The sequence below is a fragment of the Alteromonas sp. G4i13 genome (assembly GCF_054960505.1).
On sequence record NZ_JBHNYX010000013.1, the window covers coordinates 1 to 57,671 of the forward strand.

Sequence of the window (57,671 nt, forward strand, 5' to 3'; positions counted from 1 at the left end):
AAGGGCCCGAAGGCCCTTTTCAATAATTAGCTTTAAAAGTGCTTATTTAAACGCTTATACACGCTCAAATACGGTAGCAATACCTTGACCTAAACCAATACACATAGTCGCTAAGCCTAGGCTTACGTCTTGTGATTCCATTAGGTTGATAAGCGTACCTGAGATACGTGAACCAGAACAACCTAGTGGGTGACCAAGTGCAATCGCACCACCGTTAAGGTTAATCTTAGTATCTAGGTGGTCCATCCAACCTAGTTGCTTAATGCACGATAGCGCCTGTGCCGCGAACGCTTCGTTAAACTCAGCAAGTTCAATGTCGTCCATTGTTAGGCCAGCGCGCTTAAGGGCTTTCTGTGTTGCTGGCACAGGGCCGTAACCCATAATTGCTGCATCACAACCAGCTACTGCCATCGAGCGAATTTTCGCACGTGGCGTTAGGCCAAGCTCTTTAGCACGGTCTGCTGACATAAGTAGCATGCCCGACGCACCGTCAGACAGCGCAGACGATGTCCCCGCAGTTACTGTACCGTTTACAGGGTCGAACACTGGGCGAAGTGCCGCCATGCTCTCTACTGTACTTTCAGGGCGTACCACTTCGTCATGATCAATAAGCTTTAATACGCCGTTTGCATCGTGACCTTCAACAGGCACAATCTCGTTAGCCCAGCGGCCTTCAAGGTGTGCTTTGTGCGCTAGCTGGTGCGAACGTGCGCCAAATGCGTCTTGTTGTTCACGAGTAATGCCGTTCTGACGACCAAGTAGCTCAGCTGTCATGCCCATCATGCCCGACGCTTTCGCCGTGTACTTAGCAAGACCAGGGTGGAAGTCGATGTTGTAGTTCATCGGTACGTGACCCATGTGCTCAACACCACCAATCATGTAAATGTCACCACGACCGCTCATGATGCCGCTTGTTGCATCGTGAAGGGCTTGCATTGATGAACCACATAAACGGTTAACCGTTACCGCGCCTGTTGTGCGTGGAATTTTTGTTAGTAGTTGCGCGTTACGTGCAACGTTGAAGCCTTGTTCTTTAGTTTGCTGAACACAGCCCCAAATGATGTCTTCAATCTCCGCTGGGTTTACGCCAGGGTTACGCGCTAGTAGCGCGGTCATTAGTGCAGCAGATAGGTCTTCTGCGCGCACATTTCTGAAAACACCGTTTTTTGAACGACCCATAGGGGTACGAACGCAATCGATTACGACTACTTCTTTCATTAGTTTTTCCTCCGGGTCTTATGCGAAATACGATTTACCAGCAGCGGCCATTTCACGAACGCCGTCTGAGATCTGATAAATAGGACCAAGTTCAGCGTACTTGTCTGCCATAGCAACAAAGTTCGCCAAGCCAATGGTTTCAATCCAACGGAAAATACCACCGCGGAATGGAGGGAAACCTAAGCCGTAAAGTAGCGCCATATCTGCTTCAGCTGCGCTATCTACAATGCCTTCTTCTAGGCAGCGAATCGCTTCGTTTGCCATAGGGATCATAAGGCGTGCAATAATGTCGTCTGCTTCAAAGTCTGTCTTCTCAGCTACGTGTGGCGCCATTAGTGCGTAGGCTTCTTCAGCAGGTGTTTTAGACGGCTTGCCGCGCTTATCAACACCATAGTTGTAGAAACCTTTACCGTTCTTCTGACCTAAACGCTGCTCTTTGTAGAAAAGAGTTACCGGGTCATTGTCTAGGCGAGCCATACGCTCTGGAATACCTGCAGCCATTACGTCTGCGGCGTGATCGCCAGTGTCGATGCCTACAACGTCCATTAGGTATGCTGGGCCCATTGGCCAGCCGAAGATTTTTTCCATTACCTTATCAACCGCTACAAAGTCAGCGCCGTCGATAAGTAGCTTACTGAAGCCCGCAAAGTATGGGAACAATACGCGGTTTACCAAGAACCCTGGGCAGTCGTTAACCACAATTGGGGTTTTGCCCATTTTAAGGGTAGCGGCTACTACTGCATTGATGGTTTCTTCAGAGGTTTTTTCGCCACGAATAATTTCAACAAGCGGCATGCGGTGCACTGGGTTAAAGAAGTGCATACCACAGAAGCGCTCTGGCTTGTCTAGGCTTTCAGCGAGCTGATTGATAGAGATAGTAGAAGTGTTTGAACAAATGATAGCGTCGTCCGCTACGTTGTCCTCTACCTCTTTAAGCACAATACCTTTTACCTTCGGGTTTTCTACAACCGCTTCAATAACAAGGTCAGCATCTTTAAGCGTGCTGTACTCAAGGGTAGGCGTGATAGCGTTAAGTGTTTGCGCCATTTTAGTCGCGTCTACTTTACCGCGCTGCATGCCTTTACCAAGAATTTTCGCTGCTTCTGAAAGGCCAAGGTCTAGTGCACCTTGATTGATGTCTTTCATGATAACTGGCGTGCCTTTCACAGCGCTCTGGTATGCGATACCGCCGCCCATGATGCCTGCCCCTAGCACAGCGTTAAGCTTAGATTGCTTAGTAGCTGCTTTCGCTTGCTTTTTACCTTTGCTCTTAACTAGCTGGTCGGCAAGGAAAATACCAATTTGTGCTTTCGCTGCGTCGGTTTTCGCTAACGCTACAAAGCCTTCATTTTCAAGCTTAAGTGCACCTTCACGGTCTAGGCCAGCTGCTTTTTGAACAGTCTCAACCATTTTGTGCGGTGCTGGGTAGTGTTTGCCAGCTTGCGCAAACACCATAGCTTGAGCAGTACTGAAGCTCATCATGGCTTCGTTTTTGTTTAGCTGTAGTGGGGCTTTCTTAACCGCACGACGCGCTTGCCAGTCAAATTTACCGTCAGCGGCGTCTTTAACCATTGAAAGCGCACCTTCAACAAGTGCTTCTGGTGCAACAACGGCATCAACTGCGCCTTCAGCAAGGGCTTTCGCGCCTTTTCTGTCGCGGCCAGTGGTCATCCACTCAAGGGCGTTGTCTGAACCAATAAGGCGAGGTAGACGAACCGTACCACCAAAACCAGGCATTAGGCCTAGTTTAACTTCTGGTAAACCAATTGAAGCAGTAGTGTCTGCAATACGCATGTCACACGCCAATGCCATCTCACAGCCGCCACCTAGAGCGAAGCCGTTAACTGCAGCGATGGTAGGGAAAGGTAGGTCTTCGAAGCGGTCGAATACTTGTGATGTATTGGCAACCCACTGTAGTACTTCTGCATCGTCCATGGCGAATAGGCCAGTGAACTCGGTGATATCAGCACCCACGATAAAGGCAGGTTTTGCACTGCGTACCACTAAGCCTTTAACATCGCCTTTAGCAAGTAGGGCTTGAGTTGCTTCGTCAAGTTCACTCACCGTTTGGCGGTCGAACTTGTTTACTGAACCTTGGGCGTCGAATACCAGCTCAGCAAAGCCGTCTTCTAACAGGCTGACGGAAAGACTTTTGCCTGTGTATATCATTATCATCTCCTTCGGCATTGGCCAGGATGTTAGTGAAGTAATCCAACTAATTTGTAGGGTCGTATGCATTCACTAACGCGTTAGGGTGGCTAGATTCTTTACAAAGCCACACAAAATTTCAACAAAAAATCAAACAAGCGTTTCAATTTGTCTAAGGTAGTGGTCGGATGACTTAAATTCAAGTGTAAATATCGAATTCAAGCTTCATTTCGCCATTGGTGGTTGTATAATGAGCGTTATTGACGCAAAGCGCCAATCCAGCAAAAGAATAATCTACAATCATGTCAACTATGTGTGTAAAGCATAGCTAACGACAGCTGGCACAACATCTTCTTTGGCAAGGAGCCAGGCTGAAATCTTCCTTTCGTTTATCAAACGAACGTAGTGGATCAGTCGCAATGCTGCTTTTTCAGCAACATTTTACAATCAGCTCGATTCGGCAAATTTGCCAGCGCTCATAAGCGTTCGAGTGTAGAGCAGGGTAGGAGTTCTATTGTGTCTGGTTTTTATTTTAGTTCGTGGTTAGGTCAGCGCTCGCTGACAAAAAACAATAAATTGTTCGCCACCGTTGTGGGGGCATTTGTTTGCTCGCTCTCTTCATTTTTCTCTATCGGCGCATGGGCTACACAGCCTTTAACACTACCCGAAGATATTTTCGAAAAGGATCGCGCTCGTTATCTGGAAGTTGAAAAAAAGCTGTTAACGTATTCGAAGCGAAGCGTTCAGCGCCTCGATAACGACATTTATGAACTGGCGCATTATCCGCTTTATCCTTATCTGCTAAGACTCAAACTAGAGCGCACGATGTCAATAAGAACAAAGCGCGAGGTTAAGCAGTTTCTAGAAGATTTCAATGGTCAGCCGGTAAGCTACGGTGTGCGTTATAAATGGCTTAATTACCTTGCTAAGAACGATTATCGCAGCACTTTTTTAGACAATTATCGCCCAGGCATGGGCGCAAGGCTAACCTGTATCGCGCTTAATTACCGTTTAAAAGAAGGTGAAAGCGAACAAGCTATTTTGTCTGAAGTCGACGCTTTATGGCTTCACGGTCAGTCGCAACCGGATGAATGCGATCCGCTTTTTGCTAAGTGGAAAAAAGCTGGCATGATGACACCCGAAATGGTGATCAAGCGCATAGAGATTGCCGCGAAAGAAGATAACCGAAGCATTATCTCTTATCTTAAGCGCCAACTTCCCGGTGATAAGCAATACCTGGCTGACGCGTGGCTATCGGTAACCCGAGACACCAGCCGAGTAAATAGAACGGCGCTCTTTCCACTAAAAAATGCATCGCATGAAGCTGAGGTAATCGTATGGGCGGTCGAGAAACTTGCTTGGCGAAACCCTGACTTAGCCGGCACGGTATTTAACCGCTACAACGACAAAAACGTGTTCTCGCCAGCGCAGCAGCACGTTATGCGAAGAGCAATAGCGCTTAGCTACACGCTAGACCGCCTTCCTCAAGCGCATCATTGGCTTGAACTTGCTGATGTGCAGGGTGCCAGTGAAGATGTAAAGCTTTGGCATATTTCCCATTTGCTTCGCACGAAAAAGTGGCAGGAAGTGGTTAATGTTATTGATAGCGCTCCTGTCAGTTTGCAGCGAGAAGAAAACTATCGCTATTGGAAAGCCCGAGCTTTAGAAGCGCTTGGTCAAACTATGCAGGCTACCGTGCTTTATAAAGAGCTTTCTCAAGAACGCCATTATTATGGCTTTATGGCAAGTGCGCACATAGGCGAAATTCCGTCGCTTGCACACACGCCAGCGCCAAGAGACAAGGCAGCTATTGCCAGTGTGGCGAAAACCCCTGCCACCATGCGCTCTGTTGAATTTTTCAGGTTAGACAGAACCACAGAAGCGCGCCGCGAGTGGTTTTATTTACTGTCACATTTACCCGAATCGAAAGTGACCGATGCGGGCATTTTGGCGTATGAGTGGGGCTTGTACGATCAAGCTATTACCAGTTTTGCGCGAAGTGGCTATTGGGATGATGTCGAGCGCCGATTCCCACTGGCCTTTAACGATGTATTCAGCGAAAAGTCGCAGGCATACAGCATTTCAAAGTCGCTGGCTATGGCTATTGCACGCCGCGAAAGTTCGTTTAGAAGCGATGCTATCTCTTCGGTGGGAGCGGCAGGACTCATGCAGCTTATGCCGGGAACAGCGCGTTATGTAGCAAAAGAGAAAGTAAGTCGTAACACACTTTTTCAGGTAGACGATAACGTTGAATACGGCGTGCAGTACCTTCGTTATTTAATGGACAAGTTAAACAATAACCCAGTGCTGGTGTCCGCATCTTATAACGCTGGTTGGCGTAAAGTGTTGGAATGGTTACCTGCTAATGAAGCGCTGCCCGTGGATATTTGGATTGAGAATATTCCCTACAAAGAAACCCGTGCTTACGTGAAGGCGGTGATGGCGTATCAGCATATTTACGACCAGCAGTTAGGTGGAAACGAGAATATCTTCCCTCAACTTACCCGCGATATGATCCCATCGGCAGATGCAGTAAGTACACATCCGGTAACAGGTACACTGCAACTAGCACCGCGATAGCTATCAAAGGTTAGGCGTATAAGGGTACGCCTTTCATTACGTTATTATTTTACCAGTATGGGAAACTTAACGTATACAACAGCACAGCGGTCTGAGCCAGTATGCATGTCATGCTGGCCTCGTGATACACTAGTAGCTAACTAACGACTAAAAAGATAAGAGGGGCTATGTCGCAACATAAAGCAACCTACCAACAGCATATCGAAGAGCTTCAAGCTAGAACTCGCGAAGCATTACAGCGAGAAGGGCTAGACGGACTAGTTATTCACTCAGGGCAGGGCAAACGTCTTTTCTTGGACGATAATCACTACCCATTTAAGGTAAACCCGCAGTTCAAAGCATGGGTGCCTGTTATTGATAACCCTAACTGTTGGCTGGTGGTAAACGGTGTAGACAAGCCTACGCTTATTTTCTATCGCCCTGAAGATTTCTGGCACAAAGTGCCACCAGAGCCAAATGACTTTTGGACTGACAGCTTCGACATTAAACTACTTCAACAGGCCGATGCGGTAGAGAAATTTCTGCCTTACGATAAAAGCCGTTTTGCCTATGTAGGCGAATATATTGAAGTGGCAAAAGCGTTGGGTTTTGACAATGTAAATCCAGACCGCGTGTTGCATTATTTGCATTATCAACGTGCTTATAAAACCGACTATGAACTTGACTGCATGCGTGAAGCTAACAAGCTGGCGGTGGCAGGTCATAAGGCCGCTGAGCAAGCCTTCCGTGAAGGCAAAAGCGAGTTTGATATCAATCTTGCCTATGCTGCAGCAAGTCGACAAGGTGACAACGACGTACCATATACCAGTATTGTGGCACTTAACGAGCATGCTTCAATTCTGCATTACATGCAGTGTGATACCGTAGCGCCAAAAGAATCACGTTCGTTTCTGATTGATGCGGGTGCAAATTATCATGGCTATGCGGCAGATATTACACGTACTTACGCTCAAGAAGGTGTTCATAATTCAGCGATGTTCCGCGACCTCATTCAAGCGGTAGATAAGGTAACGCTGACCTTAGTCGATTCGTTAAAGCCGGGTGTAGCCTACACAGACATTCACTTGTTAGCCCACGATGGTATTGCGCAAATTCTTCACGATACCGGCATGGTGAATTTAACGCCACCTGAGATTGTGGAAATGGGTATTACACGCACGTTCTTCCCACATGGCATTGGCCATTTCTTGGGGCTGCAGGTACACGATGTGGGCGGATTGGTTAATGATGACAGAGGCACGCCTAAGCCTGCTCCTGATGATCACCCGTTCTTACGCTGCACGCGTATGGTAGAAGCGCGTCAAGTGTTCACTATTGAGCCGGGCCTGTACTTCATCGATAGTCTACTGCGCGACCTTAAAGCGACGCCTGCGTCTAAGTACATCAACTGGGATACCATTGATGCATACAAACCTTTTGGTGGCATTCGCATTGAAGACAACATTATTGTGCATCGCGATAAGAACGAGAACATGACCCGAGATTTGGACTTAAATTAATCGACTTTTTGTGTATAGCCAACACAACCCATCGTTATAAATGCAAAGAGCAGCCTTAAGCTGCTCTTTTTCGTTACGCGTGTAGAAAAGGATTTATTTGTAAACTAATGGTGCTGTGTGCAGTAATCAATAAATAGACAAGCACAGACAACAGCTAGAAAGGAGTCTTTATGGCACAAGGCGATATAGTAGGTTTATTGATAATGGCAACAGTAGCAGGCTTAGCTATGCCCGCAGGCGCTATTTTAGCGACTTATCAAGGCATTCAGCCTAAGTGGCTAGAAAAAGAGTTACGCCATGGCATTTTAGCGTTAGGAGCAGGAGCGCTAATTTCGGCGGTGGGACTTGTGCTCGTACCTGAAGGCATAAAAGACGTATCGGTATTTGCTGCCATAATGTGCTTCGTTGGCGGTGCCTTAGCTTTCATGGCCCTTGATATTTATCTAGCGAAAAAGAAAACCGCAGGCAGCCAGTTAGCTGCCATGCTCAGTGATTTTGTGCCTGAGTCTATCGCACTTGGTACTACGGCAGCGTTAGGCGGAGGTACCATGTTATTAGGCCTACTGATTGCAGTTCAAAACTTACCAGAAGGGTTTAATGCGTATAGGGAAATGTTGCCAAAGAACAAGCAGCGCAGTACCAAACTCATTATTATCTTTGTATTAATGGCGCTACTTGGCCCCTTGTTTAGCTTGTTAGGCTTTTATTATCTAGCGCAGTTCCCCGTTGTAATGAGCGGTATAATGCTGTTTGCCGCAGGTGGAATACTTTATTCGGTGTTTCAGGATATTGCACCGCAAATTCGTATGGAAAACCATTGGCTTCCTCCGCTTGGCGGTATTCTTGGTTTTTTAGTGGGGATGATAGGCTTCATGCTCGAAGGCTAGCTTTTTAATAATTATCTATGCGGACTGGTATTAACTAGTTTTCGTAATTGGTAATTGCCAATAAAAAAAGCGTGTTGCTTACAACACGCCTTTTCATATCACTTATCGACAATTAGTTATCTATCGCTAGTTAGCTTGTACGCTCAATTGAAATGTGTGCCAGCGCGATTAACGCCTCTTTATATTCAGAATCTTCAATAGCGTTTAAGCTGTTAATGGCCATTTGTACTTCTTTTTGCGCACATTCACGTGTGTAGTCCAAAGCACCGGTTTCTTCCATAATGCCTTGAATCCGCGTCAAGTGTGGTAGGCCATTGCTTTGTTCAATAGCTTCTTGAATAAGCGCTTTGTCGTCGTCATTTCTTGCGTGCCACATAGCGTAAAGTAATGGCAGAGTAGGCTTACCTTCAGCTAAGTCGTCGCCGGCATTCTTCCCCATTTCTTCGCTGTCAGCCATGTAGTCAAGTATATCGTCAGCTAGCTGAAAGGCTGTGCCTAGGTGCTTGCCGTATTCTTGCATAGCGTGTTCAATGTGCTCATTTTGGTCGGTCAGCACAGCCGCTAACTGCGTAGCAGCTTCAAACAAACGCGCCGTTTTACCGTAAATAACATCAAAGTAACGTGCTTCTGTGGTGCTGGGATCGTTACAGTTCATCAGCTGTAACACTTCACCTTCAGCAATTTGGTTTGTGGCTTCAGACAGTATCTCCATAACGCGCATGCGTTTAAGGCTCACCATCATTTGGAAAGAACGGGTGTAAAGAAAGTCACCCACTAATACTGATGCCTGATTGCCAAAAATGGCATTGGCCGTTTCCCGCCCTCTGCGCATGGTCGATTCGTCAACCACATCGTCGTGCAACAGGGTAGCGGTATGAATAAATTCAACAATCGCCGCAAGGGTATGGTGATCGTTGTTGTCTATTCCCATAGCCCGCGCACTTAACACGGTAAGAAGTGGGCGTAATCGCTTGCCGCCACTGTTTACAATGTAAAAACCAAGCTGATTAATTAGGGCAACATCAGAGTCGACTTGTTGTTGAATCAGCTGGTTGACCGCCTGCATATCATCATTAGACAGGGCGCGGATTTGATCTATATCCATAGGCATGGCAATAAATACTTACTCTTACGTCTTGGGCAATTATTGGTGGCGATTGTACCTTAATCATCTGTACTATCCACCAAATTGTCTTAAAAAATGACGGCTTAACGCATTTACGTGTAATTCCTCAAATACGGTTAAACCAGATGTGAAAAAGGTGGGGCTGCATTCTTCATATAAATTCTGTTCCGTGTTTAGCGGTTTGCCGCATGTACGCCCCCTTAATCATGCGATCACATGCAATTATAGGTGCTCTCGATAATTTTTCCTGTTAAGTCGCTATTTTTTGACGTTTGTATGAAGAAAACGAAGTGTTTAAGAGCAACTTTGTTTCTCAATTAGGGGAGTAGCATTGCCCCAAATCACAGATACAAAGTGGGGAAGTAGTAATCGTAAAAACGATCCTATTCGTGGGATCTAACAGCTCGATCGCAGTCTGATCGCAATGCATATTTGAGGATCGTTTGCCGATCTCGCTCGCGTGATCTTGCGCTGTTTGGATCGCATTTCTATGTAATTTAACCTATCAATATTTCCATTTTGATTTAATACGACCTAAAAATTTTTACTGTTTTTTCAAAAAAATTTGTGAATTTTTAACGGTTTTTGGGCATTTGAAGCTGCATCAAATACGCAATTGGGGCATAATTCGCCCCATGTTGGAAAAATAATCTATTTTTCTGCGAATCGGGGTTGTGATTTACGGATGTTTCACGTACAATTCGCGCCCTGTTTTTTGAATTGAAGCGTCAGTGGACGCAGAGCGGAGTTAACTATGTACGCGGTTTTCCAAAGTGGCGGTAAACAACACCGTGTGGCCGAAGGCCAAACCGTTCGTCTTGAAAAAATCGAAGTAGCCCCAGGCGAAACGGTTGAATTTGACAAAGTTTTAATGGTAAGCAACGGTGACGACGTAAAAATCGGCACACCAATCGTTGCTGGTGGTAAGGTGACTGCTGAGGTTGTTACACACGGTCGTGGCGATAAAGTAAAAATCGTTAAGTTCCGTCGTCGTAAGCACTCTCGTAAGCAAGCGGGTCACCGTCAGTGGTTCACAGAAGTGAAAATCACTGGTATCAACGCATAATAGGAGCACGAACACATGGCACACAAAAAAGCTGGTGGTAGTACCAAAAACGGTCGTGATTCAGAAAGTAAACGCCTAGGTGTTAAGCGCTTTGGTGGTGAATCTGTTCTTGCTGGTAACATCATTGTTCGTCAACGTGGTACTCGTTTCCACGCTGGTGACAACATGGGTATCGGTAAAGACCACACGTTGTTTGCACTAAAAGACGGTAAAGTTCAGTTCGACGTTAAAGGACCGAAGAACCGTAAATTTGTAAGCATCGTAGCTGAGTAAGCGCGTAAGCTTCTCGCCGAACAGGCTTAGAAAAACCCCGCGCTTGCGGGGTTTTTTGTTTTGTGAAACCTTTCTTTCTTTTTCTGTTCTTAATTAATAGCGATTATATTCTGAAAATGAATTAGCGTTGAGCAAGGTTTTACTTCTCAATTTTTTAGAATGCTGAGTAGACTCAAAAGCGCCGATGCGCAATTTGGTGTAAACTTAGTATTCGCATTAAATAAGTTAATAACCCACGGCATTACAGCCCGGAGTGATAAATGAAATTTGTAGATGAAGCTGAAATTCGCGTTGAAGCCGGTGACGGCGGCAACGGTACAATTGGCTTTAGAAGGGAAAAATACGTACCTAAAGGTGGCCCAGACGGTGGCGACGGTGGTGACGGCGGCAGTGTATTTTTACAGGCCGATGAAAACCTAAATACATTGATCGATTATCGCTTTGAGCGCTTTCACCGTGCTGAGCGTGGCCAAAATGGTCAAGGCGGCAACTGTATCGGTAAGAAAGGTAAAGACCTCACCGTAATGGTGCCTGTTGGCACGCGTGCTACTGATAGTGATACTGGCGAAGTATTAGGTGACCTGACTCGTCATGGTCAAAAGCTTAAAGTGGCACAAGGTGGTTTTCACGGTTTAGGTAATGCCCGCTTTAAAAGCAGTACGAACCGTGCCCCACGTCAAAAGACCAATGGTACACCAGGTGAAATTCGTAACCTTAAGCTAGAGCTTATGCTTCTAGCCGATGTTGGCTTACTTGGTATGCCTAACGCAGGTAAATCAACCTTTATCCGCTCTGTATCAGCAGCTAAGCCTAAAGTGGCTGATTATCCGTTTACAACCCTTGTGCCTAACTTAGGGGTGGTTCGTCAAGATTCACAGCGAAGCTTCGTTGTTGCGGATATTCCTGGTTTGATAGAAGGTGCTGCCGATGGTGCTGGCCTAGGTATACGCTTCTTAAAACACTTAGAGCGCTGTCGTATCTTGCTTCACGTGGTAGATATTTTCCCTGTTGATGAAACGGATCCTGCCGAGCACGCAAAAGCGATCATTGAAGAGCTTGAAAAATACAGCCCTAAATTGGCAGAAAAGCCCCGTTGGTTAGTATTTAATAAAGTCGATTTACTACTTGAAGAAGAAGCTGAAGAACGCTGTCAGCACGTGATCGATGCACTAGGTTGGGAAGGCCCAGTTTATCAAATCTCTGCGTTCCAAAAGATGAACCTAGATCCTTTGTGTAACGACATTATGGACTTCATTGAAACTCTTCCAGCTGAACTGGAAGAGGAAGAAGAGAAGAAAGAAGTAGAATTCAAGTGGGACACTTACCACAAGAATACACTTGAAGCTCATGATGAGTTTGAAGATGACCTAGATGACGACGACTGGGACGAAGACGATTACGACGTGGAAGTTGAGTATCGTCGCTGAGAAACAGTCGTTGAGAAACAATTACTCATAACCAGTGCTCTAAAGCAAATTAGAACAAAAAAAGCTCGCATCGTTGCAAAGACAACGTGCGAGCTTTTTTGTAAGTAACGCGGTTAGGCTAATGCACCCTCATCGTGCTGGCTTACTCACTGATATGATAGATAACCTTTCCCAGCAATTGAGCGCGAGTAAACTTACCCATGGCCTCTTGGCTTACAGAGTGGGCCTTGTTATCGCCCGTTAAGGTAAACGTTCCGTCGATGTTAACATGGTCTACCCTTTTGATAATTACGCCGTAAGTGCTGCTTTTAACAACTACGATTTGCCCACTACGCAGCCACCTAAAAGGCCATCTCATTGCACAGACAAAGTCACCGTCGTTTAGAGAAGGCAACATGCTGCTCCCCGTAACTCGCATAATTTTAAACATTTAGAGGTCGGGATAAACCACTTCTTCAGAAGGTGGATAGGGGCACGTTGCTTTTTTGGTTGCGACATTTTTGGTTGCCCAAAAACGCTCGGCAAATTCATTCACTAACGAAAGCAGCTCTTCAGCTTTTTCTCTGCTGACGTGTTGCTTACACCCAGAACCGGCCAGCATGATTTTATGTACCAGCTCGTTAGTGTCTGGAAACTTCTCAAACTGAGGGGCTTTAAAGTAATCGCCCCATATTACCCTGACTTCTTGCTTTACTTTCTCTGCATGGGTTTCCTTTTCTGCTACTAGGCGGCTCATTTGCGCTTGATCTGCGAACGTAAGTGTCTCTTTTTCGGCCAGTTCGTTAAGTAGGTCTACGAAGCGAATAACACTCAACGCAGCCAACTGCGCCGAAAACGGATCGTAAATTTTGCAAGGAATGTCGCAATGTGCGCTAACCGCAGGGAATGGGCTAACGGCATGAAGTTTTGAGAGTAATTGATGAATCATAATTTGTACCCCCTTACTTTGCTGAGCGCTTTTTAGCGTTGAAGTATTTGTAAGCCGCAAAGCCACACGCAGCTGCACAGCCTACAAGCGACGCGTAAAACAGAGCATGCATAACACCGCTAGTCCAGTGTTCATGATCGTGTCCTGCATGAGCGAATGCGCCTGAACTAAATACAGCGGCGTATAGCATTAGAGCTGAGCGTTTAAGGTTAACTTTCATGAATTCTCCTAAAGCGTTAGTAAAAGTAAGGTGAAGTAGTTAGGCGCATAAGTATCGGTGCAACTACACGGCGAAGCGCAGTGGTACATTGCTGTTCACGATGTTGTTCGAGGCGCTGATGACAGTATGAGCTCTGTCGACAATGGCGTTTCGGTGGTGAGGCAGTTTCAGATGAAAGTATGTCTCTTCAAGCAAGCTTGTTAAGCCCATAATCTTAGCTGTCATTGCGTTGTTCTCACCGCCGTCTACCTCAAGCAGAATAACGGCGATATCAAACGCACAGCCAAGGTATGGAATTGCTTCACTGAACTGACCGCTTTGCATAAGCATTGTGCCTTGCATTTCATCGCGCGCCATTACGTGTAGGGCCTGTTCTGGGTTGTTGTAAACCCAATCTGCGTGTTTAGGGCATAGATAGTTTATTTGCATTGTCGCGACCTCCTGTATACACACTAGAACAGTTAAAATAATAATGCAAATGATAACTGTTTCTATTTGTTGGGTGTTAAAGCGATACCCTTTGAGCCAATACACATTTGGTCGCTGATATTGATATACTGCCGCGGTTCAACAATAAAAACGGCTTTATAGGTAATGAAATGAAGATAGCGATGATTGCTGCTATGGCGAAAAACAGAATTATAGGCGCAGATAATGATATGCCGTGGCACTTACCGGCTGATTTAAAACACTTTAAAGCGATCACCTTAGGCAAAGCCGTCATAATGGGCCGCAAAACCTATGAGTCAATCGGAAGGGCATTACCTGGCAGGCCAAACATTGTTATAACGAGTAATGCTGACTACAGCTTATCTGACGCGACGGTAGTAGATTCACCAGAGTCAGCGATTGAGGTAGCCAAAGCGCTAAGCGCAGAGAACAGCGACAACGATGAAATAATGATTATCGGTGGCGGTACTATTTACCAAACGTTCTTAGATAGCGCTGACACTTTGTATCTCACACATATTGATTTGACTGTTGACGGAGATACACAGTTCCCAGACTATGAGGCGGCAGCAAGTTGGACGGAAGTATCACGTGATGAACATGACGCCGATGAGAAAAATCCTCACCCTTACACATTCGTTACTCTCGTTCGAAACTAACGGAGAGATTGGAACTAGGTCCAATTTAAAATAAAAAAATGCCAGTGTTGTGAAACTCAAAAATTGAGAGCTTCACAACACTGGCATTTTTATTTTTGCGTTGCGCGCAGATGCTACTTCATTTGGTCGAACAGGTTCTCTAATGAAAGACCCTGATGACCCAACATATCGCGAAGACGGCGAAGTGCTTCTACTTGAATTTGACGAACACGTTCACGTGTTAAGCCAATTTCGGCACCCACATCCTCAAGTGTTGAAGGTTCATATCCCATAAGACCGAAACGACGAGCAAGTACTTCGCGTTGCTTGGGGTTTAGTTCTTCAAGCCAGGTTACAATATTACTTTTGATATCTGAGTCTTGTAAGCTCTCTTCAGGGCTAAACTCTTTCTCGTCAGCAATAATGTCGAGGAGAGCTTTATCATTTTCTCCACCAATAGGTGTATCGACAGAGGTAATGCGCTCGTTTAAACGCAACATCTTAGTGACATCTTCTACAGGCTTATCAAGCGCTAGTGCAATTTCTTCTGCAGTTGGCTCATGATCAAGCTTTTGTGAAAGTTCACGAGAAGCACGTAAATAAACGTTTAGTTCTTTCACTACATGAATAGGCAAACGAATGGTGCGCGTTTGGTTCATGATAGCGCGTTCGATGGTTTGGCGTATCCACCATGTGGCGTATGTTGAAAAGCGGAATCCGCGTTCAGGATCAAACTTCTCTACGGCACGAATTAGTCCTAAATTGCCTTCTTCGATTAAATCTAGAAGTGCCAACCCACGGTTGTTATAACGGCGAGCAATCTTAACAACAAGGCGAAGGTTGCTTACAATCATACGTTTACGAGAGGCTTCGCAGCCTTTCAGTGAGCGGCGCGCAAAATAAACTTCTTCTTCTGCGGTTAGCAGTGGTGAAAAACCAATCTCGCCTAGATAAAGCTGTGTGGCATCTAGGTTTTTAGGTTGGTCATCCTGACTGAAAATAGCGTCGTCATTTTCTAGGTCAGCGTCGTTAACTAAGGTTTCGTCAGCTTTCATATCAGCTGGCATATCGATGACTTCTACATCATCTTGCGGTTTTGATTCTAAGGCTTTATTTGACTTACCCATCATGAATCTCCTGCTACAAGGTTTACCTTATGACGTTTCTCCTTTGTCTTTTTTTATTGTTATTTATTTTTATTATTTTAATGCTGGCAGGTATTTCATAGGGTCTAATGATTTCCCTCTATACCTAACTTCAAAGTGAAGTTTTACCGAATTTGTTCCGCTGTCACCCATGGTTGCAATTTGCTGCCCTGCCGACACCCATTCTCGTTCTTTGACTAAAATAGTGTCGTTGTAGGCATAGGCACTTAGAAAGGTATCTGTATGCTTAATGATAACCAGATTACCGTAACCTCTTAGTGCGCTACCTGAGTAAACAACTTTTCCATCTGCTGCCGCTACGACTTTACTGCCTTTAGCACCAGCGATATCAATACCTTTGTTGCCTGACTCTGACTTACTGAAGGTTCCAACTACCTTACCTTCTGCAGGCCACACCCACTCTTGTACTTTGTCTGGAAAACTCGTCGGTGTTTGTTTTTTGACGCTTTGTGACGGCTTCTTGACAGTTGTAACATTTTGTGGCTTAACAACTTTTTCACTTTCACGATACGCCTGTGGTTGTGGGCGGTCAACCAAACTTTTGTCTACATTTGATGTGGTCGGAGCTGTTGACTGATTGGTCTTGGACTTAGGTATAACGGGGGCTGTAGCCACATTCGAAGGTGGCGTGACGTTTAAAACTTGACCAGGGAAAATGGTGTAAGGAGCTGATAATTGGTTGTATTTTGCTAAGTCGCGATAGTCATTTCCCGTGTACCATGCCACCGCATAGAGGGTGTCTCCCCGTTGAACTTTATAGGTTTTTTTTGTGTATTCTTCGCTTCCATCTGAAACTTGGCTATTTAATAAAACCACGGGAGCGGGTGCACTTCTTCCTGCACAGCCCCCGATGAGTACACAAATATATAACAAAATTCCTATGTGAAGGTGGGGCCTACGCATGTCATCGCAATAGTAAATAAGCGAATAATGCGAGGATGACTACTCCCCATCCAAGCACTTCTACATACTGCCTTAGCTTTTGCTCCATGGCTGCGCCCCCCCAGCGCATGAGTGCTGCGACCAAAAAGAAGCGTGCGCCTCGACCAACAGCAGATGCCAGTACAAATGGCAAGAAGGCCATTTGCAAGAAGCCAGCACTCACAGTGAAAATTTTATAAGGGATAGGTGAGAAACCAGCAAGAAAAACTACCCATACGCCGTAGTCTTTAAACCACTGCATTGCCGTGTCTATTTTGTGGGTATACCCCCAGCTCTCGATAAGCGGAGCCAGCCAAGCATCGAAAGCAAAGTAACCAAGCCAATAGCCAGCTATACCGCCCAAAATCGACGCGATGGTCGTAATAAAAGCGAACTGCCATGCTCTAGCAGGCTGAGACAGTGCCATTGGCGCAAGCATAACATCAGGTGGAATAGGGAAGAAAACCGACTCTGAGAAGCTTAACCCACCCAAATATTTGGTTGCGTGACGATGTCTCGCCCAGCGTAACGCCATGTCATAACATGGCTCAAAAAGCTTCACATTAGCTCTCCTGCTACAAGGGGAACAAATCGGACCGATTCAATGGTCGATGTTTTTAGTTCACCTTCAATCCTATCAATACACAGTAACGATTGTTGCTCGTTACCTACGGGAATAATCAACCGCCCGCCTTCTTTAAGCTGATCGCACAAATCCTGTGGAAGACTTGCAGCGGCGGCGGTGACAATAATGGCATCGTAAGGGCCCTTGGACGCCCAACCTTTCCAACCATCGCCGTGTTTCATTGCAATATTGTGAAGGTCGAGCTGATTCATTCGACGTTTCGCTTGGAACTGCAATGATTTAATACGTTCAACACTGAATACTTTGGCAAAAAGCTGCGCGAGTATAGCGGTCTGATAACCTGAACCCGTGCCTATTTCTAACACTTTCTCGGGTTTATTAGGGCTATCTAGCAGCAACTCTGTCATTTTCGCAACAATATAAGGCTGCGAAATGGTTTGGCCTTGACCTATTGGCAATGCCGTATTTTGATAGGCCTTATGTTTCAGCGCGTCGGGTAAAAAGCTCTCCCGCGGCGTACCAGCAATGGCGTTCAATACTGCTTGCGAACGTATTCCCTCGTTATAAAGCAGTTGTGCTAACGCGTCTCCTTTTCTAGAAGCTCTCATGATGTTGCGTACTTTCCTTTATTCTTATCCACAGCCACGCGAGGTTTAGTCTGTTGCGCGCCACGCTTTCTCAATACTCTTTACACCCTGTTAATTGGGGACAAGGTTTCCACGCACTCTCTAAGGACTGAGGTTGCAAAGCAGCCACTTGGAAGCGCAAACGAGATAGTAAATGTATCACCCTTACTCTGCCATTCAAGCTGTGAAGGCCAAATTTTTATCGCGCGACGCTCTTGTTCGAACCCGCACTGGCTTAAAAAGTCGATAACTTCACTATTTTGCTCTGCAACAGATTGCTCAAGTGCTAGTGTGTCAGCTTGCGTAACAAGTTCACCTTTACCCCACAGCGGTGCTGAAGGGCATACGTCTTTGGCATTAAAACGACGTTGTGCGTCTTGCTGCTGCTCAGAGCCGTCGGAACCTTCGTTGATGAAAAAGCTGTTAGAACCTGAAAGCACCAGCGCGTCGCCGTGAGTGACCTTGTCGAACATGTCTTTTTCTAAGCGTGCAGAAAGCATTTCATTAAATAGCCAGCTGCGCAGTGCAGAAAGCGCCATGGAACGTTTGTTGCGGTGTCTGATGGTTTCACCGTTTACCATTCGCTCGGCCATTACCAGGTTTCCACCGCGTTGCACTTCACCCATGTCATTTAAGCGCATTACGCCAAAGCGTTGTTCGCCGTAATAGTTCGGCACACCGTGCTTTTCAATTTCTTGAAGACGCTCTTCAATGGCCTCAGGATGCAGTACCTGGCGCAAGGTAATCGTAAAGTGATTGCCTTTAAGCTGACCCGTTCGCAACTTTTTATTGTGACGCATTTGCTTAAGCACTTTAACGCCTTCCAGTTCAAAGTTGCTGAAGTCGAAGTCAGGCTTACCCGGCGCATGAATACCAAACCACTGTTGCGTTACCGCGTATTTGTCTTTGCGACCAGCATAGGTAATTTGGCGTAATGGAAGGTTAACGAAACGGGCTAGCTGCTCAGCGACAAACGCGGTATTGGTGTTGGTTTTTTCAATAAATACAAACTGGTGCTCGCCTTCACCACAAGGGGTATAACCCAAATCCTCGACAACTTGAAAATCGTCGGCTTGGAATTTAAAAATACCGGTGGATACAGGTTTTGCGAAATAGTACTGCCAGTGGTCAGTGTGTAAAGGCTTCATAATTTTTCCAGTAGAACAACGGCGTGAGAGGCAATGCCTTCTTTACGGCCTGTATAGCCTAGCTTTTCAGTGGTCGTTGCTTTTACGTTGATGTCGTCAAGCGATACGTTGCAGTCTTGGGCAATAATCTCACGCATAGCAGTAATATGCGGCGCCATCTTAGGTGCTTGCGCCACAATGGTCATATCTGCATTACTTAAGCGGTAACCTTTCTCCCTTACTACATTGACAACGTGACGCAGCAGCACGCGGCTGTCTGCACCCGCGTATGCGTCGTCTGTGTCAGGGAAGTGCTTGCCAATATCACCGAGTGCTGCTGCACCTAGCATTGCATCACACAGTGCGTGTAGTAATACATCGCCATCTGAGTGAGCTAACAGTCCTTGCTCATAGTCGATACTGACGCCACCTATTGTGATGGGGCCTTCACCGCCAAACTTGTGTACATCAAATCCGTGTCCAATTCGCATTATGATTGTGCCTTTTGATTTTTTGCGCTGTGGCTTTGAGCTCTGTAGTTTTGAGCGTTCTGGCCTTGCGCGCTTAATTTTTGCTTAAGATAAAATTCTGCCAAAGGAAGATCGGCCGGATGCGTTATTTTTATATTTGCCGGACTTCCGCTTACCATGGCAACTTTGTAGCCTTCAAGCTCCATGGCAGAGGCTTCGTCTGTGATATTCGCGCCCTGTGATAAACCATTTTGAAGCGCGCGTTTTAGCAATGTTGCTGGAAAAAGTTGAGGCGTTAAAGCGTGCCAAAGACCGTCCCGGTCTTCAGTGTGAGAAATAACATTTGTTGAAGGTCTGACCCGCTTCATGGTGTCACGAACAGGGGTAGCTAGAATACCGCCAGAAACGTTATCACTGCTCATTAATTCGAGCAGTGCGGAAATATCGCTCTCTTCTATACAAGGCCTCGCGGCATCGTGAACCAGTGCCCAATCGTTCTCGCCAAGTGACATAAGCCCGTTCAATACACTATCAGCGCGTTCCTTTCCGCCATCTACAACGCGAATGGGTTTTTCACGTAACCGATATTGATCAAAATACGCGTCACCTGGGCTTATCGCTACGATCACGTCATCGATTAACGGATGCTGTAGCAGCGCGTCAATCGTGTGTTCAAGAATGGTTTTACCATTTAAGGTGAGGTATTGCTTTGGGCGGTCAGCCTGCATTCGGCTGCCAACTCCGGCTGCGGGGATAACCGCAACAACGCGGGGCGATGTCATTTTCTTCACTTAGAATCTGCGGGCAAAATACGGTAGAAGGTTTCTCCCTTTTTGATCAGACCGAGTTCATTTCGGGCTCTTTCCTCAATGGCTTCTAGACCAATTTTTAAATCGCTAATATCAGCTTTAAGTAGGGCATTGCGCTGAGCGAGGTTGGCATTTTGAAGGGCTTGAGAGTGAACTTCTTGTTTTCGGTTGAAGTAATCGGGAATACTATTTTTTCCAAACCATAGCCTGTATTGCAATAGACCAAGCAGTACTATCAATACAATGGGAAGCCATTTACCTTGCAACACAGATTCACCTGACAATGTGGTTAAGCGGAAAAAAAGCAGAGGCTCTTCGCCTCTGCTGTGTCTTATTATGCCGCGAAGCAGCGTCGAGTCAAAGGCGCATTATTCACCTTGGCCCAATTTTCCCTTCAATTTATCAAACAGCTTACTTTTTTGCTGCTCAACAACGTTGTTAAGTTGAGCTTGAAGCAGCTCCTGAAGGGCGGCACTGTCGCCTTGGGCTGCGCTAAGCATACTGTTTACGTCAACAAGCTCGCCTGATAGCAATGATTGTTCGTTACTTATCATGCTGTTGAGTTTGTTGTTTAATTCATCCAGCTTGTCTTTTTGGCTGGCAGTAAGCTGTGAAAGCGCCGCTTTAGCCAGCTTATTATCCAGATCAGACTTAATGTTAAAGCCAGGGTCTGAAAGCGTGCCGTCTAGCAGCATCGTCATGTTTAGGCTGGTTAACGTTTGCAGTGCCTGCGCAATAGCACTGGTGATATCACTGGTGCCAGTTGCTTCCATAACGAGCTGCTGAAGGTCAACTTCGCCCGTACCGGTAAGCATGTTATCAGTGACTTTCATCGATCCATTGGTTTTCATCAGCGCTGATTTAAGCACCGCATTTAGTGTTTCATTACCGCTAAATGAAATGTTAGACATATTCACACCGGCTAGCTGCCAGACTTGGCTAGCGTCAACCCCGTTGCCGTCAATCCAGAATTCACCGCTGGAAGTAAACGACTTTAGTAACTCGCCCGCTGCTTCAATAGTAAAGGTGGTGGGGTTACCGAATACTTCGTGAACGTTTGTAATGTTGTTCCATTTGCTGGTGATAGATTCATTTTGCCAAAGCACTGATACATTGGCTTCTTTCACCAAAATCGACGGCACTTCAGTCGGTGCTTCACTTTTTTCTTCACCTTGAATGAGCGGCATAACAATTTGCATTGCTGCCATAAGGTACTCAGTGTATTCCGCCGCTTTGTCGCCAAACACAAAGTAAGTGACTTGAGAAAGTGCCGCTTGGTCACCTGCAATTACCCCTTTTAGCAACGCGTAATCTTCTTGTGGCGCTTTCTTAAGTGCTTCAACACTTTCACTAAGGGCTTGTTTGGCATCGCTCGCTTTTTCCGTGAAATTGCTAATAAGCGCGCGGTCTGCCTGCATTTCTTCTTTCAACTTATCAAAAGAAGACTTTGCCTGTACCAAGGCTTGAGGGTCTTTGTAGTTCGTTTCTTTTAGCTGGGCTACCTGCGTTTTGTAGTACTCAATGCGCGACTTATCAGGTAGAGATTCATAGTCGTCTTTCAAACCTTTTCCATAGGTTTCGTAGGCAGACTTTGCATTTTCAATGGCAGCAGTGGTTTTTAGTGGATTGCGGGCGAGAAGTTCGTCAACCGTAGGCACGGCTTCTTTGGCTTTTGCTTTAATTTCGTCAAATGACAGTGAACGTTCTGGAACGCGATACACTTCACCTTCAGACTCGCGCTGTGTATCGAACTGCACTTTCAGTAAATCAAGATTGTTTACGATAACTTGATCATCTAACAGTGGCTTTAGCTCAACGTCTGCATGAGCTTCGCCTACAAAAACTTGGTTGTGAGTAGGCTTTGTGGGGTTGGTGAGTGCAATACCTTTCAGCGTAACAGTTGTTGGAAAAAGAGAGTGGTCGAACTCGTCGATATTCACTTCTGCTCCATAGGATTCGCCCAGCTTGGACTCAAGAATAGATTTGATGATGGTATTGGCGAACAGGAAATACACCAAAAATAGCAACACGAAAAAACCGACAACCCATAATAAAATAGGCTTACCCTTTGAACCACTGCTCATATTCAACTCCTTGATTTTTTGCGCGTCTGGCTTTTATTGCGCATAAGTCACTACTTTGGTGGCTAGTATATCGCTCAATAAAAAGTAATCGATTAACCGCCACTTATGGTGCCTCTGAGTGTAATGCACTCAGGTCTTTTCTTCCATACGCAGAAGGTAGGTGTATTGATTAAACCATGTGAGCTTTTAAACAACTTGACGTAAGAGAAGCAAAATTCGGCAAAGTTTACTTTTTTTAAAAGAAAATTACCGTGAGCTATGGAGTGGTAGCAGCAGTAAACGGAGCCTGCTTCTCAATGCTTTGCAGCAAAGCGCAGCAGGCTCGTTGAAATGTAAAATGCTTTAAAGCTTAAAGCGGTTCGCAATGTCCATTATTGCTATACAGCTTGCGCGTAACGCCTGGCTCGCAGCTGCTAATTCATCTGCCGTTCTCAAGCTACTATCAGCAGCACCCGAAAGCGCATTGATGCGCATATTCGCTTCGGTAGCGGCTTCCGCTTGCTGCTCGGTAGCCCGCGCTATTTCGCTACTCATATCTGCAATTTCAGTCATTAAGCGATCAGCTTCTTGCAGATTTTGATTCGCCTGTATAGCGTTGTCTACCGTTTTGGTTGACGCTGACTGGCTTACTTTTACTGCATCTACTGCGCTTTTGGCATTACTTTGCAGCTTTTCTATCATCGCTTGAATTTCATCGGTACTTTGTCCGGTTCGACTTGCCAGTGTACGCACTTCATCAGCTACGACGGCGAAACCTCGTCCTTGCTCGCCAGCTCGCGCTGCTTCTATAGCAGCGTTAAGCGCCAGTAAGTTAGTTTGTTCGGCAATGCCGCGAATTACATCAAGCACTGCACCAATGCTTTCAGTCTGCGCAGCAAGTTCGGTAACAGCGCTACTTACGCTTTCAATATCAGAGGTAAGAGAGCGTATATCGTTTACGGTACTATCCACAACCGAGGCGCCGTTTTGCACGTTACCCCGCGCGCTGCTGGTACTTTTTTCTGCAGAATCTGCGTTATTGCTAACCTCATTTATCTGCGTTGTCATCTCTTCCATGGCAGCGGCAACTTGAAGCATATTTTCATTTTGCGTCTGTGCCTGAGCGTTACTATTTTTACTTGATGTTTCTACAAGTTCTGCTTGCTGGGTCAGTGAATTAATATTCTCACGGATCCCCAACAGAGAATGGCGCATTTTTTCGGTATATTCATTAAAGTAGCGTGCCAAACGCGTTACTTCATCTTGGCCAGTTTCAGGCAACGAGCGGGTAAGATCACCTTCTCCTTGTGAGATATCCTTCATTCGCTCACTTACTTCTTGAACCGGTTTCACTATGCTGCCGCCAATCACATAAACAAGCACCACAACTAGCACTATGCTAACCAGACAAAACACCGCAATCACATTGCGAAGATGAGCAAACTCTTTTTCAAGATTGGTAAGGTAGATACCAGAGCCCACTGTCCATCCCCACGGCTTGAACTCTTTAACGTAGGAAATTTTGTCGGTAGGTGACTCTTCACCGGGAAGCGGCCATACATAATCGACAAAACCTTCACCTTTCGATTTCACTTTTTGCGCCATTTCTATAAAGAAGGCTTTGCCGTTCCCGTCTTTAAAGGTTCGTAAATCTTGACCGTCAAGGGCGGACTTAATGGGGTGCATAACCATAGATGGCGTTTGGTCTTGGATCCAAAAGTAGTTGCTGCCGTCGTATCGTAGCGCTTTGACGGCCTCTAACGCCAGTTGCTTAGCCGTTGCCTCGTCTACGTCGGCGCGCGCCGCGAAGCTACTGAGCATGGTATGAACCACCTCGACCAGGTGCTGATTTTCATCATAAGACTTTTGCTTTAATGCTTCGTAGTGCCTGTTTAAAACAACGGCAGTAAGAAGTACAAATAACAGCGTAATTAGGGCAACGATAATGCCCAAACGTTGAATTAAACTGAATTTTCTTAACCACATCGGCAAATACCTATCTATTTGTATTTTTGTTTTTTTAAAGTGTAGACGGTTTTTTATTAACCGCTTTTTATTACGATTAAAAATACACCATATATAGACGAGCTTTACTACGACTTTAGAAGCAAATCGCTCACCGCTTTTGTACTAAAAAATAATGCGGTATCAACAGGCTAAAAAATGTCATCTAACGCACTGAATACGTAGCTTGACAGAGAATCAAAAAAACTTTGCTGGTAGGGGCTTGGCAGGGCGATTTTGTGTGCTACCATCCGCGCAAATTTGGCACTGTCGTGATCTTCATCCAAAAGTATAAAGTTAAAAGAAGAACGACAGGTCAACGCAGGGTTTCGACTTTGCTTGTTTTTTAGCCGCTTCCATGTAACCGTGAGCAGTCTTACACGGCGGGAACGCTTTTTGTTACAGCTATTTCTATGAAAGGGTTGCAATGCTCATTAACGACACACTTCATACAACTTCACCCCTACGCCAGCGTATAAGAGACTACTATCGCATTAGTGAGTCGGTGGCTGTGGATCAAATCCTTCCCATTGCCGAGGTAAACCCACGTGCACGAAGCCGTGCATGGGAACGCGCACGAAAGATGGTGCTTCAAATTCGCCGAGAGCAAGAAGGGCACGGTGGTGTTGACGCATTATTAAATGAATACTCGCTATCTACAGCAGAAGGTGTGGTATTGATGTGCTTGGCTGAAGCCTTGCTGCGTGTTCCAGACAAAGCCACTCAAGATGAGCTTATTCGTGACAAACTGTCTCAGGGACAGTGGACACCTCACTTGGGGAATTCAGAGTCGTTATTTGTTAACGCATCGGCGTGGGGCTTGTTGTTTACGGGCAACATGGTGAACTATGCCGACAAGCGCAAGAAAGAACAGTTTGGCTTATTAAAACAAACCCTTGGCCGCTTGGGTGAACCTGTTATTCGCCGCGCCATGAACATTGCGATGCGCGTTATGGGTCGTCAGTTCGTTATGGGCGAAACCATTGAAGATGCGGTAGATCGCGCCAAAGAGAAAGAAACCAAAGGGTACGTATATTCTTACGACATGCTAGGCGAAGGCGCACGCACTATGCGCGACGCTGAGCGTTACTACGATGCATACGTAAAAGCAATAAAAGTAATCGGTAAAGCGGCTAACGGACGCGGTCCTAAGCGTTCACCGGGGATCTCGGTAAAGCTTTCTGCTATTCACCCACGCTTTGAATTTTCTCACCGCGAACGCGCCATGGCAGACATTCCGCCGCGCTTGAAAGCGCTGTGTATGATGGCGAAAGAATACGATATCGGTTTAACCGTAGATGCGGAAGAAGCTGACCGTCTAGAGCTTTCTCTAGATATTATTGAAGCTGTATTTCGCGATGAAGACCTGAACGGTTGGACAGGCTTTGGCTTGGCCGTACAGGCCTACCAAAAACGCGCAATCCACGTTATAGAGCACTTACGTGAACTTACCCTAGAGGTAGGTCGTCCGCTAATGGTACGTTTGGTTAAAGGCGCTTATTGGGATACTGAGATTAAGCTTACTCAACAAGCGGGCCTTGAAGAGTTCCCTGTATTTACCCGTAAGTCGTCAACAGATGTGTCATACCATGCCTGTGCGAACCGTCTACTTGAGTATCGCGACACCATTTACCCGCAGTTTGCGACTCACAATGCCTACACAGCGTCTGTTATTGTTGAGCTTGCTGGTGACGACAAAGAAGGTTTTGAGTTCCAGTGTCTGCACGGTATGGGCGATACCCTTTACGATCAGGTGGTAACACAGGATAAAATTCAGTGCCGTGTTTATGCTCCTGTAGGTGAACACGAAGACTTATTGGCCTACCTTGTACGTCGTCTTCTTGAAAACGGCGCGAACTCGTCGTTTGTAAACGCTATCGTTGACGATGAAAAACCGGTTGAGTCTTTGCTTGAAGATCCGGTAGAGAAAACACAACGCCTGAAAGTACGCTATAACAAGTTAATCAAAACCCCACGTGGGCTGTATGCGCCAGAGCGCGATAACTCCCGTGGTCTAGACCTTACCGACACCAATGCGGTAACGGCGCTTAAACACGAACTTGAACGCTGGCAGGATTACTACAAAGTAACCGGTGAAGTGCCAGAAGGTGCGACAGCGGTACTTAGCCCAACTAACCACAACGACGTGGTAGGTTATCATCATTACGCTACGCCTGATGATATGCGCAAGGCATTAGATGAAGCCGAAGCTGGGTTTGAAGCATGGTCTAAACGCGATGTAAGCGAGCGCGCTGAAATACTTAATCGAACGGCAGATGCGCTTGAGCGCCACATGGCTGAGCTTATCGCTATCTGTATGCGTGAAGCCGGTAAAGTAGCGCAAGACAGTATTGATGAAGTGCGTGAAGCCGTTGATTTCTGTCGCTACTACGCGGCGCGTGCAGAAGAGCTTGCTGAAGATCAACGCTTACTTCCTCGTGGTGTTGTGCTTTGTATTAGCCCGTGGAACTTCCCACTAGCCATCTTCTTAGGTCAAGTGGCAGCGGCACTTGTAACAGGTAACACGGTTATTGCTAAGCCTGCTGAACAAACCAGCATTATTGCGCAGCGCGCGGTAGATATTATGCACTCGGTAGGGCTGCCAGAAGACGCACTGAAACTTATTGTATCGCCTGGTAAAGAAGTGGGCGAAACCCTTCTACCAGACGAGCGCATTAAAGCGGTAATGTTCACAGGTTCAACGCAAACCGGTACGTTAATTTCCCAAGTGCTTGCAGAACGTGGTGGCGAACAGGTGCCATTGATTGCAGAGACGGGCGGTCAAAACTGTATGATTGTTGATTCAACTGCACTGCCAGAGCAGGTAGTTGATGACGTGATCCACTCTGGTTTCCAAAGTGCCGGTCAGCGCTGTTCAGCGCTTCGCGTATTGTTCGTACAAGATGAAATTGCTGATGACCTTATCGAAATGCTAACCGGCGCCATGAAAGAGCTTACCGTTGGTGACCCAACGCAGCTTGCTACCGATGTAGGCCCTGTTATTGATGAGAAGGCGCTTAAGAGCCTGACCGATCACCAAGAGTATATGGAAGATAAAGCTAAGCTGCTTTATCGCAATGAAATGCCAGCAGGCTTTGAAAACGGTACTTTCTTTGCGCCGACCTTATATGAAATCAAGAACATTGATGTGCTTGAAAAAGAAGTGTTCGGCCCTGTGGTACATATTGTTCGCTTTAAGTCGAAAGACCTTGATAGTGTGCTAAAGCAAATCAATGGTACAGGTTACGGCCTAACTATGGGCATTCACTCGCGTATTGAAGAGCGTGCTAACGAACTAGCAGCCAAGAGCCGCGCGGGTAACGTATACATTAACCGCAACATGATTGGCGCTATTGTTGGCGTTCAGCCTTTCGGTGGACGTGGATTGTCTGGTACAGGTCCAAAAGCGGGTGGCCCTAACTATCTGCCTCGCTTAATGATGGAACGTGCCACACCTAAGCCATCGCACATTGATGATGTAGACGGTACTGATGCAGCACTTGTAGGTGATGAAAAGATTGCCGAGCGTGCGCACGTGATGATGGATAAAGCGAAAGCGGTAGAAGTGCAGTGGCGTCATACGCCGTTAAATGACCGTATTTCTATGGTACGTCAGCTTCTGGCAAAAATTGCGAAAGTAGACATTGTTGATGAGCTTGCTGATGACTTGAACCGTACGCTTGCGACAGCGCGTCAGCAGTTAACCAGTGTTGAACGCAAGCTTGCCAAGCCTCAAACCTTGCCGGGACCAACAGGTGAATCGAACAAGCTTTACCTAGAGCCTCGCGGGATTTTGGTGTGTTTTGCCGATAAAGAAGTAACCTTTGAATACTGGTTACTGTCTATTGTGACCGCGCTATCAACGGGTAACCCGGTAGTATCAGTTGTGTCTGAAATCTTCTATGAAGAAGCAGTAGAAATTCAAAACAAGTTTGAATCTACTGGCGCACCAAAAGGCTTATTCCAGGTAGCGCGTCTTGCGCATCTAGATACCTTGCTAATGGATGAAGATTTATCTGGCGTGGTGGTCGACTCTGGTACAGAGCGTACTGCGCGTATTACAGCAATGCTGTCATCTCGCGAAGGCGCTATCTTGCCGGTTATCACAGCAGAATATAACGATAACCTTATTCAGCGTTTGATGACCGAAAAAACCATCAGTATTGATACTACGGCATCAGGTGGTAACACATCGTTGATGACCCTAGTTGAAGATGATGAATAAGCGGTAATACTTGCGGTAAATACCGACTTGGCAAGATAGCGATTTAATTGAGAGCTATCTTCACAACATGTCATTCAAAGGCCAGCGCTAAGCTGGCCTTTTTAATACCTTATTCTTACCTTTCTCATTTATTTCTAATTCCTTGCTCTTTCCTTAACCGGACCTTAACCCTGCGTTTGAAATACTCGTGTCAGTTAATTTAAAAAAGCTGCGCATAGACCTTCGAAAGTAGCCTGTGCGCCAAATGATAGGCACAAGTCATGGGCAAGATAAAACTGACGGTAAATAGCATTACCCTTTGCATTTTGCTGTCTGCATGTACAAGTACTGATGACAGAGCGTTGAGCGAATCGGCATCGTCGTCAACGGGTAACAACGTTGTGTGGCAGTCTCAAGCACAGCAACAAGAATCAACACAAACCTTGCTGCTGAATTCGGACACGACGTTAACCGATATCATTGATATCAAAGAGTTACCCCACTTAGCCGGTTACATTGATGAAGCCCTGTCTTCTAATGCTAGTCTGCAGCAGTCGTTAATAACGCTTAGAAAAGCACAAGTAGCCATTGATAGTGCAAAAGCGGATAGGAACCTTAATGTTGACGCGAGCTTCTCTGCGTCAAAAAGTGAAACCACCAATAGCAGTGCATCTACCAGCTCAAATACCAACTCCAGTACGAGCTCTAATTCGAGCAGTCCGAGCTATAGCGCGAGCATGAATGTCAGTTGGGAGCTGGACCTATGGCAAAAAATCAGCGATGGAATAAGTGCAGCAAACTTAGATGCAGCAAGTGCCAGAGCCAGCTATCAGTCTGCCAGAGATTCTCTGGTCGCTAACGTAGTAAGAAGCTATATCGACGTACTCACTCAGCAGCAATTACTGAATATTGAGCAGTCTCGGTTAACGGTACTAGAAAATAACGAAGCCGTTATTTTAAAGCGCTATAGCACCGGGCTGGGAAGCCTAGACGATTTAGATACTGCGCGTACAAGCAGTGCAAATACTCGCGCTACTATTGCCCAATATGAAAATGCACTTTTAACAGCAAAGCGCACGTTGGCCGTACTCTTAGGCAGACAAAACCAATCGCTAAACGAGCTCAACACTCAAGTTAGTTTTCCCGACGTGTTATTGCCGCTAACAACTTTGCCGAAACAGGATCTGGCACGTAGACCCGATCTTCAGGCGGCCTTTTATGCGTTAAAAGCAACAGAGTTTGAAGTCGATGTGGCCTACAAAGCCCTGTTGCCAAGCATTAGCTTGTCTGCATCCCTTTCTGATAATGCCTCTACACCTTCACAAGCTTTGTTTACTAACCCTTTGTGGAGTTTGCTTGGACAGATGACCGCGCCACTGTTTCAGGGGGGCGCTCTAAGGGCGCAAGTTGAAGATGTAAAGCTAACCTCAGCCAATGCCTGGTGGCAGTATCGCGAAACGTTATTAACGGCGGTACAGGAAACCCAAAATGCGCTGGATAGCGAAACCGCGTTGAGTGCTCGAATTAGCCACACCAACGTGGCGTTAGCAAATGCGGAGCGCAGCGTCTCTACCATTGAAGGTCAATATCGACAGGGCCTTGCTGACATCTTGGACTTACTCTCCGTGTATGACACGCGCTTTAACCTACAAGCTCAGGCAGTTGAACTGCACGCCCAGAAATTACAAAACCGAATTGACTTAGGCCTAGCCCTTGGCCTTGGAGTGTCACAATGAGAAACAAACGAATTATTGTAACCTTACTCGCTGCTGCAAGTATTGCGCTAGCGGTTATGTATACCATGATGAATATGGGCGCCCAACATCCCGGCGCAAAACCGCAGACCGAATCAAGGCCAACGTCTCCAGCAATTTCCGCGAATGCTGAGCAATCACAAAATGGCGCTCAGGCAAAGAAACCTGCAGGTGGTGAAAGGCCAGCAGCATTACCTACTGCCGATAGCGGTGTGAACAGGCTTAACAAGGCAATCGACACGTCTTCAGTGAATACCACTAATCGCAGCCCAAAGGGAGAACAAAGCGGCAATACTCAGCTGGCTCAAGTAGGCGTTATTGATGTAACCGCCGACAGCTATAACGCTAAGGTGAGGGGGTATGGTCAGATTGTTCCGCAAGATAGTTTGAGCTTAGTCGCACAGGTTAGTGGTCAAGTTACTGATATATCTTCGTCTTTTAAAACTGGTGCCCTAGTGGCAAATAACACGGTATTGGCACGTATTGATGACACCAACTATCAACAGGCGTTAGCAAGTGCAAATGCTACCTATCAAGCGGCTGTGGTAAGTCTAGAAGAAGAGCGATTACAGGGTATTCAAGCGAAAGATGAATGGACACGTTCAGGGCTTGATGGTGAACCTTTATCGGCATTAGTACTGCGTGAGCCGCAGCTAAAGGCGGCTCAGGCCACTTTGGATGAAACCGAGCAAAGTGTAAATTCAGCCAAGCGAGATTTGGCGTTTACCTCGTTACGTGCACCTTTTAATGCATTGGTGGTCAGCCGTGACATTGCGCTAGGGAGCTATGTTCAAGCTGGCAGTGCGGTCGCCACACTCTATTCTGCAGATATTGCCGAAGTGGCTATTGGTCTTTCACCTAGCCAATGGGCTCAACTACCTTCTGGTGATGAAACGCAATTGTCTGGTGATGCCTCCCTTAACTGGCCGGTAACGCTTACCGATACCACTACGGGAAACACCTGGGTTGCCAATATCGTTCGCGCTGAATGGCATCAAAGTGATACAACGCGTCAGCGTAACGCCATAGCGGTTGTTGAGAAGCCGCTGGCGCAATCAACGCCTCTTCTATTCGGCAGCTTTGTGCAGGCAGACATTGAAGGAAGAGCACTCGACAATGTCTGGAAACTGCCGGCTTCTGCTATCTCGCAAAAGCAAGAAGTATGGTTAGTAATGCCATCTACCGGGCAGTTGGCAAAGTTCACGCCTTCGGTTTTGTTTGAAAGCGAAGGTTATGCCTACATCACCCCGCCAAAAACCAGTGAAGTTACGGGCGATATTGTGAGTAATGTTGCGGGAAAAACCTCGGGTAACGCTAGCGACAACAGCATGTCAGAACAGGTTGGCGAAATACGCCAAGCGCTGGTGGTTGCGCGCCCTTTAAACAGCTATCTGGTGAATACCAAAGTATTGCCTGTAGTGGAAGGACAAACAGGAGGGCAAGCTGATGACAAATAATCGAAACGGCGCGCCGTTTGACGGGGGCGAGAGTCCGAAAGGCAATAGGAATGGTGGGAATAACGCCCGGGGAATTATCGCTTGGTTTGCGCAGAACTCAGTAGCGGCCAATTTGCTCATGGTCAGCCTTATTGTGCTTGGCTTGGTTTCCATGAACGATATCCGCAAAGAGGCATTTCCAAGTATGGAGCCACGCTTTGTTACCATTTCAATGACATACGATAGTGGTGATCCTAAACAAGCAGAAGAAGGGATAGCTATCAAAATTGAAACCGCTCTGGAAGCAATTCCGGGGATTAAGCGAATTACCTCTACCTCGAACGCCAGCGGCGCCAGTGTGCAGGTAGAAAAAGAAACCGAATACGATTTAGACACGCTTTTCAACGACATCAAAACCGAAGTAGATAGTATTTCTAACTTCCCGTCAGATGCTGAAAACCCTGTTATCAGCAAAGCACGCCGACAAGAACACGCTATTTGGGTGCAGCTTTATGGTGACGTCGACCACGCTTCGCTTCAATACTTGGGTGAGCAATTAGAACGAGATTTACTGGCAACAGATGACATTCGCGAAGTCAGCGCAGGCAGCTTTGTCGACCCTATGATGTCTATTGAAATAGACGAAGGTAAGCTTCAAGCCTACGGATTAACGCTGTCAGACGTGGCTGATGCCGTTAACCAGGAGTCGAATACCGCGCTTACAACCAGCTTGCGCAACAAAGAAAAAGTGATTCGTTTAAAAGCGTCTGAACAGTCTTACTGGGCGAAAGATTTTGCCAACATCCCCCTCATTACCGATACCAATGGCGTCATACTCACCGTTGGCGATGTTGCTACAGTGCGCGATATGTTTGCCGACGACAGCTATCACTTGTCACGTTACAACGGTACCAATGGCTATGGCATCCAGGTGCTTATGGACGCATATGGTGACGTAACAAAAATGGTACAGCAGGCTCACGAAGTAGTGGACGCATGGCACGAAAAAGGCTTGCTACCTGAAGGCGTAGAGCTTGAAACCTGGTATGACAAAAGCACGCTTATTACCGAGCGATTGACGCTACTTACCAGCAATGCGCTTATGGGCATTGTGTTGGTATTTGTTACTCTTGCCGTGTTTCTAAATTTACGCGTGGCATTTTGGGTGGCGGCTGGCTTGCCCTTTATCTTCTTCGGCACCTTGTACTTCATGACCGACAGCTATACGGGAATGACGCTAAACGAAATGACCACATTCGGTTTTATCATGGCCCTTGGCATTGTGGTGGACGATGCCGTGGTGGTGGGGGAAAGCGTGTACGCCACGCGTAAACAGCATGGCGATACGCTTCAAAATACCATCTTAGGTACCCATAAAGTGGCGGTTCCCACACTGTTTGGTGTACTAACCACAGTGGCCACTTTTTTCGCATTATCGAACGTATCGGGCGGCTTAGGTACGCTTTATTCTCAGTTCGGCACTATCGTTACCTTGTGTTTGTTGCTGTCGGTGGTGGAATCGAAGCTGATCTTACCTTCTCATTTAGCTCATCTGCCAACTAAGCAAAAAGCGCGAAGGGGATTAGGTGGCGTATGGAACAAAGTACAGCAAAAAGCGGATGGTGGACTTCAGTGGTTTAATTACCGCGTGTATGAGCGCTTATTGAAAGTCACCGTAGCCTACCGTTATGCCGCTGTATTGTTGTTTATTGCCTTATTTGTCATGGTGGTTAGCCTACCGCTTATAGGTGCGGTAAGAGTAAGCTTCTTCCCCAGCATGCAGGGCGACACGGTTTCGGCCAATATGTCGCTTTACAGCGATGCCAGCTATGGACAGAACGAACGCAACTTAATGCTGCTAGAGAAAAATGCGCTTGAGGCAGACCGCCAATTAACCCAAGAAAATGGCGCAGATAAAAGTGGCATTAGCAGTTTGCAAGTAACGGCGAGTGGTGATCAAAGCGGCACAATCACCATTTCACTTGATGAAGACTCCTCTTATTCTCTTGATGAATTGTCGGCACGCTGGAATACGTTAACTGGCAATTTAGAAGGCGTAAAAAGTCTAAAAATACGCTCACGCCGAGAGATGGTCGACGGGTTTAACGTTGAAATTAAAAGCATTAACGACGATACCCTGACGGCGGCTAACGATGCCTTTATTGAAGTACTTAACAATATCGATGGTGTATATGCAGTTGAGAGTTCGCTAACACCCGGCGAAGCCATGATGCGCTTTGAACTTACCCCCGAAGGACGAGCGTTGGGGTTGAATACGCAAAGCCTATCGCAGCAACTGTTAAAAGCATTTGGTGGCGAAATTGTTCAGCGCTATTTGCGCGATAAAAACGAAGTAAAAGTGCGGGTGCGTTATCCTGAACAAGACAGAATGAATCCGTCTGATGTAATGAACACGCAAGTGCGTCTGGACGACGGCACCGTAGTACCGCTTTCTGTAGTGGCTAACGTTATTCAAGATGTACAAGAAAAACAGGTGGTACGTATAGACGGCCTACGCGCCCTAACGGTTAGCGCGTCGGTGGATAGCGATGTTATCACCTCAACCGAACTGGTGAATTACTTAAACAACGAGTTTGTTCCTCAGCTATCGCGTCAGTATCAGGACTTATCGCTTTATTTTGCCGGTGAGGCTGAGCAGCAAGCTGAAACGCAAAGCTCCATGCAGAGCGTGTTTATATTAGCCTTGTTGTCTATTTTTGCGTTGTTGGCGATTCCGCTTAAATCCTACGTACAGCCGCTTATTATTATGACCGCCATCCCCTTTGGTATAGTCGGAGCCATTATCGGCCACTGGTCGAATGGATTAATGATAAGTCTGCTCTCGCTGAACGGCATACTGGCGCTTAGCGGCGTAGTGGTTAACGACAGCTTGTTGTTGGTTTCACGATTCAACGCTTTGCGAGAAGAAGGTGTGCCGGTGGAAACGGCAGTTATTGAAGCTTGTACCAGTCGCTTGCGAGCTGTGTTGTTGACCTCAATTACCACCTTTGTAGGCTTATATCCCATATTGGGCGAAACGTCGGTACAAGCGCAGTTCTTAATTCCGGCAGCCGCGTCGCTGGGTTACGGTATATTGTTTGCCACCGTCATCACACTTTTATTAATACCCGCATTACTGTTAATTTATGACGATGTAAGCCGTCTAATGGCAAAGCATTTGGTTAAACCTTTAACGGAGAGTACGGCTAATGATCCGCGTGTTACTAGTGGAAGATGATATGGGCCTGGCGGGCAATATTATCGACTATTTAGAGCTTGAAGACATGGTATGTGACCACGCTGCAAACGGTGTAGCCGCGCTGTCTCTTATCCAAAAGCATCCGTTTGATGTTGTGGTGCTGGACATTAATTTACCGCGACTTGATGGCTTAAGCGTATGTGAGAGGGTGCGGGAAGACGGCAACGATACGCCTATTATTATGCTAACCGCCCGTGACCAGTTGGAAAACAAGCTAGAAGGGTTTCAAAAAGGCGCCGATGACTATTTAGTGAAACCGTTTGACATGCCCGAACTGGTTGCTCGGGTTTTTGCACTGGCGCACAGGCGTTCATCACAAGTGAAAAAGCTGCGCTTTGGCAACGTAAGTTTAGCAATGGGAAGCGACGTAGTAAGTGTTGAGAACGTGCCTATTAAGTTAAGCCCCACAGCATTTACGCTGCTAAAGGCATTGTTACAGCAACAAGGAAAAGTTATGCCACGGGAGCGTCTTCTCGATGCGGTTTGGGGAGAAGAAGCGCCAGAGAGCAATGCGCTTAAAGTGCATCTTCATAATTTGCGTAAATCACTGGTGCAAGCGAATGCCAGCATAGAGGTAAAAGCAGTAGCCGGCACAGGCTTTTGTGTGACGTTAAAACCAGAGCAGTCCAATTCAGTGCAAAGTACAAGCGCGGAACCAAAAAGTACAAATAAAGGAAACGATCAGTGGTAAATGGCCTTCGCATCAGCTTAAGACGCTACGTCTTGTGGTCGCTATTAAGTTTGGCCGCCGTAGTTATTGTGCTCTTTTCAATACAAAGCAGCGATAGCTTTTTCGATGGTATGGACGGCATGCTGAGAAATACCATGATACGGGCGGCAGAAAGCGCAAAGCTTGATGACAACAAGCATGCTCAAATTCTCGATTTACATGTTTTTGCGAACTACGAGAGTTTGCCTGACGAAGTGAAGCAGAGCTTTTCCAAAGAGAGCTTTATACCGTTTTCACTTATGAAAGATATCAACAAACCTGATTGGTTTTCCCGTCCTATTTCGGCTCACTTTGCCGTGTTAGTTCCGTTAGAAAATGGAGAATCGCGATACGTTACCCAAGTGTTTGTCGCGCCACCTTCTGACGGCAAAAAACACTTTAGAATAAACCATGTTATTTACAGCGCCATTGTGGGCGTAGTTGCACTGGTTTCGTTTTTTGTCGCCTTGCTTTTTCTTATGCGCAGCGTGTCTCGCCCCATAGAGTCATTGCAGAGGTGGGCGGCGTCTTTGGATGAACAAGAGCTCGATAAGCCTATCCCAGAGTTTCGTTATAAGGAACTTAACGCGCTAGCAGGGATGACACATGGCAGCTTGCAAAACGTGCGCAATACCCTAAATCGAGAACGAGAATTTGTTAACCACGCGAGTCACGAGCTTAGAACGCCGATTGCCGTTATTAGAAGTAGCGCGGCATTACTGCACAGAGTGATCGATAGTGAAAATACTAAAGGCAATAACGCGCTTGCGCGGGTGGATCATGCCTCAAAAACCATGGCAGATTTGACCGAAACTCTACTTTGGTTAGGAAGAAATGAAGAAGCAGCTTTACCCAAAGAAAAGGTTAACCTTAAAGCAATGGTTGAGGCTCTAAGCCAAGATTTAATGTATTTGCTGTCGGGAAAAGACGTGAGTGTGCAGCTGCAATTGAGCGATTGTGAGTTAACGCTGGCCAAAACGGCGAGCGAAATTGTGATAGGAAATGTGATTCGAAACGCTTATCAGCACACGCAGCAAGGAAGAGTCACAATAAGTCTTTCAGATGCAACGCTCACCGTGCTCAACGAAGAGGACGGCCTTGAAGAAGAGGCGCTTAACGAAAAAGGCCAAGCGACTTTATCTGCGCCGACTATCAGTGAATTAGATGGCGGATTTGGAATAGGGTTAAAACTCATTGATAAGCTTTGTGCGAAGCTTAAATGGGGTTATGCACATGAGAGGATAACAGCCCGAGGGTCACACGATGAACAAGGTGATGTTTCTCGTATGACAAGAGGGTATAGAGTGTTGCTTACAGTACGATAATAGGCGCATATAACTCATCAAAGTGTTTGCACGTTGTCACTCCTAATCCATTTACCGAAACGAGCCCAATAGAAAACGCCGATGCTAACATCGGCGTTTTCGTTTTTTAGCGTCCAGCTTTAAAACCTACACTACATCCATTCGCTGTTTCTACGCTTGCGTTTAGGAAGGTAAGTGAGCATTACACCAAGCAATATCCCCACGCCTGCCACTATGCCACCGCGAGTAAACCAGGTAACAAGCTCGTCTTTATTAGCGCTTTCAACCTTAGCCGTTAAACGAATAATTTGAGACGCTTGCTCGTCGTTTGTGGTGGTAAGTTTAGACACCTTTTGGCGAGCATCGTTAAGCTGCTGACGAAGTTTGGCATTTTCTGATTGTGCAGCTTGAAGTCCACTTTGGCTCTCAGCTAGCTTCTCACTTATGATTGGCAATTGCTCGGCTTGCGACATGGTATTAGACACAAACTTACTTTCAACCCAGCCTTTACGTCCTTCGTTGTCGGTAATTTGGGTAAATTCAGCATCATTGTCGCGGGAGAGCACAGTAATAGGTGTGCCCGCCTCAATTGAACCTAGAATGCGGTAGTTACGACCAGGTCCAGTATGCATAAAGATAAACAAGTCATCTCTTATGTAATGCGAAGAAGACGCTTCTAAATCAGCGGTATCTTGTAGCGAAAATGCTTGAAAAGAGCATGCAATAAGGGCTGCTGCTAACCACTTTCGAATCATATGAAGTCCAATTTTAGAATTTAAAACGTGAAGATGGTATTGGTTGACCGCGATAAAGGCAAGTTTGTTCCACTTTTGTCTAATTAAAGCATCTTGTTTCATGGCGCCAGCATTGCGAAAAGTAAGCGACAAAGGTAAGGTGTCAGCATCATAAGCTGTGCCTAGCGCAACCATGTCAGAAATAGAATTAAAATTTGTAACGGGTGACAACGCCCACCATGCGTTTACTCAACGTGTACTTCCTCTTTTCGAAAAAAACAGTATTCAGGTTAACTCTCATCGTGAAATGCGCCTTGAAAACGACTATTACGATACCGATAAGCTCGATTTTCAAAACAATAAAATGGGCTTTCGTGTTCGAGGTAACAATGGTGAATACGAACAGACGCTAAAGACTAACGGCGTGGTCAGCGGTGGTCTGCACAAACGCATGGAATACAATGTGAGCCTTGATAATTCAAGGCCCGACCTCACGCTATTTGAAGCCAGCGCTTGGCCCCAAGATTGGGACGTGGCGGCAAAAAACACGCGTCTATCTAAACAGTTTAGCACTCACTTTACTCGCAATGCCTATGTGGTTAGTGTGGGTGAAAGTGTGGTTGAGATTGTGCTGGACTGTGGTGAAGCAAGTACAGAAAAAGCCAGTTCCCCAATCAACGAAATAGAGCTTGAGTTGATGTCAGGTGATATCAACAGTTTGTTTACGTTAGCTGTGCTAATAAACGACAACATGCCGGTACGCCTTAGTGATGTATCAAAAGCGGCGCAGGGATATCAATTACTTCACGGTTTTAACGCTAAAGTTCGACACCTGCCAGATTTCCTTGCGCTTGAAGACACAACCACCACGGAAGAAGCATTTAGCCACGCGGTTCAAACTGCATTGGCGCATTGGCAGCACCACGAGCATGTGTTTTGCGAAAGTGGTTCAATAAAAATGCTCGCGGAAGTCGCCAAGAGTGTACGCTTGTTACTTCAAAGTGTATCGCTTTACTTGCCGGTTCTGCAGTGCCCTGAGCTACTAGCCCTGCATAAAAAACTGGTCACCCATGCGCAAAAGTGGGGTTGGCAAGACGACTTACAAAGTTTGCGTTACTTGCTCTCTAAAAAGAGCATGTTTAACAAAACTCTCAGCAAACATCCTGCAGTAGTAAGCTATTTGCAAGGACGACAAACAGGTTTAATGCAGGCTCATGAGCCCGAAAAGCTGTTTTTCGACAACGATGCCACAGACATTAAGCTACACGCCATAAGTCTTATTCAGAATAAGCCGTGGCAAAAAGTCGCAACGGGTTTTGATCATCCCGTGCTTGATCATGCAAAAGGCTGGCTGTCGCAAGGTTGGCAAACTGTACAGCAAAGTATGCCGCTAAATAAAACCATGGGGCCTGCCAATTACAGCGCTGTAGAAGTAATGCTTAGGCAGACATTATGGAGTGGATTTCTGCTCGGTGACTTGTTTGTAGAAGAGCGGGGTAATTTTCGCGCACCGTGGTTAGATTTGCTCACTGGTATTGATGAGCTGAATGCGCTGCTTATGTTAAAGCAGTCGATAGACGACGCCGAAGTAGACTCCCATGACGAAGTGCGTAAATGGACAGCAGAGAAACTCAGCACGCTTATTCGAATTATGGAACGAACTCGCACAGTGGCTATGCAACGTGACGTTTACTGGTAATTGTTTTCTATGCATATGTGGTTACTGTAAACATGCACGGTAAAGGCAACTCGAATCTCAAGGATGGAGGGCGCTGATGACCTCAGCCATAAATGACTATTTCCTTTACGCACTGCTTGGCATTTATGCCATTGGCTTTGTGCGTCTGTTCGTTCAAAAAGTCAATTTACGCAGTGGACGCTGGCTAACGGCAGCGTTTTTGTGCTGGCCTGTATTTATGCTGGATGAGTGGCTCCGTATGGCAAATGCCACAGGGCTGGCTAGTATCTACGGGTTATCAGAAGTATTTGCTGTTATCGCGATTACGTGTTGTTACCGCGCAATAAAACCCATGCTGTTAGCTTATCCTACGGCAAGAAAGCGACTGTGGTGGCCGGTAGTAGTGACCGGCGTTTTTCAGTGCGCCATTCTCCTGATACCCGTAGACGATAAGCAGCAATGGCTCTCATCGTCTCCTCATGGTCAGCCTCTGCTATTGTGGCCTGCCTATATTGCATCACTGTTAACGGGGTTTAGCGTGTTGCTCATAGGTATTCTTATTACCGAGCATATTCAAATGTACCATAGGCACTTACCAGAGCAGGCGGTGGATATAAAAAACCTGAAAATGCCTAGGCTTGCCGGAGTAATGGGAAGCTTGGTTGGCGTTGCGTTTATGAGTATTCTACTTGTGACGGCCGCAACATTCGGCTTCTTCCCTGTTCCTTTTTGGGAAGGGTTTCATCATCTGATGATTGGAACGGCAATTCTAATTGTACTGTTTTCACTAACCTTTATACGACGGACGTCCCCGTCGCCACTCGATTACGAACGCTTAGATGAAGGCAAGGCAACGCCTTATGAAATTAGCAGTATTATTTCTAAAGCAGAACGCTACACCATAGAATCAAAGGCGTACAAGGTTCGCTTCCTTACCCTCAGTGAGTTTTGTAAAGGGGCAGATATCGACCCCACCTCGCTCGCATTGGCCTTGCAACTTACTGAAAAGAAAAACTTTAGACGTTTCATTTTCCACTACCGCTTAGAGTACGCCAAGAATGTACTGCTGCGCAGCGACGCTAAACTTGAAGCCGTGGCAAAACGCATGGGGATAAATTCAGAAAAGTTTTTGAGTGAATATTTCGTTAAACACCTAAACTCCACGCCGCTAAGATAACAAGAGTATTATGCTAGGCGTTGAGTTCGCGTTAGCCACCAAATGCATTTATCAATATTTGATGGGTGAAGGTTTTACGTAAATAAAAGCCGCGAGGACGGGTTTTAATACGCTGACCTTCAGGCCCCAACGCGTCAGTGAGCACTTTCCCGTTTGCCGCCTTAGGACGAATGTGTAAGGCCTCGCCTTGACGAGAGGTGATCGACTCAACCTGTCCAGTTGCAATTTGCTCGACCAGTTCCTCCCAATCGTGTCTCAATACCGCATCTTCGTGTTCATTCGGTCGCCAGTAGAAGCCTGTTGCTACCCGCCTATGGGCCAGCGGAATAGCTCTGTCACCTTCAATTGGTAGCCATAATACCTGCTGCAGTTTGTTTCGCACGTTAGACGTTTCCCATGTAATGCCGGGCGTCATCAAAAGCGGGGCAAAACAGACGTAGGTGGTTTCTAAAGGCGAAAAATGGGCGTCGATGGGAATGGTTTTAAGTTCGATGCCAAGTTCAGGAAAGTCCTGCTGAGGCTTCGAACCTGCACTCGCGCCCAGCCACTTCTCTATCAGCATGCCTGGCCACCCCTTGTGACGTTGTAAATTGGCCGGTATGGCTACATTTGCCATGTCCGCAAGCTCTCCAAGCGTCAAGCCCGCTATCGCATGACAACGAGCTAAAAGGCTATCTGGAGATGACGGGGGAGACGCTGGTGGCTGCATAAATATGGTTAATTTCCTGTTTGAAAAGCGGGTACGAATATTAAGACTATGATTGGAGCATAGTTTGTGGAAGAATGAAAACATATAACAGTATAGTGTGCCCGGGAGTCTATGTGATAGATGCCGATGGATTCCGTGCGAATGTGGGCATAGTGATTTGCAACAAAATGGGTCAAGTATTTTGGGCAAGACGTTATGGTCAACATTCATGGCAGTTCCCTCAAGGCGGAATTGATGAAGGGGAATCTGCTGAACAAGCTATGTACCGCGAGCTTCACGAAGAAGTAGGGCTGACACCGAAAGATGTCACTATTTTAAGTGTTACCCGTAACTGGCTTAGATATAAGCTGCCTAAGCGATTAATTCGACAAGGCAGTAACCCTGTTTGTATAGGGCAAAAACAAAAATGGTTCTTGTTGCAGCTCGATTGTAACGAGCGAGACGTTAATGTACTTAAAACAGGTCATCCTGAATTTGATGACTGGAGGTGGGTAAGTTACTGGTATCCAATAAGAAACGTTGTATCGTTTAAGCGCGATGTATACAGACGAGTAATGAAAGAGTTCTCGCCTGTAGTTATGTCTGCGCAGCATCGGCCTCAACAGCGCCAAAACGCAGCGCCACATAAACGTGGCAAGAAACGCAGGCGTGGATAAGCGTATGCGAAGTTCAGGTACGCAAGAAAGAGGTGTGCAATATTGCGGTGTGCGGAGTAAGCAGCGAGTAAACTGCGAGTAAAAAAGGAAAAACCGGTGAGCCCTCAGAGCCAGCAAGGAACAATGTTAACCACGTTAAAGCGTATCGTGCAGGAAATGAATCAAATTCCTGCTCTCGATACGGCGTTGTTTAGGCTAGCCTCGCGGGTTAAACAGACCCTAGATGTCGATTCATGCTCTATTTACCTTGCCGATTACGACACCCAAGAATTTATCCTTAAAGCCACTGACGGACTACATCCCGATGCAGTCGAGCAGGTACGCATTGGCTTCTCAGAAGGGCTTATCGGGCTGGTAGGTCAGCGGGAAGAGCCTCTTAATATCGTTAATGCTCATAGCCATCCTCGATTCAAACATTACCCCGAAGTTCAGGAAGAAAACTATAACGCCTTTTTAGGTACGCCTATTATCAACCAACGGCGTGTGCTTGGTGTTATTACCCTTCAGCAATCACAAATGCGCCGCTTCAGTGAAGACGAAGAAGCATTTTTAGTCACCCTTGCTGCGCAGCTCGCGTTAGAAATAACCAATGCTGATATTCGCGGGGCTTTGACGCTGTCAAATTCGAACGACAATACTGCGCGGCAAAAAAATGTGCGTGGTATTGCGGGTTCTCCAGGCCTTGCTATTGGCAAGGGAGTGTCTCCAGACAAATCTATTAACCTTAAAAACTGGGTCGTAAAGCGCACGCAATCTCCTCAAGATCAAATTCAACTCTATCGCAAAGGGGTTGAAGTTACGCGAGGTCATGTCGATGCGTTATCGAAGCGGTTAGATGACGGCATTCCCGACGATGTTAAATCCATTTTTCAGCTGTATCATCATCTGCTAGATGCCAACAGCCTTGGGCGGGAAGTAGAAGAAAAAATTCGCCAAGGTTGGGATGCGGCGTCTTCATTGAAAATGGTTGTAGAAAGCTATGCCGCGCGCTTTCAGGCAATGGACGACCCTTACATGCAAGAGCGTGCCATTGATATTGTCGATTTATCCGACCGTATTCTTGCCAACATTTTGTATGAAGCGAATGGCAAAAAGGTTACTGAAAAAACGATAACCGAAGCCAGTATTCTCGTAGCTGATGAAGTCTCAGCGCCTATGCTTGCCGAATTTCCAAGAGGTAAGCTAAAAGGCATTATTTCTATTCGCGGTTCAAATAACTCTCACGCGGCAATATTGGCTAGAGCCATGGGCGTGCCTGCAGTGATGGGCTGTCAAAACGTCACGCCAGCACTACTCGAAGACAAAGAGATTTTGCTTGATGGGTATTCAGGCGAGGTCATTGTATCGCCTGAACGTAACATCAAGTCTGAATTTATACAGCTCATTGAAGAAGAGTCGGCCATCGCAGAGAAAATTGACGCCGAGGCTGATAAACCTTGCGAAAGTGTTGATGGCTGTAGAATGTCTCTTTATATCAACGCTGGCCTTTCAGCTGAAGTCGAACTAAACGCTGAACAAATTGGCGCGGGTGTAGGGCTTTATCGCACCGAGATCCCCTTTATGTTACGCGAGCGTTTTCCTTCAGAACAAGAGCAAGTAAAGCTGTACCGCCAAGTGCTAGAGGCCGCGCCTTCATTGCCTATCACTATGCGTACTCTCGACGTAGGAGGCGATAAGCCACTACCGTACTTCCCAATTAATGAAGAAAACCCATTTTTGGGGTGGCGAGGCATCCGCCTAACCCTTGACCATCCAGAAATTTTCTTGGTTCAGGTTCGCGCCATGCTGCGTGCAAGTGTAGGCCTAAGCAATTTGCAAATTATGCTGCCTATGATCTCCACCGTATCTGAAGTGCAGGAGTCTAAGCGACTAATTAATCAGGCATATTATGAAATTTGTGATGAGATTGCAGAGTCAGGACAAACGTTAACCAAGCCTAAGTTAGGTATTATGCTAGAGGTACCGTCGGTACTTTATCAGCTACCTCAATTAGCAAAGCACGTGGATTTCTTTTCGGTAGGCAGTAACGACCTGACCCAATATCTGCTCGCGGTGGATAGAAACAATACGCGGGTGGCAGGGCTCTACAATAGCTATCATCCTGCGGTATTAGGGGCGCTTTACGACGTGGTTCAAAAAGCCAATCAAAATCAAGTGCCCGTGACTATCTGTGGTGAAATTGCAGGTGAGCCAGCTGGAGCATTACTGCTAATGGGAATGGGTTATCGCCGCCTAAGTATGAACGGCTTTAACTTAAGAAAAATAAACTGGCTTATTAGAAAAGTCACGCTGGATGAATGTAAGCAATTACTGTCATTGGCGCTCACCTCTGTTAGCCAAGAAGAAGTCTTTGTGCACTTGAATCAATATCTTGAAACCAAGGGCCTGGGAGGCCTTATCCGAGCAGGTGCTTAAGGAATGGATCCATTAGTTGTAATAGTTCTCAGCTGCCTTATTTTAGGTTCTGTGGTAGGTGTTTTGGCGGGTATGCTGGGCATTGGCGGTGGGCTTATCATCGTTCCTGTGTTGTCGTATTTGCTTATACATTTCATGGGAATGACCACTGAAACCGTAATGCCAGTCGCTATCGCTACCTCATTATCTACCATCATCTTCACAGGAATGTCGTCGGCCTTCGCGCATTACAAGCTGGGTAATATTCAAAGGCATGTTGTGCTTTACACAGGCTTAGGTATTGCTTTTGGCGCATTTGCCGGAGCACAGATAGCAAGCCATATTTCGGGTGAACTGCTTAAAGATGTGTTTGCGGTGCTGGTTATTTTGATTGCGATGCAGATGATATTTGGTAAGCAAAAAGCCTCAGAAAATGACGCATCAAAAGGTACGCTTGCGACTGTTGGTGGTGGAGCTGGCTTACTAAGTGCACTTATGGGGATTGGTGGCGGTGCATTATTGGTACCTGCGCTGGTATGGTTTCGTGTTAATGTACGGGCGGCAATTGGCTGTGCAGCCTTTTGCGGACTCATTATTGCCGTTTTTGGTACCACGAGTTTTATCGTGGCCGGTTACAATGCGATAGATGTACCAGAACATAGTTTAGGTTATGTGTATTTACCTGCAACAGCTGGTATTGTTGCCACCTCTATGTTTACAGCAAACATAGGTGCAAAGCTTGGGCAGCGAGTAAATGTTCGTGTATTAAAAGCGATGTTGGCGTGCTTACTCGTGTTGGTGAGCATTAGAATGATTTTAGGAATTGAATAAAGTAATGGAACAGAGCAGTTATCTGGTATTTCCCAGTATCGACCCCGTTATCTTCAGTGTCGGTCCGTTAAGTGTCCGCTGGTACGGCCTTATGTATTTGGTGGGCTTTATCGCCGCTTACCTATTGGCACAAAAGCGTCTTTCACAAACCAACTGGAGCCGTGAGCAGTTAAGCGACCTGCTTTTCTGGAGCTTCGTTGGCGTAATATTAGGCGGTCGAATAGGCTATGTGCTTTTCTACCAGTTTGGTATGTTTCTCGACGATCCCTTGTACTTATTCAAAATTTGGGCTGGTGGAATGTCCTTCCACGGCGGGCTTTTAGGGGTGCTAACAGCCTTATTCTGGCGCGCCAAGTGTATGAACACGACCTTCCTTCGACTAGGGGACTTTGTTGCCCCGTTAGTACCCATTGGCTTAGGTGCAGGACGCATAGGAAACTTCTTAAACGCTGAACTTTGGGGGCGTAGCACCGATGTGCCTTGGGCGGTCATTTTCCCCAACGCGGGTCATGTTCCTCGGCACCCGTCCCAATTGTACGAATTTGCGCTTGAAGGCGTACTACTCTTTATTATCCTATGGCTATTTTCTGCCAAAAAGCGTCCAGTAGGGGCGGTCAGCGGCTTGTTCTTACTTGGTTACGGCACCTTCCGATTTATCGTTGAATACTTCAGAGAACCCGACGCACATATTGGCTTATATCAAATGGGACTAAGCCAAGGGCAACTTCTTTGTTTACCTATGATAGCTTTAGGAATAGGATTAATAGTCCGTGCTTACATGCGCGGAAAAGACCATGTTGAACAGCAAAAAATATAAGAATAACGATGAAAGAATATCTCGCTCTAATGCGCCATGTACGTGATACGGGTGTGAAAAAGGAAGATCGAACTGGTACAGGTACGTTAAGTGTATTCGGCTATCAGATGCGTTTTAATCTACAGGAAGGTTTCCCCTTGGTGACAACAAAGAAGTGTCACCTTAAATCCATTATTCACGAACTACTTTGGTTTCTTAAAGGCGAGACAAACATCGCTTATTTGAAAGAGCACGGTGTGAGTATTTGGGACGAGTGGGCTACCGAAGAAGGCGAGCTTGGTCCGGTTTATGGACACCAGTGGCGCAGTTGGGATCGCGGTGATGGCACTTCGGTAGACCAGATTGCCGAAGTGGTTGAGCAAATCAAAAACAATCCAGATTCTCGTCGACTTATCGTTAGCGGCTGGAACCCTGCAGTGCTCCCTGATACCAATTATTCTCCTAAAGAAAATGCAGCGATGGGCAAGCAAGCACTGCCACCTTGCCATACACTTTTCCAATTTTATGTATTAGACGGTAAGCTTAGCTGCCAGCTTTACCAGCGAAGCGGCGATATTTTCTTGGGCGTTCCTTTCAATATTGCAAGTTATGCTTTACTGACCATGATGATGGCGCAAGTGTGTGATTTAGAGCCCGGCGATTTTATTCATACGCTAGGCGATGCGCATCTGTATTCAAACCATCTTGAACAGGTAGAGTTGCAGCTAAGTCGTGAGCCTTTCGAGCGCCCAACTATGGAAATTAATCCTGAGGTGAAAGATATCTTCGGGTTTTCCTTCGACGACTTTACGCTTAAAAATTACCAGTCACACCCACATATTAAAGCCCCTGTTGCCATATAAGGAGTTACCATGAGTACTCCTATATTAATATGCGACGACTCAGGTTTCGCAAGGCGCCAGATGGCGCGCAGTTTACCTGATGGGTGGGACGTGGATATTTCGTTTGCCGAGAATGGTGAGCAAGCCCTCGCGCTTGTTCGCGAAGGCAAAGGCGATGTGGTGTTTCTCGACTTAAACATGCCGGTAATGGACGGTTATCAAACCATGGAAGCCATTCGCCAACAGGATCTTCCTTGCTTGGTAGTTGTCGTTTCCGGTGATGTACAAGCGCAAGCGCGAGAAAAAATGCTCGCTCTTGGTGCCCTGGATTTCATAAGAAAGCCAATTGATAACGAAAAACTCAGCCACATCCTAGCCTCTTACGGGATTTACAGTGGCGAGACGCATTCTTCAGGCGCGAGCTTACAAAAAGCGCAAGACGATAGCGACTCAAATGCCGTTTTAGCCAAGCGCCAGATGAGTAAAGAAGATCAATTAGACGCATGCCGTGAAATGGTCAATATTGCCATGGGGCGTGCGGGTGAGAATCTTGCTCAACTGCTAGGTGAATTTATTGATTTGCCTATCCCAAACGTCAACTTAATTGAAAGCAACGAACTGTCTATGGCGGTTGCGGAAATTAATCGTAACGACAGCGTGTCGGCAGTTTCAAAAGGCTTTATTAGTGAAGGTATAAGCGGCGAAGCGCTGGTTATTTTTAACGACACAAACTCTCAAAACATCGTTGAACTATTAAAGTATCCGCCGTCGGCTTCCTCCGACAAACTAGCGCTAGAAGCACTAATGGATGTTTCCAATATTCTTATCGGTGCCTGTTTAAACGGTTTGTCAGAGCAGTTAAATGTCGCCTTTAGCCACACACATCCGGTGTTACTGGGACAGCACCAAGGACTATCAACGCTTCTAAGTGATAACGTGCAGCGTTGGGGCAAGCTCATGGCTATCGAAATAGGTTATGCCATTAAGGCCAGAGATATTTCCTTTGACCTGCTGTTGCTATTTCCTGGTGATGCCATGAACCATATCTATTCTCGGCTGCTCGATGATGACGCTGTGACACAAGACAAGGAAAGTCTATGAATGCATCAACAGACGCACTTTCCACCGGTGCTTTAGTTAATTCTTCTCAAGTACCCGCAGAGCTTCTCGACTCCATTGAAGTGGGCATTGCAGTGCTAGACCGCAACTTCAAGGTTCAAGTGTGGAACAAGTTTCTTGAAAACCATGGTGCAAAGAAAGCGGAAGCAATCATTGGAGACAGTCTTTTTTCTCATTTCCCGGAAATAGAAGAAAAATGGCTGAGAACCAAAGTCGACCCTGTGTTCAATTTGAAGAGCCCGGTGTTTATTATTTGGGAGCAGCGCCCTTACTTGTTTAAGTTTGGTTGTAATCGTCCTGTAACCAGCGCTGCAGAGTTCATGTACCAAAATGTGACCATGTTCCCTATTGTCGATAAGCGCGGCAACGTAGAGCGGTTTTGTATGCTTGTTTACGATGTCACTGAGCAGGCGCTCGGTAAGCGTGGAATGGAGCATCTTAACGAAGAGTTGAAAACTGCGAGCCGCGTGGACGGTCTCACTGGGCTATATAATCGTCGCTACTGGCAGGAACGCTTTGATGAGATGCACAAACTTTGTGTGCGCCGAGAAAAGCCAAGTACTGCGCTTATGCTCGATATCGACCATTTCAAACGCATTAACGATACTTATGGTCATCAGGCTGGGGATAAGGTGATTAAGATGTTAGCAGCGCTGATTAAGCGCTGTGTGCGGGAAACCGACCTTGCAGGGCGCTACGGCGGCGAGGAATTTGCCATTATTCTGAATGACTCTTCGGTTGAAGATGCCAAGATAGTGGCCGAACGTATCCGACAATTAGCACAGCGTTTAGTGGTAGAACACGAAGGTGAGTCAATAAGTTTCACTGTAAGTTTAGGCCTTGCACAATTCTCTCCTGATTTTAAAGGAGCGATGGCATGGCTTGAGTGTGCCGATCAGGCGCTTTATGAAGCAAAAGAAAACGGCCGAAATCAATATCGCATTTATGCAGCACCTGGCGCGTTATAGTGCTAGGCGTAGGGTGTTTTTAAGCTCTTGAAAGGTGACAGGCTTCACTAAGTGGTATCGAATACCTGCCTGCAGCGACGCTTCTTTATCGCTTCTGTGGGCATTGGCCGTAAGGGCGATGATCGGAAGGTCAGGGTGACCTTCTTTCATTATTTTAGCGACTTCCAAACCATTGATATCTGGTAAGTTGATATCCAACAGCACACAGTCAAACGCATTTTCACTCACTCTAATAATAGCGTCGTCACCGGTGTAACTCACAGTAACTTCGTGGCCCATACATTGAAGCATATACTCCACCATTTCTGCATTAATGGGCTCGTCTTCTACCAGCAACACATTGGCCTTTTTCGTTGTTTCAACAACTCTTGCGTTACTTGCTGTAAGGTGATGGAGCGCATCTACAAAGCGGTTTCTATCGATGGGTTTAACAAAACTTTGATAGATGGGCAGTTCACTGTTTGCAATAATGTTGGCAATATCTGGGGTTGCTGACAGCACAATAACGGGCGGTACCCGTTCACCAAAAATCGCCTTAAGCGTCCTCACTAGTTCAAGACCATTCATGCCCGGCATATACAAATCGGCAATAATGCCTGAAAACTGGAGTATTTCTTCGTGCAGATTGAGCAAGTTCGCACCAGATGAAAACGTGCGTGCGCTAAAGCCCTCTTTGGTAATAATTGATTGTAAATGCAGCCTAGATATCTCTAAATCGTCAACTACGGCGAAGGTCGCATTAGACGGTGCTGAATTTGTAGCGGGAAGATCCTCAATAGGTTTCAGAGGCAGTAAAATTTTAAACTCTGTACCCACTCCAACTGTACTGGTTACCTGTAGTGCACCGCCCAGCTTATCAACGCTGCGTTTAGCTACAGACAAGCCAATCCCTGCACCCGGGAAACGTTGGCCAGTTGAGTGTTCGCCGCGATAGAAGCGTTCAAACATGCGTTTTTGCGTCGCCTCATCAATTCCTATTCCAGTATCACTAATTATAATAACGAGAAAAATCCCTTGGTTTTTCACCAAGGTTGTAACGGTGACGTCGATCAGTCCATTAGCCGTAAATTTAACGGCGTTATCAAGAATGTTAACTACCACTTTAGAAAGGGCGACAGGATCCGTTTCTGCGTAATGGGGCACACTGTGACTACAGTGCATATTAAATTCGATTTTTTTGTCTTTTACGCGTACAGAAAACGGCGAGATACATTCGTCGAGCAAGCTGATTAGGTCGACATCTGAAAAGTGCAGGTCGTCTTCAGTGTTATTGGTTAATACATCGGTAAGGTTGTTGGTAAGATTAAGAAGTCGATAGCTGGATTGTTCAGCCTGCTGAATTAGTCTGGTGCGCTGCTCTTCCATGTTAGGAATAAGTTCAAGAGCACTGATAATTGCACTTATTGGCGCTCTGAATTCATGGCTAATCAGCTGCAAAAACTCTTTGTTTTGCAAATCTCTATCGTCATCCACCATGGCAAGTCTCAACTTCGATTTACCAAACTTTTTAGGCGACTTGTTTGCGTTACTTTTGTAAAAAAGCCATGCAATAAAATACCAAAGTACAATGACGACTGCGCCCAAAATAGTAGTGAGAAGCATCTTATTGCGCAACGCCTGAATACGCAGTAACAACGCGTTTTCTTCCGCCTGCATGGCATTGAGCATAGGCAGCAGGCTAAATTGCTGTTGAATACGTTGAGTTGCGTCGGCTATCGGCAACTCAATAAGAGTATGAAGTAAATCTAGTGTGGTTTGCGCGACCTGCCGTGCAGACGCGCTATTCAATCCTTCTTTTGCTATTGCAAAATCTCTTTCGGATAAGACTGTGGGCGAGATTGCTTGGCCTGCATTACTGCGAAGGTATTCAGATATACCTTGAACGGTGACCTGTAGCTCGCGCTTTAAAATAGTGTAATTCGCGGGTCCAGAAAACGCGCTGTTCTCCATCCGAAACGTAAATTGATTGATACTAGACTCAGTGGCAAGAATATTGTCCTCTAAATAACTCTGCTGCTTTAAGGCTGTTATGAGTGCTTGTTGCTTGCTCATCAGCGCGATTAAAACCGCAATAACAACCATAGCGATCAACAGTGCTGTAACACTCACTTTTGAAAAAGTGAATGTCCGCGAAATTGATGATTTGCGCTGCGACTGGCCAGCCTGGTTTGAGCTCACGTTCATCCTTGCAAGTAATATGCGGTAGAGATACCTACCTTAAATGTAGGCAACTAACGCTAACTTGCAAGGAAGTAGAAAAAAATTACGGTGACTCAACGCGCTTTATGTGGTGCCTAATTGAATACAAAAAGCAAAGGCTGGGAATTACCATGACTGCTGTGAGAATAAAGAACAGGCTCCAATTGCCTTCAAGACTATCTACAACAAAGCCGCTGCTAGAAGCGACCAAGGTTCTGCCCGCAACACTCAGGGAGGCCATGAGTGCGTATTGGGTTGCACTAAACGCCCGATTACACAATAGTGAGATAAACGCGACCATAGCAACGGTGCTCCAAGCCCCTGTAAAGCCATCGACAATAACGGTTATGGCTAAAAGAGATGTGGAAGGGCCTGTTTGCGCGATCAGTGCAAATAGTAAGTTAGACGCGGCCATGGCCACACCCGCAATCATTAATCCGCGGTAAATACCGTAGCGAATGTTAACCAACCCACCTAACAGTGAAAACACAATGGTTACCCACCAGTTGAGCAATTTTGAGTAAGTAGCGATATCGCTATTAGAAAAGCCAATTTCTTTATAAAACACGATACTCATGCGGCCTAGAAAGGCTTCACCGATTTTAAATAGAAAGATGAACAGTAAAAACGACGCCGCTAATTTAACGCCGTTTCGATTGAAAAATTCGGCGAATGGCGTGACAAGAGTAGTTTGTATCCAGTGAAAAACGGGAGACTGCTTTGTATCTTTGGCTGTTATCTTTTCAAGTAAGGCTTCGCGGTCAATTTGTGGCTCGTTCGCTAAACACGTGGCGCACATTAATAAAGCCATGAGAGCACCGAGTAAAAGATAAATGTTTGGCCAAGTCCAAGATGTCATGTCAGCCAAGAAGAACGGGATAGCACCAAGCCCGCCATAACCTGTCCACCAGCCAGCGGTGGCTACTGAAGACGCAGCTGACATGCCGTCTTTGTCGTCTTGGGCAATACAGTCAATGCGAAAACCATCGATGGCGATATCTTGCGTGGCTGAGGCAATAGCAATAAGCAAACCGATTAATGCAACGTAAAACAAATCTTGGTCTGCAGTGAGTTGAGACATCACTAAACACAGCAAAACTACAGAGCCTTGCATAGCGAAAATCCAACCTCGTCGTTGACCTAATAGTGGGGGCTTGATTTTGTCGACAAGCGGAGACCAGAGAAAATTAAAAGAGTATGTCGCGAAAATAATGCCGAATAAGCCGATGGCCGAGCGAGACAAACCTTCATCTTTGAGCCAAGCAGATAGCACTGAACCAATCATGATCCAAGGGAAGCCACTGGAAATGCCGAAAAGAAATATACTGAGGTATCGTTTGTCGTTAAACGTTTTTAAAGCGTTGAGCAAAACTGCGGCCTTAGGCAAGAATACAAAAGCATATTGAGCCATGAACCACAGTGAGAAGCAATAACGCGTTGAAGTGAAAGTTTTTCTATGGACGAATGCCGACGCAGTCGAGTGGGCAATGACCCAAACCTTCAAGGAAATTCACGCAGTTATTTAGTTCATCTACAAGAAACTGGTCGTTAATTAGCTTGTCTTCATTCCAATAATGCACTTGGTGAAGTAAATGCCAAAAAACCCGTTCTTTTTGAGTATAGGGCTGCGTTAAGGTGTAATCAATTTGCCCCCATTCTTCCATACTATCCCAAAAGAATAGCTCGATTTCCTCGATAGGAAGCTCTCCTTGCCAAAATGCTCTCAAATAGAAACACAGCTGCTTTGCTTTGTTATCTACGAAATCTTGAACACTCACAAGTAACTCAACCGTCTATGTTTGCTAAAAGTATTATAGTTCATAACAATGTTACTGCTTAGGACAGAGGCTTGCTATTTACACCATTAAATTTAGGTAATTGTTTTGGATACTAATTTAGCGTAATCGGTAAATTATGGAATTACCAGCCTAGGTGGCGAGTCCAACCAATAGTACTATTTGCAACTATTTGAATATGAGGGGGTTTCTGAAATTCCTTTATACTAAAGGCTAACAAATTGCTGGGGATAATTATTTGCCGATAGTGCATTTTTAGTGCGTTTTTTGCGCTAGTCTTTCGCTTTTGCGTGGTGCTGTTCGCCCAATCGTTAAATCCACTTAGTGACAGATCCAATATTGGAAAGCTGGACTGTGCTATATTATCTATAACTAATGTATTCGTTGATTCTTCTGGCCAAAAAGGTGAAATGGCTACGAAAGTGTCTGGATGAAGTTGAGGCTGTTGCTCTACGACGGACAAGTAAGTTGTGGCCAGCATGCCTTGTGCAATGACCATACGGTAGCCCGAATTGTCTTGTAGATAATTATTCAATGCATTGAGTTGTAAACTCAGCGCTGAAGTTGCTGATTCAAAATTGAGATACTGCGTAAGTTGATTACTTCTGGGGTGGATATTTGGGGCTGACATAGACGTAGTTTCAGAGTCTGACATGTCGGTGTTTGTAAATTCAGCAGGTAGGTTCTGCTGGGAAGTGACATTGACCGGCAAATTAAACGGACTTATCACTACATTCCAGCCTTTTTCAGCAAGCATGTTGGCAAGGCTATTTCCCTGCGCGAGAGTAAGGCTAGAGGGAAAAGGCTCAGTGAGTATGATAGCCACACCCAAAGGTAACGGTGTTTGCGCTTCAATTTCAATAATTGGGGATTCCACTTCTCCAATCATCAAAGGTTTCACTTCTCCAGGTAGATAGGCGTGACTAACATCTGTGAAAAAGTCACAGTGAGCTGTCATAGGCAATAGCGAAACAATAACAGCAAATGTTAAAAGGAGAGCGGGCCTTTTCATAAAATGTGGTTTGCCTTTACCTTAATCTGGATCTATTCAGCTTGGACAGCATCAAATTAATTCGTGCATCAAGCGTTATACGAAGGTTATCGGCAGTGTGCGTTAAAACTAAAATGGAGTCTATTGATAAAGTTGAGTAGCGTTAAAACGCTACTCAATACTTTCTGAAAGCGGCTTTGGGCAAAATGGACTAAAAGGGATGGCGACATTAAAGTGCAGCCAATGCCCAAGTGTCGGGTGCGAAAGACTCAAGCTTTCAGCATGAAGCTGTAAACGAGGCGCCATGGATAACGCTTCTTCATGGGCATAGAGTCTATCTCCCAAAATAGGGTGACCCAAAGCAAGCATATGTACTCGCAGTTGGTGAGAGCGACCGGTAATGGGATAAAGGGCAACGAGAGAATAGGGTCGCTCTTTTTCATCCAGTGTGCGCTCAATGACGTCAAAGTGCGTTACGGCTTTTTTACCGCGCTCGAAGTCTACCATTTGCTTTGGCCTGTTTGGCCAGTCGCAAATAAGGGGAAGGTTAACCTCTCCGCTGTCTTGTTCTACATGTCCATGAACCCGAGCGAAGTAGCGCTTTTTAGTTTGACGTAATTCAAACTGTTTCGAGATATGGCGATGGCTGTCTTTATTAAGCGCCAGCACCAAAATACCCGAAGTCGCCATGTCTAAGCGATGCACTACTGTGGCGGTGGGATACACTCGGTTAACCCGGCTAATTAGCGAGTCGCGGTGCTCCAATGCTTTGCCCGGAACGCTCAATAGCCCGCTAGGTTTATGCGCAACCACCATGTCCTCATCTTGATACAAAATATCAAGATAAGGTGTCATCGGTGGGTTATAAACAAAACTTGGGTTCGCCATTATGTACTCGTTACTTCACAGTCGCTTTTGAATGTTTAACCTTTCGAGGTTACGGGTTATTTACCACAATACGAATGGCGTCCAGCTGAACATCTGCATCCTGAATAACTTTATCAAGGGCGTTCATTTGCGTTTCAATAAACTCAATTTCGCTGTCACGTACTGCTGGGTTACGCTTTTGAAGATCGCGCAAGCGCTGTATTTCTTCGTTAAGCGTGCTGTGCATGCTGTTAAGTGCGTCGTGTTGCTTTTGGTTAGCTTGCTGATGGGCAAGCTTACGCGCCTTTTCAATGGCAAGCTCAAGCGGCTGTTGCAAGGCTTTTAGAAGCTGAGCCGAGATCTTACGTCCAATTTTACGCTTAACGTCGAAGCTCAATTCAGACGGGTTTCCTTGCGCATCTAAACACACTCGCACGGGCGTTTGAGGTAAGAAGCGGCCCAACTGAAGCGCTTTAGGCGCTTGCGCCTGCAGCACAAACAACGCCTCAACCCAATAAGCGCCTTTTGGCAAAGACGGCTCGGCAATGAAGCCCATGCTGCTCTTTCCGTGTACGTCGGTGAGTACTACGTCCATGGCGGTATGCACAAGTGGATGATCCCAACTTAAAAACTGTACGTTTTCTAGCGTGGTGGCTACACGGCGCTTGTAAGTAACCGTCATGCCTTCTGGGTCAAGGCCCGGAAGCTGGCTCACCATCGACTCGGTTGGCATAAGAATAAAGCAGTCATTGCCTTTTTCATCCTGCTGAACACCGATAGCATCGAAAACGCGACCCATAAAGCGCGACAAATCTTGTTCGCTATCAAGGGTAATAATGTCTTCAAGCAGTTGTTCTACGCGGCCTTCACCCGAGGCATTAAGCTCAAGAAGGCGATCGCGACCGGCTTCAAGCTGCGCCACGAGCTGGCTATTAAGCGTAACACTCATGTTCACTAGCTCGTCACGCGCGCTCATATCGTCAGGGTGTAAGCACGCACCAATAAGCAGAGGCTTAACGTCGTCGAATACACCAGAGCCCGTGGGGCAGGTCTTTTCAAAGGCATTCAGCCCTTCGTGATACCAATCTAGTAATACGTGCTGCGCGGTTTTCGCTAAATACGGCACGTGAATTTGTACGGTTTGGGTTTGGCCAATACGGTCAAGACGACCAATACGTTGTTCAAGCAGATCTGGCGTGATAGGCAAATCGAACAGCACCAAATGATGAGCGAACTGGAAGTTACGACCTTCGCTACCAATTTCACTACACAGTAGAACTTGTGCGCCGTCTTCCTCATCAGCAAAATAATGGGCCGCCTTGTCGCGCTCCACAATGCTCATGCCTTCGTGGAATACACTGTGGCGAATACCGGTTTGCGTGCGAATAACCTCACCTAACTCTTGCGCTGTGCGGGCGCTTGCGCAAATAAGCAGAATCTTTTCTGGCTTAACGCTTTGCATGAAATCAAGCAGCCATTCAACGCGCGGGTCTTGCTTGGTCCAGCTGTTAACCACGCTTGCCATACGTTCAGGATACAGTGAATAGGTTAAGTCGCCGCCGCTCACGGCATCTGAATAAACCTCAGGCAAAGCCAGTTCGTAAGCGCTTAATTTACGCATCGGAAAGCCTTCGATATTGGCGCGGCGGTTTCTAAACAGCATACGACCTGTGCCGTGACAATCGATAAGTTGGTGCAGCAGCGCATGGCGATTTTCCGGCGCACTTAAATCACCCGCATGTTCCATTACGTCAGGCGCGAATTCTGCGAGTTTGCTGCGTTGTTTGTCGTTAGGCTCGGCGTCTGAAAGTAATGGCGCTACCGCATCGGCCAGTTGGCTGTATTTCGATTCTTCATCTAAGAATGCATCGTAGCTATGGAAGCGAGCCGGGTCGAGCAGGCGCAAGCGGGCAAAGTGGCTTTCGTGACCAAGTTGATCAGGCGTTGCGGTAAGCAGTAATACGCCTGGCGTTTGGTTTGCCAGCGCTTCCACACACAAGTATTCGGCAGAGGGAGCCTCACTTGACCACGCAAGGTGATGGGCTTCATCGACAACCATTAAATCCCATCCTGCAGCTTGAATTTGCTGCTGGCGTTTTTTGCTCTTGCTTAGGAAGTCGATACTACAAAGTACTAGCTGGTCGTTTTCGAATGGATTCACAGCGCTCGCGTCAGATGTTTCGTCATCTTGTAAGCCTTCGCTCTTCTCTATAGCCTCGCAACGACTTTCATCGTAAATGGCAAAAGGAAGGTTAACGCGACGAAGCATTTCAACTAACCATTGGTGCATGAGCGAGTCTGGAACCAAAATAAGCACGCGCTCTGCGCGGCCTGTTTTAAGCTGCTGGTGAATAATCAACGCGGCTTCAATGGTTTTACCAAGACCTACTTCATCGGCAAGTAATACGCGAGGTGCGTGTCTGCCGCCTACCTCTGACGCAATGTGGAGTTGGTGCGGAATAAGCGATATGCGCGCACCTGCAAGACCAATGGTGTTTGAACGTAAGTAATCGTATTGATGATCTAAAGCACGCTCGCGCAAATCGAACCATTTAGGGTTGTCTAATTGCTGACTGAACAGGCGCTTTTCAGGTTGGTTCAAGCGAATGTGGCTGTCTAGCATGGTTTCAGGTAATCGCGCTTGCGCTTTGGTGTCTTCGCGAAGCCCGTGATAGATGAAAAGATCTTGGCTTTCTTCTTTTTCAGTAATGGTCATTTCCCAGCCGTCTTGGCTTTTGACCGTTTCGCCAATTTCAAAAATTAGTCGCGTAAGCGGCGCATCTTGCTTAGTATACTTTCGCGCTTCGCCTGTTGCTGGATACAACACTTCGACAGAACGGAAGTCGCTACCAATAACGACACCTAACCCCAGCTCTATTTCTGTGTTGCTTAACCAACGCTGACCAACTGAAAATTGACTATCTGAACTCATAAATCACCAACCTATTTTTCGGGGGGCGGTATTGTACGCATTGCGTTGTGATAAGTCATTAATACTAGCTCATTTGATTTGCGG

Annotated in this window: 47 protein-coding genes; 22 read left to right on the forward strand and 25 right to left on the reverse strand. The window is 46.3% G+C overall.

Annotated elements, in window-relative coordinates; all coding sequences use genetic code 11:
• Nucleotides 1–54: 54 nt before the first annotated feature.
• Together fadA and fadB are read right to left on the reverse strand one after the other, a co-directional pair.
• A complete protein-coding gene (gene fadA / locus ACFI6J_RS08210; protein ID WP_061439374.1) occupies nt 55–1,218 on the reverse strand; it encodes an acetyl-CoA C-acyltransferase FadA in 1,164 nt (387 codons plus the stop codon).
• 18 nt (nt 1,219–1,236) lie between these two features.
• Nucleotides 1,237–3,387 (reverse strand): fatty acid oxidation complex subunit alpha FadB, encoded by a 2,151-nt coding sequence (gene fadB, locus ACFI6J_RS08215; RefSeq protein ID WP_014948146.1) that lies wholly within the window; start codon nt 3,385–3,387, stop codon nt 1,237–1,239.
• A gap of 495 nt (nt 3,388–3,882) precedes the next feature.
• On the opposite strand from fadB, the gene ACFI6J_RS08220 reads away from it, so the two are divergent.
• The 3 genes from ACFI6J_RS08220 to ACFI6J_RS08230 all read left to right on the forward strand — a co-directional run bounded on the left by ACFI6J_RS08220 (nt 3,883) and on the right by ACFI6J_RS08230 (nt 8,332).
• Nucleotides 3,883–5,946 carry a transglycosylase SLT domain-containing protein gene (locus tag ACFI6J_RS08220; RefSeq protein WP_348670952.1) on the forward strand — a complete coding sequence of 688 codons (2,064 nt, stop codon included), beginning with the start codon at nt 3,883–3,885 and terminating at the stop codon, nt 5,944–5,946.
• Nucleotides 5,947–6,113: 167 nt separating this feature from the next.
• On the forward strand, nt 6,114–7,445 hold the full coding sequence (gene pepQ, locus ACFI6J_RS08225) for a Xaa-Pro dipeptidase (RefSeq protein WP_014948148.1): 1,332 nt from the start codon (nt 6,114–6,116) through the stop codon (nt 7,443–7,445).
• 170 nt (nt 7,446–7,615) lie between these two features.
• Nucleotides 7,616–8,332, forward strand: a complete 717-nt coding sequence (locus ACFI6J_RS08230; RefSeq protein ID WP_061439380.1) for a ZIP family metal transporter — start codon at nt 7,616–7,618, stop codon at nt 8,330–8,332.
• Between the two features lie 130 nt (nt 8,333–8,462).
• Here the strand turns inward: ACFI6J_RS08230 and ispB are convergent, their stop codons facing one another.
• Complete coding sequence (gene ispB / locus ACFI6J_RS08235) at nt 8,463–9,437, reverse strand: octaprenyl diphosphate synthase (RefSeq protein WP_014948150.1); 975 nt, start codon at nt 9,435–9,437, stop codon at nt 8,463–8,465.
• A 775-nt stretch (nt 9,438–10,212) separates the two neighbouring features.
• Here ispB and rplU point away from each other — a divergent pair.
• From rplU to cgtA, 3 genes are all read left to right on the forward strand, one after another.
• Complete coding sequence (gene rplU, locus ACFI6J_RS08240; RefSeq protein WP_012517169.1) at nt 10,213–10,524, forward strand: 50S ribosomal protein L21; 312 nt, start codon at nt 10,213–10,215, stop codon at nt 10,522–10,524.
• Between the two features lie 15 nt (nt 10,525–10,539).
• A complete protein-coding gene (rpmA, locus tag ACFI6J_RS08245) occupies nt 10,540–10,797 on the forward strand; it encodes a 50S ribosomal protein L27 (RefSeq protein ID WP_012517170.1) in 258 nt (85 codons plus the stop codon).
• Nucleotides 10,798–11,057: 260 nt separating this feature from the next.
• Nucleotides 11,058–12,224 (forward strand): Obg family GTPase CgtA, encoded by a 1,167-nt coding sequence (cgtA, locus tag ACFI6J_RS08250; protein ID WP_014948151.1) that lies wholly within the window; start codon nt 11,058–11,060, stop codon nt 12,222–12,224.
• 142 nt (nt 12,225–12,366) lie between these two features.
• Here the strand turns inward: cgtA and ACFI6J_RS08255 are convergent, their stop codons facing one another.
• From ACFI6J_RS08255 to ACFI6J_RS08270, 4 genes are all read right to left on the reverse strand, one after another.
• A complete protein-coding gene (locus ACFI6J_RS08255; protein WP_061439383.1) occupies nt 12,367–12,654 on the reverse strand; it encodes a S24/S26 family peptidase in 288 nt (95 codons plus the stop codon).
• Nucleotides 12,655–13,152 (reverse strand): superoxide dismutase, Ni, encoded by a 498-nt coding sequence (gene sodN, locus ACFI6J_RS08260; RefSeq protein ID WP_061439385.1) that lies wholly within the window; start codon nt 13,150–13,152, stop codon nt 12,655–12,657.
• A gap of 13 nt (nt 13,153–13,165) precedes the next feature.
• Complete coding sequence (locus ACFI6J_RS08265; RefSeq protein ID WP_014978232.1) at nt 13,166–13,372, reverse strand: hypothetical protein; 207 nt, start codon at nt 13,370–13,372, stop codon at nt 13,166–13,168.
• A 63-nt stretch (nt 13,373–13,435) separates the two neighbouring features.
• Nucleotides 13,436–13,801, reverse strand: a complete 366-nt coding sequence (locus ACFI6J_RS08270; RefSeq protein WP_014948155.1) for a hypothetical protein — start codon at nt 13,799–13,801, stop codon at nt 13,436–13,438.
• Between the two features lie 182 nt (nt 13,802–13,983).
• Between ACFI6J_RS08270 and folA the strand changes: the two genes are divergently transcribed.
• Nucleotides 13,984–14,481: a type 3 dihydrofolate reductase gene (gene folA, locus ACFI6J_RS08275; RefSeq protein ID WP_039231980.1), complete on the forward strand. Its 498-nt coding sequence runs from the start codon at nt 13,984–13,986 to the stop codon at nt 14,479–14,481.
• Nucleotides 14,482–14,594: 113 nt separating this feature from the next.
• On the opposite strand, the gene rpoS is transcribed toward folA, so the two are convergent.
• The 10 genes from rpoS to ACFI6J_RS08325 form a co-directional block, all read right to left on the reverse strand.
• Nucleotides 14,595–15,587 (reverse strand): RNA polymerase sigma factor RpoS, encoded by a 993-nt coding sequence (gene rpoS, locus ACFI6J_RS08280; protein ID WP_371342002.1) that lies wholly within the window; start codon nt 15,585–15,587, stop codon nt 14,595–14,597.
• Nucleotides 15,588–15,659: 72 nt separating this feature from the next.
• A complete protein-coding gene (locus ACFI6J_RS08285) occupies nt 15,660–16,499 on the reverse strand; it encodes a peptidoglycan DD-metalloendopeptidase family protein (RefSeq protein ID WP_052247334.1) in 840 nt (279 codons plus the stop codon).
• Nucleotides 16,500–16,530: 31 nt separating this feature from the next.
• A complete protein-coding gene (locus tag ACFI6J_RS08290) occupies nt 16,531–17,109 on the reverse strand; it encodes a YqaA family protein (RefSeq protein WP_156077853.1) in 579 nt (192 codons plus the stop codon).
• Nucleotides 17,106–17,741 carry a protein-L-isoaspartate(D-aspartate) O-methyltransferase gene (locus ACFI6J_RS08295; RefSeq protein WP_014948160.1) on the reverse strand — a complete coding sequence of 212 codons (636 nt, stop codon included), beginning with the start codon at nt 17,739–17,741 and terminating at the stop codon, nt 17,106–17,108. Before ACFI6J_RS08295 ends, ACFI6J_RS08290 begins: the two co-directional genes overlap by 4 nt.
• Nucleotides 17,742–17,821: 80 nt before the next feature.
• Nucleotides 17,822–18,907 carry a tRNA pseudouridine(13) synthase TruD gene (gene truD, locus ACFI6J_RS08300; protein WP_014975597.1) on the reverse strand — a complete coding sequence of 362 codons (1,086 nt, stop codon included), beginning with the start codon at nt 18,905–18,907 and terminating at the stop codon, nt 17,822–17,824.
• Nucleotides 18,904–19,377 (reverse strand): 2-C-methyl-D-erythritol 2,4-cyclodiphosphate synthase, encoded by a 474-nt coding sequence (ispF, locus tag ACFI6J_RS08305; protein ID WP_014948162.1) that lies wholly within the window; start codon nt 19,375–19,377, stop codon nt 18,904–18,906. The genes truD and ispF overlap by 4 nt, the downstream gene beginning before the upstream one ends.
• Complete coding sequence (ispD, locus tag ACFI6J_RS08310; protein ID WP_156077854.1) at nt 19,377–20,138, reverse strand: 2-C-methyl-D-erythritol 4-phosphate cytidylyltransferase; 762 nt, start codon at nt 20,136–20,138, stop codon at nt 19,377–19,379. The genes ispF and ispD overlap by 1 nt, the downstream gene beginning before the upstream one ends.
• A gap of 5 nt (nt 20,139–20,143) precedes the next feature.
• On the reverse strand, nt 20,144–20,434 hold the full coding sequence (gene ftsB, locus ACFI6J_RS08315; RefSeq protein WP_014948164.1) for a cell division protein FtsB: 291 nt from the start codon (nt 20,432–20,434) through the stop codon (nt 20,144–20,146).
• A 99-nt stretch (nt 20,435–20,533) separates the two neighbouring features.
• Entirely contained in the window at nt 20,534–22,249 is a 1,716-nt protein-coding gene (locus ACFI6J_RS08320; RefSeq protein ID WP_039224435.1) for a TIGR03545 family protein, read from the reverse strand.
• A gap of 342 nt (nt 22,250–22,591) precedes the next feature.
• Entirely contained in the window at nt 22,592–24,214 is a 1,623-nt protein-coding gene (locus ACFI6J_RS08325) for a methyl-accepting chemotaxis protein (protein ID WP_462586007.1), read from the reverse strand.
• Nucleotides 24,215–24,659: 445 nt separating this feature from the next.
• Between ACFI6J_RS08325 and putA the strand changes: the two genes are divergently transcribed.
• The 6 genes from putA to ACFI6J_RS08355 all read left to right on the forward strand — a co-directional run bounded on the left by putA (nt 24,660) and on the right by ACFI6J_RS08355 (nt 36,919).
• Nucleotides 24,660–28,457: a bifunctional proline dehydrogenase/L-glutamate gamma-semialdehyde dehydrogenase PutA gene (gene putA / locus ACFI6J_RS08330; protein ID WP_462586009.1), complete on the forward strand. Its 3,798-nt coding sequence runs from the start codon at nt 24,660–24,662 to the stop codon at nt 28,455–28,457.
• Between the two features lie 260 nt (nt 28,458–28,717).
• Nucleotides 28,718–30,172 (forward strand): efflux transporter outer membrane subunit, encoded by a 1,455-nt coding sequence (locus ACFI6J_RS08335; protein ID WP_462586010.1) that lies wholly within the window; start codon nt 28,718–28,720, stop codon nt 30,170–30,172.
• Nucleotides 30,169–31,647 carry an efflux RND transporter periplasmic adaptor subunit gene (locus ACFI6J_RS08340; protein ID WP_462586012.1) on the forward strand — a complete coding sequence of 493 codons (1,479 nt, stop codon included), beginning with the start codon at nt 30,169–30,171 and terminating at the stop codon, nt 31,645–31,647. The genes ACFI6J_RS08335 and ACFI6J_RS08340 overlap by 4 nt, the downstream gene beginning before the upstream one ends.
• Nucleotides 31,637–34,864: an efflux RND transporter permease subunit gene (locus tag ACFI6J_RS08345; protein WP_462586014.1), complete on the forward strand. Its 3,228-nt coding sequence runs from the start codon at nt 31,637–31,639 to the stop codon at nt 34,862–34,864. The genes ACFI6J_RS08340 and ACFI6J_RS08345 overlap by 11 nt, the downstream gene beginning before the upstream one ends.
• Nucleotides 34,836–35,576 carry a response regulator transcription factor gene (locus ACFI6J_RS08350; protein ID WP_156085928.1) on the forward strand — a complete coding sequence of 247 codons (741 nt, stop codon included), beginning with the start codon at nt 34,836–34,838 and terminating at the stop codon, nt 35,574–35,576. The genes ACFI6J_RS08345 and ACFI6J_RS08350 overlap by 29 nt, the downstream gene beginning before the upstream one ends.
• The gene (locus tag ACFI6J_RS08355) at nt 35,570–36,919 is read left to right on the forward strand and encodes a sensor histidine kinase (RefSeq protein WP_348670536.1); all 1,350 of its coding nucleotides are present in this window, start codon (nt 35,570–35,572) and stop codon (nt 36,917–36,919) included. The genes ACFI6J_RS08350 and ACFI6J_RS08355 overlap by 7 nt, the downstream gene beginning before the upstream one ends.
• A 131-nt stretch (nt 36,920–37,050) precedes the next feature.
• On the opposite strand, the gene ACFI6J_RS08360 is transcribed toward ACFI6J_RS08355, so the two are convergent.
• Nucleotides 37,051–37,863 (reverse strand): TIGR04211 family SH3 domain-containing protein, encoded by an 813-nt coding sequence (locus ACFI6J_RS08360; RefSeq protein WP_069943706.1) that lies wholly within the window; start codon nt 37,861–37,863, stop codon nt 37,051–37,053.
• Between ACFI6J_RS08360 and ACFI6J_RS08365 the strand changes: the two genes are divergently transcribed.
• Nucleotides 37,826–39,331 carry a CYTH domain-containing protein gene (locus tag ACFI6J_RS08365; protein WP_039224442.1) on the forward strand — a complete coding sequence of 502 codons (1,506 nt, stop codon included), beginning with the start codon at nt 37,826–37,828 and terminating at the stop codon, nt 39,329–39,331. The genes ACFI6J_RS08360 and ACFI6J_RS08365 overlap by 38 nt on opposite strands.
• A gap of 76 nt (nt 39,332–39,407) precedes the next feature.
• Nucleotides 39,408–40,487 carry a helix-turn-helix domain-containing protein gene (locus tag ACFI6J_RS08370; protein WP_061439409.1) on the forward strand — a complete coding sequence of 360 codons (1,080 nt, stop codon included), beginning with the start codon at nt 39,408–39,410 and terminating at the stop codon, nt 40,485–40,487.
• A gap of 31 nt (nt 40,488–40,518) precedes the next feature.
• On the opposite strand, the gene mutH is transcribed toward ACFI6J_RS08370, so the two are convergent.
• A complete protein-coding gene (gene mutH / locus ACFI6J_RS08375) occupies nt 40,519–41,196 on the reverse strand; it encodes a DNA mismatch repair endonuclease MutH (RefSeq protein ID WP_039224444.1) in 678 nt (225 codons plus the stop codon).
• A 113-nt stretch (nt 41,197–41,309) separates the two neighbouring features.
• Here mutH and rppH point away from each other — a divergent pair, with 113 nt between their 5' ends.
• The 7 genes from rppH to ACFI6J_RS08410 all read left to right on the forward strand — a co-directional run bounded on the left by rppH (nt 41,310) and on the right by ACFI6J_RS08410 (nt 48,802).
• Entirely contained in the window at nt 41,310–41,852 is a 543-nt protein-coding gene (rppH, locus tag ACFI6J_RS08380; RefSeq protein WP_014948179.1) for an RNA pyrophosphohydrolase, read from the forward strand.
• A gap of 123 nt (nt 41,853–41,975) precedes the next feature.
• Nucleotides 41,976–44,267 carry a phosphoenolpyruvate--protein phosphotransferase gene (ptsP, locus tag ACFI6J_RS08385; protein ID WP_039224899.1) on the forward strand — a complete coding sequence of 764 codons (2,292 nt, stop codon included), beginning with the start codon at nt 41,976–41,978 and terminating at the stop codon, nt 44,265–44,267.
• A gap of 3 nt (nt 44,268–44,270) precedes the next feature.
• On the forward strand, nt 44,271–45,077 hold the full coding sequence (locus ACFI6J_RS08390; RefSeq protein ID WP_061439411.1) for a sulfite exporter TauE/SafE family protein: 807 nt from the start codon (nt 44,271–44,273) through the stop codon (nt 45,075–45,077).
• Between the two features lie 4 nt (nt 45,078–45,081).
• Entirely contained in the window at nt 45,082–45,894 is an 813-nt protein-coding gene (gene lgt, locus ACFI6J_RS08395; RefSeq protein WP_014975613.1) for a prolipoprotein diacylglyceryl transferase, read from the forward strand.
• 8 nt (nt 45,895–45,902) lie between these two features.
• Nucleotides 45,903–46,736, forward strand: a complete 834-nt coding sequence (locus ACFI6J_RS08400) for a thymidylate synthase (RefSeq protein WP_014948183.1) — start codon at nt 45,903–45,905, stop codon at nt 46,734–46,736.
• Between the two features lie 9 nt (nt 46,737–46,745).
• The gene (locus tag ACFI6J_RS08405) at nt 46,746–47,816 is read left to right on the forward strand and encodes a response regulator (protein ID WP_039224447.1); all 1,071 of its coding nucleotides are present in this window, start codon (nt 46,746–46,748) and stop codon (nt 47,814–47,816) included.
• Nucleotides 47,813–48,802 carry a sensor domain-containing diguanylate cyclase gene (locus ACFI6J_RS08410; protein ID WP_039224448.1) on the forward strand — a complete coding sequence of 330 codons (990 nt, stop codon included), beginning with the start codon at nt 47,813–47,815 and terminating at the stop codon, nt 48,800–48,802. The genes ACFI6J_RS08405 and ACFI6J_RS08410 overlap by 4 nt, the downstream gene beginning before the upstream one ends.
• Here the strand turns inward: ACFI6J_RS08410 and ACFI6J_RS08415 are convergent.
• The 6 genes from ACFI6J_RS08415 to rapA all read right to left on the reverse strand — a co-directional run bounded on the left by ACFI6J_RS08415 (nt 48,797) and on the right by rapA (nt 57,587).
• On the reverse strand, nt 48,797–50,980 hold the full coding sequence (locus tag ACFI6J_RS08415) for a response regulator (protein ID WP_462586017.1): 2,184 nt from the start codon (nt 50,978–50,980) through the stop codon (nt 48,797–48,799). The genes ACFI6J_RS08410 and ACFI6J_RS08415 overlap by 6 nt on opposite strands.
• 85 nt (nt 50,981–51,065) lie before the next feature.
• Complete coding sequence (locus ACFI6J_RS08420; RefSeq protein WP_014975617.1) at nt 51,066–52,412, reverse strand: AmpG family muropeptide MFS transporter; 1,347 nt, start codon at nt 52,410–52,412, stop codon at nt 51,066–51,068.
• Nucleotides 52,413–52,455: 43 nt separating this feature from the next.
• Nucleotides 52,456–52,779 carry a hypothetical protein gene (locus ACFI6J_RS08425; RefSeq protein WP_014948188.1) on the reverse strand — a complete coding sequence of 108 codons (324 nt, stop codon included), beginning with the start codon at nt 52,777–52,779 and terminating at the stop codon, nt 52,456–52,458.
• 142 nt (nt 52,780–52,921) lie between these two features.
• The gene (locus ACFI6J_RS08430) at nt 52,922–53,809 is read right to left on the reverse strand and encodes a DUF3530 family protein (RefSeq protein ID WP_061439413.1); all 888 of its coding nucleotides are present in this window, start codon (nt 53,807–53,809) and stop codon (nt 52,922–52,924) included.
• A gap of 150 nt (nt 53,810–53,959) precedes the next feature.
• On the reverse strand, nt 53,960–54,676 hold the full coding sequence (gene rluA, locus ACFI6J_RS08435) for a bifunctional tRNA pseudouridine(32) synthase/23S rRNA pseudouridine(746) synthase RluA (RefSeq protein WP_014975619.1): 717 nt from the start codon (nt 54,674–54,676) through the stop codon (nt 53,960–53,962).
• Between the two features lie 49 nt (nt 54,677–54,725).
• Nucleotides 54,726–57,587, reverse strand: a complete 2,862-nt coding sequence (rapA, locus tag ACFI6J_RS08440; RefSeq protein WP_462586019.1) for an RNA polymerase-associated protein RapA — start codon at nt 57,585–57,587, stop codon at nt 54,726–54,728.
• Nucleotides 57,588–57,671 lie beyond the last annotated feature (84 nt).

Excerpts from the sequence above, each read along its gene's own strand:
- fadA (WP_061439374.1), bottom strand. The coding sequence starts at position 1,218 with ATGAAAGAAGTAGTCGTAATCGATTGCGTTCGTACCCCTATGGGTCGT.
- fadB (WP_014948146.1), bottom strand. The coding sequence starts at position 3,387 with ATGATATACACAGGCAAAAGTCTTTCCGTCAGCCTGTTAGAAGACGGC.
- pepQ (WP_014948148.1), top strand. The coding sequence starts at position 6,114 with ATGTCGCAACATAAAGCAACCTACCAACAGCATATCGAAGAGCTTCAA.
- ACFI6J_RS08230 (WP_061439380.1), top strand. The coding sequence starts at position 7,616 with ATGGCACAAGGCGATATAGTAGGTTTATTGATAATGGCAACAGTAGCA.
- ispB (WP_014948150.1), bottom strand. The coding sequence starts at position 9,437 with ATGGATATAGATCAAATCCGCGCCCTGTCTAATGATGATATGCAGGCG.
- rplU (WP_012517169.1), top strand. The coding sequence starts at position 10,213 with ATGTACGCGGTTTTCCAAAGTGGCGGTAAACAACACCGTGTGGCCGAA.
- rpmA (WP_012517170.1), top strand. The coding sequence starts at position 10,540 with ATGGCACACAAAAAAGCTGGTGGTAGTACCAAAAACGGTCGTGATTCA.
- cgtA (WP_014948151.1), top strand. The coding sequence starts at position 11,058 with ATGAAATTTGTAGATGAAGCTGAAATTCGCGTTGAAGCCGGTGACGGC.
- ACFI6J_RS08255 (WP_061439383.1), bottom strand. The coding sequence starts at position 12,654 with ATGTTTAAAATTATGCGAGTTACGGGGAGCAGCATGTTGCCTTCTCTA.
- sodN (WP_061439385.1), bottom strand. The coding sequence starts at position 13,152 with ATGATTCATCAATTACTCTCAAAACTTCATGCCGTTAGCCCATTCCCT.
- ACFI6J_RS08265 (WP_014978232.1), bottom strand. The coding sequence starts at position 13,372 with ATGAAAGTTAACCTTAAACGCTCAGCTCTAATGCTATACGCCGCTGTA.
- ACFI6J_RS08270 (WP_014948155.1), bottom strand. The coding sequence starts at position 13,801 with ATGCAAATAAACTATCTATGCCCTAAACACGCAGATTGGGTTTACAAC.
- folA (WP_039231980.1), top strand. The coding sequence starts at position 13,984 with ATGATTGCTGCTATGGCGAAAAACAGAATTATAGGCGCAGATAATGAT.
- rpoS (WP_371342002.1), bottom strand. The coding sequence starts at position 15,587 with ATGGGTAAGTCAAATAAAGCCTTAGAATCAAAACCGCAAGATGATGTA.
- ACFI6J_RS08295 (WP_014948160.1), bottom strand. The coding sequence starts at position 17,741 with ATGAGAGCTTCTAGAAAAGGAGACGCGTTAGCACAACTGCTTTATAAC.
- truD (WP_014975597.1), bottom strand. The coding sequence starts at position 18,907 with ATGAAGCCTTTACACACTGACCACTGGCAGTACTATTTCGCAAAACCT.
- ispF (WP_014948162.1), bottom strand. The coding sequence starts at position 19,377 with ATGCGAATTGGACACGGATTTGATGTACACAAGTTTGGCGGTGAAGGC.
- ispD (WP_156077854.1), bottom strand. The coding sequence starts at position 20,138 with ATGACATCGCCCCGCGTTGTTGCGGTTATCCCCGCAGCCGGAGTTGGC.
- ACFI6J_RS08320 (WP_039224435.1), bottom strand. The coding sequence starts at position 22,249 with ATGAGCAGTGGTTCAAAGGGTAAGCCTATTTTATTATGGGTTGTCGGT.
- ACFI6J_RS08325 (WP_462586007.1), bottom strand. The coding sequence starts at position 24,214 with ATGTGGTTAAGAAAATTCAGTTTAATTCAACGTTTGGGCATTATCGTT.
- putA (WP_462586009.1), top strand. The coding sequence starts at position 24,660 with ATGCTCATTAACGACACACTTCATACAACTTCACCCCTACGCCAGCGT.
- ACFI6J_RS08335 (WP_462586010.1), top strand. The coding sequence starts at position 28,718 with ATGGGCAAGATAAAACTGACGGTAAATAGCATTACCCTTTGCATTTTG.
- ACFI6J_RS08340 (WP_462586012.1), top strand. The coding sequence starts at position 30,169 with ATGAGAAACAAACGAATTATTGTAACCTTACTCGCTGCTGCAAGTATT.
- ACFI6J_RS08345 (WP_462586014.1), top strand. The coding sequence starts at position 31,637 with ATGACAAATAATCGAAACGGCGCGCCGTTTGACGGGGGCGAGAGTCCG.
- ACFI6J_RS08350 (WP_156085928.1), top strand. The coding sequence starts at position 34,836 with ATGATCCGCGTGTTACTAGTGGAAGATGATATGGGCCTGGCGGGCAAT.
- ACFI6J_RS08365 (WP_039224442.1), top strand. The coding sequence starts at position 37,826 with ATGTCAGAAATAGAATTAAAATTTGTAACGGGTGACAACGCCCACCAT.
- ACFI6J_RS08370 (WP_061439409.1), top strand. The coding sequence starts at position 39,408 with ATGACCTCAGCCATAAATGACTATTTCCTTTACGCACTGCTTGGCATT.
- mutH (WP_039224444.1), bottom strand. The coding sequence starts at position 41,196 with ATGCAGCCACCAGCGTCTCCCCCGTCATCTCCAGATAGCCTTTTAGCT.
- ptsP (WP_039224899.1), top strand. The coding sequence starts at position 41,976 with ATGTTAACCACGTTAAAGCGTATCGTGCAGGAAATGAATCAAATTCCT.
- ACFI6J_RS08390 (WP_061439411.1), top strand. The coding sequence starts at position 44,271 with ATGGATCCATTAGTTGTAATAGTTCTCAGCTGCCTTATTTTAGGTTCT.
- lgt (WP_014975613.1), top strand. The coding sequence starts at position 45,082 with ATGGAACAGAGCAGTTATCTGGTATTTCCCAGTATCGACCCCGTTATC.
- ACFI6J_RS08400 (WP_014948183.1), top strand. The coding sequence starts at position 45,903 with ATGAAAGAATATCTCGCTCTAATGCGCCATGTACGTGATACGGGTGTG.
- ACFI6J_RS08405 (WP_039224447.1), top strand. The coding sequence starts at position 46,746 with ATGAGTACTCCTATATTAATATGCGACGACTCAGGTTTCGCAAGGCGC.
- ACFI6J_RS08410 (WP_039224448.1), top strand. The coding sequence starts at position 47,813 with ATGAATGCATCAACAGACGCACTTTCCACCGGTGCTTTAGTTAATTCT.
- ACFI6J_RS08420 (WP_014975617.1), bottom strand. The coding sequence starts at position 52,412 with ATGGCTCAATATGCTTTTGTATTCTTGCCTAAGGCCGCAGTTTTGCTC.
- ACFI6J_RS08430 (WP_061439413.1), bottom strand. The coding sequence starts at position 53,809 with ATGAAAAGGCCCGCTCTCCTTTTAACATTTGCTGTTATTGTTTCGCTA.
- rluA (WP_014975619.1), bottom strand. The coding sequence starts at position 54,676 with ATGGCGAACCCAAGTTTTGTTTATAACCCACCGATGACACCTTATCTT.
- rapA (WP_462586019.1), bottom strand. The coding sequence starts at position 57,587 with ATGAGTTCAGATAGTCAATTTTCAGTTGGTCAGCGTTGGTTAAGCAAC.